Source organism: Cupriavidus alkaliphilus (assembly GCF_014191175.1).
GTDB classification, from domain to species: Bacteria; Pseudomonadota; Gammaproteobacteria; order Burkholderiales; family Burkholderiaceae; genus Cupriavidus; species Cupriavidus alkaliphilus.
In genome coordinates, this window is the sequence record NZ_JACHWE010000006.1 from 111,984 (window position 1) to 166,811 (window position 54,828).

General features: G+C 69.2%; 55 protein-coding genes and 1 pseudogene (2 of these 56 running past the window's edge). 23 read left to right on the plus strand and 33 right to left on the minus strand.

What is annotated here, in order from left to right:
• From FHX60_RS20665 to FHX60_RS20675, 3 genes are all read left to right on the plus strand, one after another.
• Window positions 1–826, plus strand: partial view of an SDR family oxidoreductase gene (locus FHX60_RS20665; protein ID WP_183284453.1) — the 3' portion only. Its footprint begins 32 nt before the window's first position; 826 of the gene's 858 nt are visible here — the last part of the coding sequence; the start codon falls outside the window, past its left edge; its stop codon occupies window positions 824–826.
• Window positions 827–992: 166 nt separating this feature from the next.
• Window positions 993–1,442, plus strand: coding sequence for a hypothetical protein (locus tag FHX60_RS20670; protein WP_112775797.1), 450 nt, complete (start codon window positions 993–995; stop codon window positions 1,440–1,442).
• Window positions 1,426–2,199, plus strand: a complete 774-nt coding sequence (locus FHX60_RS20675) for a ParB-like protein (protein WP_112775798.1) — start codon at window positions 1,426–1,428, stop codon at window positions 2,197–2,199. The genes FHX60_RS20670 and FHX60_RS20675 overlap by 17 nt, the downstream gene beginning before the upstream one ends.
• A gap of 93 nt (window positions 2,200–2,292) precedes the next feature.
• Here the strand turns inward: FHX60_RS20675 and FHX60_RS20680 are convergent, their stop codons facing one another.
• The 4 genes from FHX60_RS20680 to FHX60_RS20695 all read right to left on the minus strand — a co-directional run bounded on the left by FHX60_RS20680 (window position 2,293) and on the right by FHX60_RS20695 (window position 5,723).
• Window positions 2,293–2,481 (minus strand): DUF3008 family protein, encoded by a 189-nt coding sequence (locus FHX60_RS20680; RefSeq protein WP_012356890.1) that lies wholly within the window; start codon window positions 2,479–2,481, stop codon window positions 2,293–2,295.
• A 159-nt stretch (window positions 2,482–2,640) separates the two neighbouring features.
• Complete coding sequence (locus FHX60_RS20685; protein ID WP_012356889.1) at window positions 2,641–2,799, minus strand: DUF3309 family protein; 159 nt, start codon at window positions 2,797–2,799, stop codon at window positions 2,641–2,643.
• Between the two features lie 261 nt (window positions 2,800–3,060).
• Window positions 3,061–3,714: a response regulator gene (locus FHX60_RS20690; protein ID WP_183284454.1), complete on the minus strand. Its 654-nt coding sequence runs from the start codon at window positions 3,712–3,714 to the stop codon at window positions 3,061–3,063.
• Window positions 3,711–5,723, minus strand: a complete 2,013-nt coding sequence (locus FHX60_RS20695) for a type IV pili methyl-accepting chemotaxis transducer N-terminal domain-containing protein (protein ID WP_183284455.1) — start codon at window positions 5,721–5,723, stop codon at window positions 3,711–3,713. Before FHX60_RS20695 ends, FHX60_RS20690 begins: the two co-directional genes overlap by 4 nt.
• A gap of 391 nt (window positions 5,724–6,114) precedes the next feature.
• Between FHX60_RS20695 and FHX60_RS20700 the strand changes: the two genes are divergently transcribed.
• Window positions 6,115–7,413 (plus strand): hypothetical protein, encoded by a 1,299-nt coding sequence (locus FHX60_RS20700; RefSeq protein WP_183284456.1) that lies wholly within the window; start codon window positions 6,115–6,117, stop codon window positions 7,411–7,413.
• 90 nt (window positions 7,414–7,503) lie between these two features.
• On the opposite strand, the gene FHX60_RS20705 is transcribed toward FHX60_RS20700, so the two are convergent.
• Window positions 7,504–8,667, minus strand: coding sequence for an NAD(P)H-dependent flavin oxidoreductase (locus FHX60_RS20705; RefSeq protein ID WP_183284457.1), 1,164 nt, complete (start codon window positions 8,665–8,667; stop codon window positions 7,504–7,506).
• A 272-nt stretch (window positions 8,668–8,939) separates the two neighbouring features.
• On the opposite strand from FHX60_RS20705, the gene ubiU reads away from it, so the two are divergent.
• The 3 genes from ubiU to ubiT all read left to right on the plus strand — a co-directional run bounded on the left by ubiU (window position 8,940) and on the right by ubiT (window position 11,456).
• Complete coding sequence (ubiU, locus tag FHX60_RS20710; protein ID WP_244981342.1) at window positions 8,940–9,998, plus strand: ubiquinone anaerobic biosynthesis protein UbiU; 1,059 nt, start codon at window positions 8,940–8,942, stop codon at window positions 9,996–9,998.
• Between the two features lie 64 nt (window positions 9,999–10,062).
• A complete protein-coding gene (locus tag FHX60_RS20715; protein ID WP_183284458.1) occupies window positions 10,063–10,995 on the plus strand; it encodes a U32 family peptidase in 933 nt (310 codons plus the stop codon).
• Window positions 10,992–11,456, plus strand: coding sequence for a ubiquinone anaerobic biosynthesis accessory factor UbiT (gene ubiT, locus FHX60_RS20720; RefSeq protein ID WP_183284459.1), 465 nt, complete (start codon window positions 10,992–10,994; stop codon window positions 11,454–11,456). Before FHX60_RS20715 ends, ubiT begins: the two co-directional genes overlap by 4 nt.
• 7 nt (window positions 11,457–11,463) lie before the next feature.
• On the opposite strand, the gene FHX60_RS20725 is transcribed toward ubiT, so the two are convergent.
• The 3 genes from FHX60_RS20725 to norR form a co-directional block, all read right to left on the minus strand.
• The gene (locus tag FHX60_RS20725) at window positions 11,464–13,041 is read right to left on the minus strand and encodes a histidine kinase N-terminal 7TM domain-containing protein (protein WP_183284460.1); all 1,578 of its coding nucleotides are present in this window, start codon (window positions 13,039–13,041) and stop codon (window positions 11,464–11,466) included.
• Between the two features lie 199 nt (window positions 13,042–13,240).
• Entirely contained in the window at window positions 13,241–13,669 is a 429-nt protein-coding gene (locus FHX60_RS20730) for a polyhydroxyalkanoate granule-associated phasin (RefSeq protein ID WP_112775804.1), read from the minus strand.
• A 149-nt stretch (window positions 13,670–13,818) separates the two neighbouring features.
• Window positions 13,819–15,381 (minus strand): nitric oxide reductase transcriptional regulator NorR, encoded by a 1,563-nt coding sequence (norR, locus tag FHX60_RS20735; RefSeq protein ID WP_375790545.1) that lies wholly within the window; start codon window positions 15,379–15,381, stop codon window positions 13,819–13,821.
• Window positions 15,382–15,533: 152 nt separating this feature from the next.
• On the opposite strand from norR, the gene ytfE reads away from it, so the two are divergent.
• Together ytfE and FHX60_RS20745 are read left to right on the plus strand one after the other, a co-directional pair.
• Window positions 15,534–16,268, plus strand: a complete 735-nt coding sequence (gene ytfE / locus FHX60_RS20740; RefSeq protein WP_112775806.1) for an iron-sulfur cluster repair protein YtfE — start codon at window positions 15,534–15,536, stop codon at window positions 16,266–16,268.
• Between the two features lie 34 nt (window positions 16,269–16,302).
• A complete protein-coding gene (locus FHX60_RS20745) occupies window positions 16,303–18,591 on the plus strand; it encodes a nitric-oxide reductase large subunit (RefSeq protein ID WP_183284462.1) in 2,289 nt (762 codons plus the stop codon).
• Window positions 18,592–18,668: 77 nt separating this feature from the next.
• Here FHX60_RS20745 and FHX60_RS20750 read toward each other — a convergent pair whose 3' ends face one another.
• Window positions 18,669–19,325, minus strand: a complete 657-nt coding sequence (locus tag FHX60_RS20750) for a DsbA family oxidoreductase (protein WP_183284463.1) — start codon at window positions 19,323–19,325, stop codon at window positions 18,669–18,671.
• A 143-nt stretch (window positions 19,326–19,468) separates the two neighbouring features.
• Window positions 19,469–19,888, minus strand: coding sequence for a hypothetical protein (locus FHX60_RS20755; RefSeq protein ID WP_181487022.1), 420 nt, complete (start codon window positions 19,886–19,888; stop codon window positions 19,469–19,471).
• A 175-nt stretch (window positions 19,889–20,063) separates the two neighbouring features.
• On the opposite strand from FHX60_RS20755, the gene FHX60_RS20760 reads away from it, so the two are divergent.
• Window positions 20,064–20,441 carry a c-type cytochrome gene (locus FHX60_RS20760; RefSeq protein ID WP_183284464.1) on the plus strand — a complete coding sequence of 126 codons (378 nt, stop codon included), beginning with the start codon at window positions 20,064–20,066 and terminating at the stop codon, window positions 20,439–20,441.
• 26 nt (window positions 20,442–20,467) lie between these two features.
• On the opposite strand, the gene soxR is transcribed toward FHX60_RS20760, so the two are convergent.
• On the minus strand, window positions 20,468–20,950 hold the full coding sequence (soxR, locus tag FHX60_RS20765) for a redox-sensitive transcriptional activator SoxR (protein ID WP_183284465.1): 483 nt from the start codon (window positions 20,948–20,950) through the stop codon (window positions 20,468–20,470).
• 169 nt (window positions 20,951–21,119) lie between these two features.
• On the opposite strand from soxR, the gene FHX60_RS20770 reads away from it, so the two are divergent.
• Window positions 21,120–21,572: a RidA family protein gene (locus FHX60_RS20770; protein WP_181487034.1), complete on the plus strand. Its 453-nt coding sequence runs from the start codon at window positions 21,120–21,122 to the stop codon at window positions 21,570–21,572.
• 31 nt (window positions 21,573–21,603) lie between these two features.
• Here the strand turns inward: FHX60_RS20770 and FHX60_RS20775 are convergent, their stop codons facing one another.
• Window positions 21,604–21,990, minus strand: a complete 387-nt coding sequence (locus FHX60_RS20775) for a nuclear transport factor 2 family protein (RefSeq protein ID WP_183284466.1) — start codon at window positions 21,988–21,990, stop codon at window positions 21,604–21,606.
• Window positions 21,991–22,089: 99 nt separating this feature from the next.
• Window positions 22,090–22,995: a LysR family transcriptional regulator gene (locus FHX60_RS20780; RefSeq protein WP_183284467.1), complete on the minus strand. Its 906-nt coding sequence runs from the start codon at window positions 22,993–22,995 to the stop codon at window positions 22,090–22,092.
• Window positions 22,996–23,083: 88 nt separating this feature from the next.
• Between FHX60_RS20780 and FHX60_RS20785 the strand changes: the two genes are divergently transcribed.
• The 6 genes from FHX60_RS20785 (at window position 23,084) to FHX60_RS20810 (ending at window position 29,058) form a co-directional block, all read left to right on the plus strand.
• The gene (locus FHX60_RS20785; protein WP_183284468.1) at window positions 23,084–23,860 is read left to right on the plus strand and encodes an NAD(P)H-dependent oxidoreductase; all 777 of its coding nucleotides are present in this window, start codon (window positions 23,084–23,086) and stop codon (window positions 23,858–23,860) included.
• A gap of 313 nt (window positions 23,861–24,173) precedes the next feature.
• Window positions 24,174–24,674: a hypothetical protein gene (locus tag FHX60_RS20790; protein WP_183284469.1), complete on the plus strand. Its 501-nt coding sequence runs from the start codon at window positions 24,174–24,176 to the stop codon at window positions 24,672–24,674.
• Window positions 24,675–24,873: 199 nt separating this feature from the next.
• A complete protein-coding gene (locus tag FHX60_RS20795; protein ID WP_146748200.1) occupies window positions 24,874–25,362 on the plus strand; it encodes a hypothetical protein in 489 nt (162 codons plus the stop codon).
• Window positions 25,363–25,963: 601 nt separating this feature from the next.
• Complete coding sequence (locus FHX60_RS20800) at window positions 25,964–26,830, plus strand: hypothetical protein (protein ID WP_146748201.1); 867 nt, start codon at window positions 25,964–25,966, stop codon at window positions 26,828–26,830.
• On the plus strand, window positions 26,830–28,692 hold the full coding sequence (locus tag FHX60_RS20805; RefSeq protein WP_183284470.1) for a hypothetical protein: 1,863 nt from the start codon (window positions 26,830–26,832) through the stop codon (window positions 28,690–28,692). Before FHX60_RS20800 ends, FHX60_RS20805 begins: the two co-directional genes overlap by 1 nt.
• A 66-nt stretch (window positions 28,693–28,758) precedes the next feature.
• Window positions 28,759–29,058, plus strand: coding sequence for a toxin-activating lysine-acyltransferase (locus tag FHX60_RS20810; protein WP_260164306.1), 300 nt, complete (start codon window positions 28,759–28,761; stop codon window positions 29,056–29,058).
• A 34-nt stretch (window positions 29,059–29,092) separates the two neighbouring features.
• Here FHX60_RS20810 and FHX60_RS20815 read toward each other — a convergent pair whose 3' ends face one another.
• Complete coding sequence (locus FHX60_RS20815) at window positions 29,093–30,079, minus strand: Bug family tripartite tricarboxylate transporter substrate binding protein (RefSeq protein ID WP_112775820.1); 987 nt, start codon at window positions 30,077–30,079, stop codon at window positions 29,093–29,095.
• Between the two features lie 61 nt (window positions 30,080–30,140).
• Complete coding sequence (locus FHX60_RS20820) at window positions 30,141–31,631, minus strand: amidase (RefSeq protein WP_221210087.1); 1,491 nt, start codon at window positions 31,629–31,631, stop codon at window positions 30,141–30,143.
• Between the two features lie 116 nt (window positions 31,632–31,747).
• Here FHX60_RS20820 and FHX60_RS20825 point away from each other — a divergent pair, with 116 nt between their 5' ends.
• Window positions 31,748–32,665 (plus strand): LysR family transcriptional regulator, encoded by a 918-nt coding sequence (locus FHX60_RS20825; protein ID WP_112775821.1) that lies wholly within the window; start codon window positions 31,748–31,750, stop codon window positions 32,663–32,665.
• Here the strand turns inward: FHX60_RS20825 and xth are convergent.
• From xth to FHX60_RS20840, 4 genes are all read right to left on the minus strand, one after another.
• Window positions 32,662–33,474 (minus strand): exodeoxyribonuclease III, encoded by an 813-nt coding sequence (xth, locus tag FHX60_RS20830; RefSeq protein WP_112775822.1) that lies wholly within the window; start codon window positions 33,472–33,474, stop codon window positions 32,662–32,664. The genes FHX60_RS20825 and xth overlap by 4 nt on opposite strands.
• Window positions 33,475–33,538: 64 nt before the next feature.
• Entirely contained in the window at window positions 33,539–33,991 is a 453-nt protein-coding gene (locus tag FHX60_RS27995; protein ID WP_260164309.1) for a BON domain-containing protein, read from the minus strand.
• Window positions 33,992–34,202: 211 nt separating this feature from the next.
• On the minus strand, window positions 34,203–34,607 hold the full coding sequence (locus FHX60_RS28000) for a hypothetical protein (protein WP_260164310.1): 405 nt from the start codon (window positions 34,605–34,607) through the stop codon (window positions 34,203–34,205).
• Window positions 34,608–34,903: 296 nt separating this feature from the next.
• A complete protein-coding gene (locus tag FHX60_RS20840) occupies window positions 34,904–35,431 on the minus strand; it encodes an OB-fold protein (RefSeq protein WP_244981343.1) in 528 nt (175 codons plus the stop codon).
• A gap of 463 nt (window positions 35,432–35,894) precedes the next feature.
• Here FHX60_RS20840 and FHX60_RS20845 point away from each other — a divergent pair, with 463 nt between their 5' ends.
• Together FHX60_RS20845 and FHX60_RS20850 are read left to right on the plus strand one after the other, a co-directional pair.
• Window positions 35,895–36,590: a response regulator gene (locus FHX60_RS20845; RefSeq protein WP_183284471.1), complete on the plus strand. Its 696-nt coding sequence runs from the start codon at window positions 35,895–35,897 to the stop codon at window positions 36,588–36,590.
• Between the two features lie 7 nt (window positions 36,591–36,597).
• Window positions 36,598–38,475, plus strand: coding sequence for a sensor histidine kinase (locus FHX60_RS20850; RefSeq protein WP_183284472.1), 1,878 nt, complete (start codon window positions 36,598–36,600; stop codon window positions 38,473–38,475).
• A gap of 13 nt (window positions 38,476–38,488) precedes the next feature.
• On the opposite strand, the gene FHX60_RS20855 is transcribed toward FHX60_RS20850, so the two are convergent.
• Window positions 38,489–39,709 carry an MFS transporter gene (locus FHX60_RS20855; protein ID WP_183284473.1) on the minus strand — a complete coding sequence of 407 codons (1,221 nt, stop codon included), beginning with the start codon at window positions 39,707–39,709 and terminating at the stop codon, window positions 38,489–38,491.
• A gap of 106 nt (window positions 39,710–39,815) precedes the next feature.
• On the opposite strand from FHX60_RS20855, the gene FHX60_RS20860 reads away from it, so the two are divergent.
• From FHX60_RS20860 to FHX60_RS20870, 3 genes are all read left to right on the plus strand, one after another.
• Window positions 39,816–40,820, plus strand: a complete 1,005-nt coding sequence (locus FHX60_RS20860; protein ID WP_183284474.1) for a LysR family transcriptional regulator — start codon at window positions 39,816–39,818, stop codon at window positions 40,818–40,820.
• A 109-nt stretch (window positions 40,821–40,929) separates the two neighbouring features.
• Window positions 40,930–42,192 carry a phospholipase D-like domain-containing protein gene (locus FHX60_RS20865; RefSeq protein WP_112775829.1) on the plus strand — a complete coding sequence of 421 codons (1,263 nt, stop codon included), beginning with the start codon at window positions 40,930–40,932 and terminating at the stop codon, window positions 42,190–42,192.
• A 190-nt stretch (window positions 42,193–42,382) separates the two neighbouring features.
• Window positions 42,383–44,341, plus strand: a complete 1,959-nt coding sequence (locus FHX60_RS20870) for a methyl-accepting chemotaxis protein (RefSeq protein WP_183284475.1) — start codon at window positions 42,383–42,385, stop codon at window positions 44,339–44,341.
• Here the strand turns inward: FHX60_RS20870 and FHX60_RS20875 are convergent.
• The 13 genes and pseudogenes from FHX60_RS20875 to FHX60_RS20935 form a co-directional block, all read right to left on the minus strand.
• The gene (locus FHX60_RS20875) at window positions 44,338–44,538 is read right to left on the minus strand and encodes a DUF2905 domain-containing protein (RefSeq protein WP_112775831.1); all 201 of its coding nucleotides are present in this window, start codon (window positions 44,536–44,538) and stop codon (window positions 44,338–44,340) included. The two genes, FHX60_RS20870 and FHX60_RS20875, sit on opposite strands and share 4 nt — an antisense overlap.
• Before the next feature lie 85 nt (window positions 44,539–44,623).
• Entirely contained in the window at window positions 44,624–45,436 is an 813-nt protein-coding gene (gene cobA, locus FHX60_RS20880; RefSeq protein ID WP_260164316.1) for a uroporphyrinogen-III C-methyltransferase, read from the minus strand.
• A gap of 33 nt (window positions 45,437–45,469) precedes the next feature.
• Window positions 45,470–46,978 carry a cytochrome D1 domain-containing protein gene (locus FHX60_RS20885; RefSeq protein ID WP_183284476.1) on the minus strand — a complete coding sequence of 503 codons (1,509 nt, stop codon included), beginning with the start codon at window positions 46,976–46,978 and terminating at the stop codon, window positions 45,470–45,472.
• Window positions 46,975–48,138, minus strand: coding sequence for a heme d1 biosynthesis radical SAM protein NirJ (nirJ, locus tag FHX60_RS20890; RefSeq protein ID WP_183284477.1), 1,164 nt, complete (start codon window positions 48,136–48,138; stop codon window positions 46,975–46,977). Before nirJ ends, FHX60_RS20885 begins: the two co-directional genes overlap by 4 nt.
• 22 nt (window positions 48,139–48,160) lie before the next feature.
• The gene (ahbB, locus tag FHX60_RS20895; RefSeq protein ID WP_183284478.1) at window positions 48,161–48,688 is read right to left on the minus strand and encodes a siroheme decarboxylase subunit beta; all 528 of its coding nucleotides are present in this window, start codon (window positions 48,686–48,688) and stop codon (window positions 48,161–48,163) included.
• The gene (locus FHX60_RS20900; protein ID WP_221210088.1) at window positions 48,688–49,206 is read right to left on the minus strand and encodes an AsnC family transcriptional regulator; all 519 of its coding nucleotides are present in this window, start codon (window positions 49,204–49,206) and stop codon (window positions 48,688–48,690) included. Before FHX60_RS20900 ends, ahbB (FHX60_RS20895) begins: the two co-directional genes overlap by 1 nt.
• Window positions 49,203–50,192 (minus strand): siroheme decarboxylase subunit beta, encoded by a 990-nt coding sequence (ahbB, locus tag FHX60_RS20905; RefSeq protein ID WP_183284479.1) that lies wholly within the window; start codon window positions 50,190–50,192, stop codon window positions 49,203–49,205. Before ahbB (FHX60_RS20905) ends, FHX60_RS20900 begins: the two co-directional genes overlap by 4 nt.
• An 8-nt stretch (window positions 50,193–50,200) precedes the next feature.
• Window positions 50,201–51,376, minus strand: coding sequence for a cytochrome D1 domain-containing protein (locus FHX60_RS20910; RefSeq protein ID WP_221210089.1), 1,176 nt, complete (start codon window positions 51,374–51,376; stop codon window positions 50,201–50,203).
• Window positions 51,376–51,762 (minus strand): c-type cytochrome, encoded by a 387-nt coding sequence (locus FHX60_RS20915; protein WP_183284481.1) that lies wholly within the window; start codon window positions 51,760–51,762, stop codon window positions 51,376–51,378. The genes FHX60_RS20910 and FHX60_RS20915 overlap by 1 nt, the downstream gene beginning before the upstream one ends.
• Window positions 51,744–52,067, minus strand: coding sequence for a c-type cytochrome (locus FHX60_RS20920; RefSeq protein WP_183284482.1), 324 nt, complete (start codon window positions 52,065–52,067; stop codon window positions 51,744–51,746). The genes FHX60_RS20915 and FHX60_RS20920 overlap by 19 nt, the downstream gene beginning before the upstream one ends.
• 74 nt (window positions 52,068–52,141) lie before the next feature.
• Window positions 52,142–53,683: pseudogene (locus FHX60_RS20925) on the minus strand (cytochrome D1 domain-containing protein); the annotation flags it as partial.
• A gap of 441 nt (window positions 53,684–54,124) precedes the next feature.
• Window positions 54,125–54,550, minus strand: a complete 426-nt coding sequence (locus FHX60_RS20930; protein ID WP_183284484.1) for a universal stress protein — start codon at window positions 54,548–54,550, stop codon at window positions 54,125–54,127.
• A 10-nt stretch (window positions 54,551–54,560) separates the two neighbouring features.
• Window positions 54,561–54,828, minus strand: the 3' end of a protein-coding gene (locus tag FHX60_RS20935) for a TerC family protein (RefSeq protein WP_183284485.1). The gene runs 749 nt beyond the window's last position; only the last 268 of its 1,017 coding nucleotides appear in the window; its start codon lies beyond the right edge, outside the window — the gene reads right to left on this strand; the stop codon is at window positions 54,561–54,563.

A 54,828-nucleotide genomic window follows, 5' to 3' on the forward strand; every position in this document is an offset into this window, starting at 1 on the left:
CCAGTCGCGCCAGCCCGGCCTCGAAGCCCCGATGCGCCCGCAGCCGGACAGCGGCGCGGACGACTACGTCGGCAGCGGCCGGCTCAACGGACGCGTCGCGCTGGTCACCGGCGGCGACAGCGGCATCGGCCGCGCCATTGCGGTGGCGTTTGCGCGTGAAGGCGCCGATGTCGCCATCGCCTACCTGGACGAACACGCCGACGCGCGCGAGACCGTCAACCTGGTCGAGCAGGCAGGGCGCAAATGCCTGGCCATCGCCGGCGACCTCGCCGACTGCGACCACGCCGAGGCGGTCGCGCGGCAGACGCTGCAGCAGTACGGCAAGCTCGACATCCTGGTCAACAATGCCGCCGAGCAGCATCCCAAGGAATCGCTCGAGGAAGTCGAGGCCAGCCAGGTCGAGGCCACCTTCCGCACCAACGTGTTTGCGATGTTCCACCTGACGCGCGCGGTGCTGCCGCACCTGAAGGCCGGCGCATCGATCCTGAACACCACTTCGGTCACCGCCTATCGCGGCAGCAAGCACCTGCTGGACTATTCCGCGACCAAGGGCGCGATCGTGTCGTTCACGCGCTCGCTCGCGCTGCAGGTGGTGGAGCGCGGCATCCGTGTCAACGGCGTGGCCCCGGGCCCGATCTGGACGCCGCTGATTCCGTCCACCTTCAGCCCCGAGGAAGTGGCGCAGTTCGGCAAGAAGACGCCCATGGGCCGCCCCGGGCAACCGTTCGAGGTCGCCGGGGGCTATGTGTTCCTGGCCTCGGATGCGGCCAGCTATATCACCGGGCAGATCCTGCACATCAATGGCGGGGAGGTCGTGAACGGCTGATCGACCGGGCTTGCGCCATGCACGCGCATGTAGTTCGGAGCCGCGTTTGCAAATATTGCATGCAGCGGTCCCGCCGGCTGGCGTGCCGTGCAGATCCTGCGCGGGCGTGGCTCTTGCAATACGGGTGAGATCAGCCGACCGCCATCGCCAATCTCTGGGAGGCATCATGTCATCGATCATCGCGGGACGTTTCGATTCGATTGCCAGCGCCGAGGATGCCGCGCGCACGCTGTTCGCGCGCGGGTTCTCGGTGTGGGATGTATCCATCGTGTCAGTGCGGGACCCTGCCAGTCAGCAGGACGACGCCGCCGCGCAGCAGCCGGCCGACAACGTCATGCTGGCCGCGTGCGTCAACAACGGGCTGGGTTCGGTGGTCATCGACGTACTGCGCGAAACCGGCGCCAGCCAGTTGGAGCGCGCGCAGGGCACCTGGGAATGCGGGCAGTGGACCGATTTCGATCCGGCCCGGCACGGCGAGCCGGTGCGCGAGGGCGAGGGCGAATACTGGCCGCGACCGCTGGCCAGCGACGCCACCGCCGAGGAGAGCACCGGCAACGAAGACCCCGGCAGCGAGCTAGAGCACTTCGTCAACCAGAAACGTGTCGAGCACGACTGAACGCCCCGCCGAGCCGGCCGAGCCGGGCTCCGGCGCCGAACCGGTGGTGGCGCCGGTGGTGGCGCCGCGATGCCCGCGCGGCAAGGCCGTCGCCGAACTGGCACGGCTGCGCCCGACACAACTGACGCTGGGCTACATCCACGTCCACCACAAGATGGAAGTCACGCAGCGCCACGCCGATCCGGAAGACCGCGAGGTGCTGCGGCGCTTCATGCGCCGGCATCGCATCAAGACCGTCGCGGGGCCGGGTGGCGAGCTTTATATCGTCGACCACCACCACTGGGCGCGCGCATGGCTGGATCTCGGCTACCAGCTCGCGCCGGTGCAGGTGCTGGAAGACTTCAGCCATCTGGACGGCGCCGCGTTCTGGAAGCGCATGCGCCAGCTGGGCCACGTCCATCCCTACGATGAACACGGCAAGCGGCAGGGGCCCAGGGCCCTGCCCTCGACCGTGCGCAGCATGCGCGACGACCCGTACCGCAGCCTGGCGGCCTTTGCCCGCGAAGCGGGGGCGTACCGCAAGCCGGACAGCGCCTACGGCGACTTCTGCTGGGCCGGGTTCCTGCGCAAGCGGGTGGAGCAGGACCTGCACAGCATTGCCGGGTTCGGCCTGGCGCTGGCGGAATCGATCAAGCTCGCCCGCAGCCCGCGGGCCAGGCGCCTGCCCGGCTATTGCGGCGGCCCGCTCGAGGGCAAGACGGGCCGGCCCGCCAAGCCATCGAAGACGGGCAAGGGAAAGAACGGCAGGGCCGGATAGCAACAGGGCAGGCGGATGCCTGCCCTGTTGCGGAAATGCCGCCGCGCTGCAAGCGCGGGGCCGGCCCCTTTGCGAGGGGCCGGCGCGTATCGGTCAGCGTTCCGACTTGTGCTTCGGCATGCCCTTGGTCTTGGTCGAAGCCATCTTGTCGAGTTCCTTCTCGCTCATCGACTTGTACATCGAGCGCGAAGGTCCCTTGAGCGAACCGGCCTTCTTTTCGCCGCGCTTTGCGGAGAGCGCCGCTCCGGCGGCCTGTTGTTGCGCCTTGGATTTTGCTGGCATCTGAGTCTCCTTGCGAAAGGTGAAAAGGTTGAAAGGACCGGGCGCACGCTGACGCGCGGCCCGCGCTTCGTTATAGGTGCCAGGCGCGGCCGCGACAAGCGCGGCCGGCGCGCAATGCTGCTTGCGCGCGCTGTGCCGCGGTTCGCTGCCCGCCGGACGCTAGATCCGGCCCAGCACCACCAGCAGCACCACGATCAGGACGATCAGTCCCAGGCCGCCGCTCGGCCAGTAGCCCCAGCCGGAACTGTAAGGCCAGGCCGGCAGGGCGCCGATCAGCAGCAGGACGAGGATGATCAGAAGGATGGTGCCGATGCCCATGGCGTGCTCCTTGTTCGTGGATCGGGGAAGCCGCGCGGCTTCCGCTCCGAGGCGGCTCCGCAGAGCCATCCGCTTACCGTTCAGCGTAGAACAAGGGGTGCGGGCATCCCTCCGGGCAGGGACTGATATCGGTGTAGGAATCGGACGACGCCCAAGTGCGGGCAAGGCGACCCGCGCGCGGCCAGCGCTGGCCGCGCCGCGCCGGTGCGGTGCAAAAAAGCCCCTGTGCAGAAGCGCTGCACAGGCAGCCGTGCGTGCCGCTCAGGCGGTGTTCAGGCCGTGTTCCACCGCATAGACCGCCACCTGCACGCGGCTGGCCAGGTTCAGCTTCTTCAGGATGTTCTGCACGTGGATCTTCACCGTGCTTTCGGCCACGCCCAGGTCGCGCGCGATCTCCTTGTTGCTTTCGCCGCGGGCCAGGCCCTGCACGATCTCGCGCTCGCGCGCGGTCAGCCGCGGCGTTTCTTCGTGGCGCGGCGCAGCCACGGGCGCGGGCGCGCGGAACTGGGCCACCAGCTTGGCGGTCATGCTGTCGGAGATCACCGGCTCGCCGGCGGCGGCGCGGCGGATGCCGGCGATCAGCGCCTCGGTCTCGATGTTCTTGATCAGGTAGCCGCGCGCGCCGCCGCGCAGCGCGGCGGCCAGCTCCTCGGCCTCCTCGGACACCGTCAGCACGATCACCGCGGTCTGCGGCAGGTCTTCGACCAGCAGTTGCAGGGCCTCGAGTCCGGATAGCCCCGGCATGTTCAGGTCCAGCAGGATCACGTCGGGGCGGTGCTGCTTGGCGCGCTTGATGCCTTCCACCCCGTCGGCGGCTTCGTCGACGATCTCGAAGTCGGCCTGGCGCTGCAACAGCGCGCGGATGCCCGAGCGGAACAGGGTGTGGTCGTCGATCAGCAGGATGCGGATGGTCATGGCTGGGTCTCGCTCGGGAGGATCAGGCTGCTAAGGCTGGTGATGGGGTTGGTGCTGCGATCGCGCCGGGCGGCGCCCTGGCTGCCGGCGGGCAGCACCAGTTCGATGCGCACGCCGCTGCCGGGGCTGGCGTGCACGTGCAGCCGGGCCCCCAGCCGCGCGGCGCGCTCGCGCATGATGCTCAGGCCGATATGGGCGTCGGCGCGGGTGGCCAGCTCGTCGGGATCGAAGCCTTCGCCGTCGTCCTGCACCACCAGGCGGAAGTCGGGGCCATGGCTGAGCGCCACCGCCACGTGCGCCGCCATGGCGTGCTTGCGCACGTTGGAAAGCGCCTCCTGCAGGATAAACAGCACCTGCAGCTGCTGCTCGGGTGACAGCGGCCAGGCGCCGCCGCGTTCGTCGATGGCCAGCGTGGCCTCGGTGCGGCATTGCCGGCGAAAGCGCTCAACGGTCTCTTCCGCCGCTGGGCGCAGCTCGCCGGTGCCCAGCCGCGAGCGGAAATTGTTGAGCAGCTCGCGCACGTCCTGGTAGCTCTCTTCCACGCCATGGCGCAGCATCGGCACCAGTTCGCGGGTTTCGGCCAGGTCGTCGCGCGCGACTGCGTCGTCGAGCAGCTGCACCTGCAGGTTCAGGTAGTTCAGCCCCTGGGCGATGCTGTCGTGCAGCCCTTGCGCCACCAGGTTGCGCTCTTCCACCACCGCGAGCTGGCGCGCGGTGGCGGACAGGCGCAGGTGTTCCAGCGCGGTGCCCAGGTGCTGCGCCAGCGTCTGCAGCAGTTGCCGGTCCGACGGCGGCAGCTTGCGCGGCGTGCGGAAGTGCAGCGCGAACATGCCGGTGGCGCCGCGCTGGCTTTCGATGCGGAACGCCGCCAGCGACTGGAAGCCGTCGCGGCCGCACGGTGTTTCGTCGGCCGCGCCGGCACGCGCCGCCCCGCGCAGGTCGACGATGGCGATCACGGCCTCGCGCGTGGCATCGCCGCAATGGCAGCCGTTGGCCGACGCGCAGGAATCGGCCTCGGCCAGCGCCGCCGGCAGGCCCGCGGCGGCCAGCAGGTGCATGCGGCCGTGGCGGCTGTCGAGCACGCGCACGCTGCCGCCATCGGCATCGAACTGGCGCATCACCCGCGCCAGGAAGCCCTGCGCCATGGCCTCGGCGTCGGCGGCCTGGTTGAGGAAGGCCGCCATCTCGTACAGCGTTTCCAGGTCGCGGTTGTGGCGCTCCAGTTCGGCGGTCTTCTGCGCCACGCGGGCTTCGAGGTCGTGGTACAGGCCCTGCAGCTCGTCCGCCATGCGGTTGAAGCCCTCGCTGAGCGTGCCGAACTCGTCGCGGCTCTCGACCGGCAGGCGCAGCGAGAATTCGCGCGCGGCCATGCGCCGCAGGCCGTCCTGCAGGCGCAGCACCGGCAGGATGATCCACAGGTAGAGCAGGTAGATCACGGCGACCGTGCCGATGCAGGCCATCAGCGCCAGCGCTGTCTGCGACAGGCGCAGCAGGTCGGTCTTGCGCGCGCTGTCGTGTTCGATCATGCCGACCAGGCGGTCGGCCTGGGCGACGAAACCCGGCAGCGCGGCAATGTATGCGGCCGGCGCCGGGCCGGCGCCGGCCAGCGGCCGCAGCCGCTGTTGCCAGTCATGGGTGACGCGCGCCAGTTGCGTATGGATGGCGGGCTCGTCCGGCAGGAACAGCGGCCGCGCCGCGTCGCCCTTCTTCAGTAGCGCCAGCGTGGTGTCCAGCGCCTGCACCTGCGCGGCCAGGTCATTGGCGCGGCCCGCGTGCGCCAGCGCCAGCTCGATCGCCACGCGGTTGGCGCGCATGCGCAGGCTGCCGGCATCGTTGATGGCGGCGCCGGCGCCTTCCAGCTTCCAGGACAGCCACAGCGTGCCGGAGATCATGCCCAGCACCACCAGCAGCACGGCCAGCGACAGCGAGATGATGCGAGTGGAAAGGCGATGGCGCAGCGCCGGCAAGGCGGACGCAGCCGTGGCGGCAGGAGGATCGGTATCAGGCATGGCGGTATCGGGGGCTACCAGTGGGACCTGTCGCGGGCTTGTCGCTGGGCCGGGCAACGGCCCGACGGCCATGGCAACAAGGGTCACGCAGGGGTCGGAAGCGATTTTCCCCGCGCGAGCGGCAGTGCTATCTGCGTCAGATCAAGGAAACCCGGCTTTGGCGCGCGTATGTGCGGGCAGCGGCGCATCGCGGGCATGGCGTGTGGCGCCAGGGCGGGTTCCGTCACGCAGTGATCTTTCATGGCGGCCCGGACTTGGCCCTGGTCAAGTCCCTGCGCGGCGCGGCGGCCTAGCATCGGGCCTTTTGTCAGGACTGGTGAGAAGGAGCGATGGCCGTATCCATTTCAATCGGCGCACGAATGCGTCACCGCCGTCACGCCGCGGGGCGCGCATGAAAGGCGCGGATCTCGACTACGCGCGCGCGCCGCGGCCTGCGCTGGTGTTCGGGTGCCTGCTGCCGGCGCCATGGCTGGGCGCGGCCGCGGGGCTGTTGCTGGCTGCGGGGCCGGCGGCGGGTCTGCCTGACCGCTTCGCGCCGCTGGCGCTGGCGGCGGTGCATGCGCTCGCGCTGGGCATGCTGCTGCCGGTGATGGTCGGCGCGCTGTTCCAGATGATGCCGGTGGTGGCGCGCGTGGACGTTCCCGGTGCCGGGCGGCTGGCGCCGTTCATGGCCGCGACCGGCGCGGCGGCGGCGGTCGCGCTCGGTTTCGGTTTGCTGGGGGGTGAGCCGGTGGCGATGCGGGTTGCCGCTGCCCTTGGCGCGGTGCTGCTGCTGGCGGGCGCGGTGCTGCTCGCCGCGGGCCGGCGCGTGGCCGCGGTGGATGCCACCACGCGCACGCTGGCCGGCATCGGCGCGCCGCTGATGGTGGCGATGGTCGCCGGCATCGCGCTGGCGGGCACCTTCGGCGGGCTGTGGCGCGTGCCGGTGGCGCAGGCGCTTGGCCTGCATATGGCGTGGGCCCTGGGCGGCTGGCTGGCGGCGCTGGTCAGCGGGGTCGCGGCCACGGTGCTGCCGATGTTCTGGCAGACGCCGCGCGCGCCGGCGGCGCTGGCGCGCTGGCTGCCGTTGGGGCATTGGGGCCCGCTGGCGGTGTTCAGCGCCGCGCTGGTGCTGTGGCCAGGGGAACCGGTGCTGGCACGCGCCGCGCTAGTGGTGTGGCTGTCGTTCGTCGCGGTGGTGGGGGCATGCGGGCTGGCCGGCACGCTGCGCGCGCGGCGGCGCCACGATCCGCTGTGGCTGTTGTGGCCGGTCGCATGCGCCAGCATGCTCGGCGCGGCGGTGCTGGGGGCGGCGGCCGTGGTGCTGCCCGGGGTGGCGCTGCCGCTGGCGTGGTGGGCCGGCACGATGGCGCTGGTCGGCGTGGGCGTGCTGCCGGTGACGGCGATGCTGGGCAAGATCGTGCCGTTCCTGGTCTGGCTGCACCTGCGCCGGCTGCTGCCGCCCAGGGCGCGCGTGCCGGCGATGCAGGTCATCATCGCCCCGGGCCGTCAGCGCGGGCAGGCGTGGCTGCTGCTGGCGGCCTACGCGGTGCTGCTGGCGCTGCCGCTGGCGCCGGCGCTGCTCGCCCGCGTCGGCGGGCTGCTGCTGGCGGGGGCCAATGCGTGGCTGGGATGGCAATTGCTGGCGGCGCTGCGGTGCATGCGGCAGATGAGGAAGGGCGGTGGACTGCCGCCGCGCTCGGGTTTCTGACAAAGTCTGCCTGCTGCGGGTTTGCTCCCTTCTCCCGCCCGCGGGAGAGGGAGTACACAAGCGGGAGTTGAAACCGCGAAGCAATGATGGTCAGCCGGCCGCCGGTGCCAGCCCCGCCGGCTTTTCCCCCGTCAGCAGATAGTGCATCAGTTCCGCCACCGGCCGGATGGCCTCGCCGAACGGCAGTGCGCCGCGGCCGCGGAAAAACAGGCCGCGTTCCACGTCGCCGCGCACGGCCTGCGCCAGCTTCAGGTCGATGCAGAACTGGCCGATGCGCGCGATGCCGTCGCGCAGCCCGCAGGCCTGCAGGCAATCGAATCCTTCCAGGCATTCGCGCACGCGCGCGCGGCGCTGCAGGCGCGCTTCGCTCGACAGGTAGCGCTGCAGCCATGGCGTCAGCACCGCGCGCGCGGGCAGGCCGGCCACGCTGGTGAATTCACGCAGGGTTTCGGGCCGCGCGGTGGCCAGCACTTGCTTGAAGGCCGGGTGCGCATCGCATTCCTCGGTCACGGCAAAGGCCGTACCCAGCTGCACCGCGGCGGCCCCTTCGCCCAGCCAGTGGCGCACCTTGGCGTGGCTGTCGACGCCGCCGGCCAGGATCAGCGGGATGCTGTCCCAGGCCAGGCCCAGCTGCGCGAACAGCTCGCGGCATTCGCTCAGCACGCGCGAGAACGAGAAGCGCGGCTCGGACAGGTCCTGGATGGTTGCCGCACCCAGGTGGCCGCCGGCGTGCGCCGGGTGTTCGACCACGATGGCGTCGGGCAGCCGGCCCTTCTTCATCCAGCGGCGCAGCACCAGGCCGATGCCGCGCGCCTCGGACAGGATCGGGATCAGCGCCACCTTGGGATGGCCGGCGGTCAGCTCCGGCAGGTCCAGCGGCAGGCCGGCGCCCATGACAATGGCATCGGCGCCGCTTTCGCAGGCTTGCCGCACCAGGGCCGCGTGCGAGCCGACGGCCTTCATCACGTTGACGGCGATCAGGCCGCGGCCTTCGGACGCGGTGCGCGCGGCGCGGATTTCGCGGTCCAGCGCCTCGAGGTTGGCGGCTTCGATGGCGGGCTTGTCGCGGCTGCCGCGGATGCGCGCCATCAGGTCGGGGTGGTGGTGGCGCAGGTCGATGCTGGCGATGGTGCCGACGCCGTTCTCGCGCGCGACGGCGCCGGCCAGCCGGTGGGCCGAGATGCCGATGCCCATGCCGCCCTGCACGATCGGCAGCAGGCGACGGCCGCCCAGCTTGAGCCAGGGGTGATTCATAAACGGGTCTCCGGAAGAGGATGGACGCCGGGCCGCACGGCGGCGCCGGCGCAGGGATGACGCGCAAGCGTGGCATAGCGGCACCGGCCCGCGTTTGCCGCAGGTCAAGCCTGGCCGGGTGGCCTGCCATCGGCCTACGCCGACCGGCGTAGCCCGGCGCGGCCGGGGTGCCGTTGGCGTGGGTTTGCGCACGGTCAAGCCCCGGGCGCTGGCGCTTGGCTAGCATCGGCCGCTGTCTTCCTTCCCCCGCGCCGCTGCCGGCGCCATTACCGATGACCAGTTCCACCCCCGCCCGATCCGACGCCCCGTCGGCCGCCGCGTGCGCGCCGCGCCGCCCGCAGCTGGTCGCGCCTGCCGGCTCGCTGGCGGCGCTGCGCATGGCCTTGCAGCACGGCGCCGACGCGGTCTACCTGGGCCTGCGCGATGCCACCAACGCGCGCAACTTCGGCGGACTGAATTTCACCGAGGCCGATATCCGCACCGGCGTGGCCGAAGCCCATGCGCGCGGCGCCGAGGTGCTGTTTGCGATCAACACCTTCGCCCAGATGGGCGCGGTGGCGCAGTGGCACCGCGCCGTCGATGCGGCCGCGGACCTGGGCGCCGATGCCGTGATCATGGCCGACGCGGGCCTGATGGGCTATGCCTGCGCGCGTCATCCCGGATTAAGACTGCACCTGTCGGTGCAGGGCTCGGCCACGCACGCCGACGCCATCGAACTGATGCGCGAACGCTTCAATATCCGCCGCGTGGTGCTGCCGCGCGTGCTGTCGCTGGCGCAGATCGGCAAGCTGGCGCGCCAGACCAGCGTCGAGCTGGAGGTGTTCGGCTTCGGCAGCCTGTGCGTGATGGCCGAGGGGCGCTGCCTGCTGTCGTCGTATGCCACCGGCGATTCGCCCAACAACAAGGGGGTGTGCTCGCCCGCGCATGCGGTGCGCTGGACCGAGCAGGACGGCACCATGCAGGCGCGGCTGTCGGGCATCCTGATCGACAGCTATGCGCCCGGCGAGCCGGCCGGCTATCCGACGCTGTGCAAGGGCCGCTTCGAGGTCGAGGGCGAGCGCGGCTACGTGCTGGAGGAGCCGACCAGCCTGAATGCGCTGTCGCTGCTGCCGGCGCTGATCGACATGGGCATCGCCGCGATCAAGATCGAAGGGCGCCAGCGCAGCCCGCGCTACGTGGGCGATGTGGTCGGCGTGCTGCGCGCGGCCATCGATGCCGCCTGCGCCGATCCGGCCCGCTTCGTGCCGCGCCAGGAGTGGCAGGGCACGCTGGGGCGCCATGCCGAAGGCGACCAGGTCACGCAGGGCGCCTACGACCGCCCCTGGCGCTGACACCATGACATCCACCTGCCTGTATCCGGACATGCGGGACATGCCGGCCACGATGGAGCTTTCCATGCCTTACACCGCCGCGGCCGCGATGCCGCGCGCCGCCGCGATGCCCGGCTTCGGCATCGCCCTCGGTCCGCTGCTGTACTACTGGCCGCGCGAGGCCGTGCTGCAGTTCTATGCTTCGGTCGCCGAGGCGCCGGTCGACCGCGTCTACCTGGGCGAAACCGTCTGCACGCGCCGCCATGAAATCCGCTATCCGCAATGGCTGGAGATTGCGCAGATGCTGCGCGCTGCCGGCAAGGAGGTGGTGCTGTCCACGCCGGTGCTGGTCGAGTCCGATACCGATATCGCCTGGATGCGGCGCGTGTGCGCGCAGGACGACTACCTGGTCGAGGCCAACGACCCCGGCGCGGTGCGTTGCATGGGCGGGCGGCCCTTCGTCGGCGGCCCGCATTTGAACGCCTACCATGCCGATACGCTGGCATGGCTCGCCGGACTGGGCGCGGTTGGCTGCGTCGCGCCGGTGGAGATGGACGGCGCCACGCTGGCCGCGCTGGCGGCGGCGCGGCCCGCCGGCACGCAGCTGGAAGCCTTTGTCTGGGGCCGCCTGCCGCTGGCATTCTCGGCGCGCTGCTTTACCGCGCGCCACCATCGCCTGCGCAAGGACAGCTGCGAATTCCGCTGCATGGACTATCCCGATGGCCTGGTCGCCGCGACCGGCGAAGGGCAAGCGTTTTTCACGCTGAACGGGGTGCAGACGCAGAGCGCCACCTGCCTGGACCTGTGCGCCGAGGCGCTGGAAATGGCCCGGATGGGGGTGGGAATGCTGCGCGTCAGCCCGCATTCGTCGGGCACGCTCGCGGTGGTGCAGCAGCTGGCGGCGATCCGCGCCGGACAACGCGCGCCCGCCGCCAGCGGCATCACGCCGGCGGGTGCCGAGCCATGCAATGGCTACTGGCACGGCCGGGCCGGCATCGCTTGGGAGGCCCCGGCATGAGCGCGCTGCGCAAGCTGATGACCGGCGTGCACCGGCGCCTGCCGGCACGCGCGCGGGCGCTGCCGCTGGTCGCCGCGCTGGAGCTGGCGCGCCGCGCCGGCTGGCTGGAGCCGCCCGCGGCACTGGACGGGCATGACTTCCTGCTGACGGTGCAGGACCTGGAGCTGGCCGTGCCGTTCCGCTGCGAAGGCGGGCGCTTCCGCGCCGGCAGCACCGACGCCGAGCCTGCGCTGACGCTGCGTGCGTGCGCGGTGGACTACCTGCGCCTGCTGGGCGGCGAGGCCGACACCGACACGCTGTTCTTCCAGCGCCGGCTGGTCATCAGCGGCGATACCGCGCTGGGGCTGGAGGTCAAGTACTGGCTCGATGCCGCGCCACGGCCCGCGTGGGTCAGCCAGGCCGCGGCACGGCTGGTGGCGCTGCACGGTGCCACCGTGGGACGGGCCGGCGCCGCATCCTGAGCACGGCTCAGGCGTCGCCGTCCAGCATGAAGCGGTTGCGGCCGGCGCGCTTGGCGCGGTACATCGCGCTGTCGGCGCGGTGCAGCAGCGGCTCCAGCCGCGGCGCTTCGGGCACGGCCCAGACCGCGCCCACGCTGATGGTCACCACCGGCTGCACCGGCGTGCCCTGGTGCGCGATGCCCAGCTCGCGCACCGCGGACACCATGCGGCGCCCGATCTCGCGGGTCTCGTCACGGCTCGCGCCGGGCAGCACCGCGGCGAACTCCTCGCCGCCCAGCCGCGCGCAGAACTGCTCGCCGTGCAGCACGCCGCTGAGGGCGCCGGCGATCTGCCGCAGGCAATCGTCGCCGGCCATGTGGCCATGCAGGTCGTTGTATTGCTTGAACTGGTCCACGTCCAGGATCAGCAGCCCGAGCGGCAGGCCGCGCTCGCACGCGCGCGTCACGGCGGCGATCGATTCGCGCTGGAAGTAGCGGCGGTTACGGATGCCGGTCAGGGCGTCGATGTCCAGGTCCGCCTGCACCTGCCACAGCTGCTCTTCGGTCTGGCCCAGCCGCGCGCTCAGCGCCAGCTCGCGCGACTGGAAGCGGCTGATGTCGCGCAGGAACAGCAGGCTGCCCATCTGCCTGCCGTCCAGGCGCGCGACGGCTTCGCCGGTCAGCTCGAACGGCGCGCCCGGCGGGACGAACGGAACGGCCGCGCCGTCGGCCGGGCGCTCGCCAGGAGAGCGCCGCAGTGCTGTGTCCCAGCCTGCGGGCAGCGGGTCGCCGCGACGCAGCGCCGGCCACAGCTTCGCCGCGGCGGGGTTGAATTCGACGATGGCGCCATGGCCGTCGACGATGACGCAGCCCTCGCTGAGCGCATCGAACACGCGCAGCCGCGCGTAGTGGCCGATATCGTCCAGATGCGTGCGCAGTCCGCAGAACCACACCAGCGCCGCCATCAGCGAAAACGTCGCCGGGGTCAGGTCACCGCCCAGCGGCCCGGTCCAGCGGTTGAGATAGGCGACATTGGCCACCAGCGGCAGGGCCAGGCCCGCGCCCAGGATCGCGCGCCCGCGGCGCGACAAGGTGCCGTTGGGCACCTCGGCCGTGACCAGGAAATACAGGCTCAGCGCCAGCAGCAGGTACGACCACGCCGCCACCACGGCATAGCCGATGCCATGGTCGAACACCGCGCCGGGCAGCACGCCGGGCGGCATCAGCGTGATGCGCGGCCACACCAGGCCGTGGCGCTCGTTGGTAAAGACCATCACCACCGTGACCACCGCCGCCAGCACCGGCAGCCACAGCCGGGACCACGGCACCACGTAGCGCGGGCGGCTCAGGTGCACCATCGCCACCAGCCAGCCGATCGGCACGGCGACGATGCCAAGGTACTGGATCTTGGCCCACAGGATGCGCCCCTCGAGGCCGGTCGAGCTGATCTCGAGCAGGCGGCCGCCGCTCCAGGTGGCCGCACCGGCGGCCAGCACCAGGAAGGCCTGCACGGTCGGATCGTCGCGCCGCGGCCAGGTGGCGATGGCCATGCCGATGCAGGCAACCACGGCGACGGTAAGCAGGAGAACCAGCGAATATGAGGGCATTGAAGGCGGCGCGCGTCTTCGAGACCCGGGCATTGGTGCCGCCGCCCGGCCAGGCGCACGCCGGTTGCGTGCGCTCCGCGATCTCGTCAGCCAGCATGATACCGGGCGGCATCGCCGGCTTGTCAGCGGGTGCGCCGATGCAACAGCGGCCGCGCGGCCGCCGCCGGGTCAGCCGCGCCGCAACCGTGGCAGGAGCCGGTCAGGCCCGTCCGGGGGTTTCCCGCACCAGCCAGAACGGGATGTCGACAACGTCCTGCTGCAGGCCCGGCCACTCGAACCCCATGCCGCGCGTCAGCAGGTGGCCCCAGCCGTCGATCCATTTCTGCTGCGCGCGCGCATACAGCTCCAGCATGGACGAGGCGTAATGCAGCGAAGCGCCGAGCAGCGGCACCTCGCTGGCGATTTCGCGCGCGTAGCGGGCTTCGGGATCAGGCTCCATCATCGTGCCCACGGCGTCGAACTGGATGTTCTCGAACAGGGTGCGGGTGAAGTCCAGGTTGAGTTCGGCCATGCGGTGCCAGATCCCGGCCAGGTCGGCCTGCATCGGATCCAGCTGCGGCGCGCCGGCGTAGACGGCGGGAAAGGGCCAGAACACCGGCGGCCAGAAGATTTGCGTTGCGGTCATCATCACGGGGATTCTCCAGTGGCGGGTCGTGCGCGCAGTGGGCGGCAGTTGCTGCACACGAGGATGGCGCCCGGCGTGGGCATCCGGATCAGCTTATGCGGTAATGGCGCGACTTGCCATGCCGCGGCACCCGGACCCCGTTCCGGTGCACTTCACTTGCATCCCAGCCGCCTGGCCAGCTTGTGCAGGTTGCTGGCGTCGATGCCGAGCTGGCGCGCCGCCTGCGCCCAGTTGCCGCCGTGGTCGCGCAGGGCCTGCTCGATGCAGGCGCGCTGGGTGTGCTCGACGGCATCGCGCAGCGTGATGCCCGCGGCCGGCGCCGGCGTGGCGGGCGCGCTGGCCGCGCCGGTGCCGGCCTGCGCGGCCGGCGGCAACTCCAGGCCGTCGAGGTCGAGCAGCTCCGGCTCCAGCGTCACGATGTCATTGCGGCCCGCGCCGCGGCTGACCGCGCGCAGCGCGGCGCGGCTGATCACGTGTTCCAGCTCGCGCACGTTGCCAGGCCAGCGGTAGTGGCGCAGCGCGTCCTGCGCGCCGCCCGACAGCCGCAGGCTGCGCAGGCCCAGGCGGGCACGGTTCAGCTCGAGGAAGCGCCCGGCCAGCAGCAGCACGTCGTTGCCGCGCTCGCGCAGCGGCGGGATCGGGATCGGGTAGACCGACAGGCGGTGGTACAGGTCGGCGCGGAACGAGCCGTCGCGCACGTGCTCGCGCAGGTTGCGGTTGGTGGCGGCGATCACGCGCACATTGACGCGGCGCGGGCGGTCCGAGCCCAGCCGCTGGATCTCGCCGTTCTGCAGCGTGCGCAGCAGCTTGGCCTGGATCGCCAGCGGCAGCTCGCCCACCTCGTCGAGAAACAGGGTGCCGCCGTCGGCGGCCTCGAAGCGCCCCGGGCGCTCGCCGGTGGCGCCGGAGAAGGCGCCGCGCGCGTGGCCGAACAGCTCGCTCTCGGCCAGCGATTCCGGCAGCGCGGCGCAGTTGACATGCACCAGCGGCTGCGCGCGCCGTCGCGACTGGCGGTGCAGGCGGTGCGCGAACAGCTCCTTGCCCACCCCGGTCTCGCCCAGCAGCAGCACCGGCAGGTCGGTGTCGGCCACCACTTCCAGCTCATGCAGCAGGTTGGCGATGGCCTCGCTCTGGCCGATGATCTCGGCGCCGATGTCGTGCGGGGCCGTTCCTTCCTCGGACTCCGGCGTGCCGCGCGCGAGCTGCAGCGCGCGGATCTCGCCCTCCAGCCTGGTGGTGCGGACGGCGGCCTCCACGATTATCGTCAGCCGCTGCAATTCGGCCTGGGCCGCGCCATCGAAGGTGCCGACCGTCAGCGCATCCAGCGTCAGCGCGCCCCAGGGCTGACCGTCCACTTCAAGCCGGGTGCCCATGCAGTCATGCACCGGCAGCGGCTCGCCCACATGCTCGTCGATCAGGCCGTCGTACGGGTCCGGCAACATGCTGTCGTGATGGAAGCAGGTCACGCCGCGGCGCGCCAGGATCGCGGCCAGGCGCGGATGCAGGCCCACCGCGAAGCGCCGGCCCAGTGCGTCGCGCACCAGGCCGTCGACCGCCACCGGGCGCAGGTGGTCTTCCTCCAGCCGCAGCAGCGCCACCGCGCCGCAACGGAAATGCATGCGCAACGCGCTGACCAGCCGCTGCAGGCGCACCGCGTGCGGCAAATCGATGACCAGGTCGGCGAGGAGATCGGGGTACATGGCGCCGGGGAGCATGGTTGAAAACACCGTTAAGGGTAATTAGTACCGTGACAAGTATAGGGTAATTAATACCCACGATATTACAAGGCCTTGATTCAAAGAGGTTTTTTTCTGGCACGCTGCTCGCGTATGTCAGGCGGTCATCACTTCCACACGGAGAAACCGCCATGACGTTGCAAGACCACTCGCTGGGCCAGCTGGCCCGCCAGATCCCCGGTGCCACCCGCATCTTCCACGACCACGGGCTGGACTTCTGCTGCGGGGGCAAGCAGACCCTGCGCGACGCCGCGCAGCAGAAGGGGCTCGATGCCGCTGCCGTGGCCGCCATCGCCGCACAGCTGCACGCGCTGCAGGACGAGGCCGATCCGTCGGCGCAAGACTGGAATACGGCCGCGCCCGCGGTGCTGATCGAGCATATCCTGGTGCGTTTCCACGCCCGCCATCGCGAGCAGTTGCCCGAGCTGATCCGACTGGCACGGCGGGTCGAGCAGGTCCACGGCGAACGGTCTGAGTGCCCGCTGGGCCTGGCCGACCACCTGAGCGAGATGCTGGGCGAGCTGGAAACCCACATGCAGAAGGAAGAGCAGGTGCTGTTCCCGATGCTGCTGCGCGGGCTGCACGCCGCCGCGAGCCGCCCGATCGCGGTGATGCGCGCCGAGCACGACGACCACGGCGTGGCCCTGCAGCGGCTGGCCGAGCTGACCGACGACATCACGCTGCCGCGCGCGGCCTGCAATACCTGGCGCGCGCTCTACCTGGGCCTGCGCACGCTGCGCCAAGACCTGATGGAACACATCCACCTGGAAAACAACGTGCTGTTCGAAGGCGCGGCGGCCACCGCTTCCGCGACCGCGCCGACACCGGCGCAGGCCAACGGCTGCGGCTGCTCGGCGCACGCCTGAGCCCGCCCGACACCACCCTTAACGACTTCGCATCATGGGTCCCTACCGCAAACTCTGGTTCCTGCTGATCGCCGTGCTGGCGGTCACGTTCTCCCTGCTCGGCTACTACGGCGTCGAGGTGTACCGGCAGGCCCCGCCCATTCCGGCCAAGGTGGTCACGGCCGAGGGCCGCATGCTGTTCAGCGGCGACGACATCCTCGACGGCCAGACCGCATGGCAGTCCGTCGGCGGCATGCAGCTCGGCTCGATCTGGGGCCATGGCGCCTACCAGGCGCCGGACTGGACCGCCGACTGGCTGCACCGCGAACTGACCGCGTGGCTGGAGCTGGCCGCGCAGGATGGCCACGGCCGCGCCTTCGCGCAGCTCGAGGCACCGGCGCAGGCCGCCTTGCGCGAGCAATTGCGCACCGAGTACCGCGGCAATGCCGCCGATCCGGACAGCACCGTGCTGACCGTGTCGAAGCGCCGCGCGCAGGCTATTGCCGATACCGCCGCCTACTACGACCAGCTCTTCTCCGACGCGCCGGCGCTGCACACCACGCGCGAGCACTACGCAATGAAGGAGAACACGCTGCCGAGCGCCGAGCGCCGCCAGCAGCTGACGCACTTCTTCTTCTGGACCGCGTGGGCCGCATCGACCGCGCGCCCGGGCCACGAGGCCACCTACACCAACAACTGGCCGCACGAGCCGCTGATCGGCAACCAGCCCACCAGCGAAAACGTGGTGTGGTCGGTGATCAGCGTGGTGGTGCTGCTGGCCGGCGTCGGCTTCCTGGTATGGGCGTGGGCCTTCCTGCGCGGCAAGGAAGAAACGCCGCCGCAGGCGCCGGCGCGCGACCCGCTGCTGTCGGTGGCGCTGACGCCGTCGCAACGCGCGCTGGGCAAATACCTGTTCCTGGTGGTGGCGCTGTTCGTGTTCCAGGTGTTCCTGGGCGGCTTCACCGCGCACTACACCGTCGAAGGCCAGAAGTTCTACGGCATCGACGTGTCGCAGTGGTTCCCGTACGCGCTGGTGCGCACCTGGCATATCCAGAGCGCGCTGTTCTGGATCGCCACCGGCTTCCTCGCCGCGGGGTTGTTCCTGGCGCCGCTGATCAACGGCGGCAAGGACCCGAAGTTCCAGCGGCTGGGTGTCGATGTCCTGTTCTGGGCGCTGGTGGTCGTGGTGGTGGGCTCGTTTACCGGCAACTACCTGGCCATCGCGCAGAAGCTGCCGGCTCATCTGAACTTCTGGCTCGGACACCAGGGCTACGAGTATGTCGACCTGGGCCGGCTGTGGCAGATCGGCAAGTTCGCCGGCATCGTGATCTGGCTGGTGCTGATGATGCGCGGCATCCTGCCGGCGCTGCGCGCGCGCGGCACCGACCGCAACCTGCTGGCGCTGCTGACTTCGTCGGTGGTGGCGATCGGCCTGTTCTATGGCGCCGGCCTGGCCTATGGCGAGCGCACCAGCCTGACGGTGATGGAGTACTGGCGCTGGTGGGTGGTGCACCTGTGGGTGGAGGGCTTCTTCGAGGTCTTCGCCACCACGGCGCTGGCTTTCATCTTCTCCACGCTCGGCCTGGTGTCGCGCCCCATGGCCACCGCGGCCAGCCTGGCGTCGGCCTCGCTGTTCATGCTGGGTGGGATTCCCGGCACCTTCCACCACCTGTACTTTGCCGGCACCACCACGCCGGTGATGGCGGTGGGCGCCGCCTTCAGCGCGCTCGAAGTGGTGCCGCTGATCGTGCTGGGCCATGAGGCCTGGGAGAACTGGAGCCTGAAGCGGTGCGCGCCGTGGATGGCCGACCTGAAGTGGCCGCTGATGTGCTTTGTTGCGGTGGCGTTCTGGAACATGCTGGGCGCGGGCGTGTTCGGCTTCATGATCAACCCGCCGATCGCGCTTTACTACATCCAGGGCCAGAACACCACGCCGGTCCATGCCCATGCCGCGCTGTTCGGCGTCTACGGCTTCCTGGCGCTGGGCTTCACGCTGCTGGTGCTGCGCTACGTGCGTCCGGCCTACCGTCTCAGCCCGGCGCTGATGAAGACCGCGTTCTGGGGCCTGAACGTCGGCCTGGTGCTGATGATCGGCACCAGTCTGTTGCCGATCGGCATCATCCAGTTCCTGGCCAGCGTCGAGCATGGCACCTGGTACGCGCGCAGCGAGGCCTTCATGCAGCAGCCCATCCTGCAGACGCTGCGCTGGATGCGCACGTTCGGCGACGTGGTGTTTATCGTCGGCGCGGTGTCGTTCGCCTGGCAGGTAGTGCTGGGGCTGGCCACGCGCACGCCGCGCGCGGCCGATGCCATCACCGTCGGGATGAAGCCGGCGGCGCGCTGACCGGTTGTCGCGCCAAAGCGCAGTGGCCCGCCCGGGATCCCGGGCGGGCCACTTGCCTTGGCGGGCGGCCAATGCAGCTAGCCTTGCGCCTGCCGGGCCTCGGCAGCGATATCGCGGATGGCCTGCTCGAAGGCCTCGACCGGCTGGCCCCCGGTCACGAGGTAGCGGTCGTTGAAGATGATCGACGGCACCGACTGGATGCCCATGCGCTGGTATGCCTCGATTTCCGCGCGCACCGCGTCGGCATAGTCGTCGCCCGCCAGCACCTTGCGTGCCGTGGCCGCATCGAGGCCGACGGATTGGGCCGCGCCGGCCAGCACGTCATGGTTGCTCGGGTCCTTGCCGTCCGCATGGTAGGCGCGCAGCAGCGCCTGCTTCAGCGGCAGCTGCTTGCCTTCGAGCCCGGCCCAGTGCAGCAGGCGGTGGGCGTCGAAAGTGTTGTAGACATGGGTGCGCGGGCCAAAGGCAAAGCCCACGGCGGCGCCGCGTTCGCGGATCATCGCCTGGGTTTCGGCGATCTGCGCCGGCGTGCGGCCGTACTTGCGGCCGAGATAGTCGACGATGGCCTCGCCTTCCGGGCGCATGCCGGGATTCAGCTCGAAGGGATGCACGACGATCTCGGCGTCGACCGCATCGCCCACGCGCTGCAGCGCCAGCTGCAGCGAAGACAGGCCGATGGCGCACCAGGGGCAGGCGATGTCGGAGACAAAGTCGATCTTGAGGGGTTGTGGCATGGCTGCTCCTGGGCATGGACGGGGCGAGGCCATGGCCCCGGCCCGGATTGGAAATTGCCGACAGGGTAGCCTGACTGGCGAAACCTTGCAGGCGGACGCTTCAGCCGGTGGCCGCGCGCCCGCCCGCCGCGTTGTGGCGGCGCTCAGTCCCAGCGGCGACCGTGGCCGCGGCCGTGGTCATCGTGGTCGCCATGGCGGCGCGCCCATTCGCGCTCGCGCCACTCGCGGCGGTGATCGTGGTAGCCGTCGCGGTAGCCATCGCGGTAATGGCCGCGATAGTAGGCGCGACGATAGCCGCGGTCATGGTCGTAGCGCACCGGCACCGGCGCCACCACCACGGGGCGCGGGGCCACCACGACCGGGCGCGGCGCATAGGCCACCGGTGCGGGCGCATACACCGGCGCCGGCGCATAGACCGGGGCCGGATGGTAGACCGGCGCCGGCTGCGCCACCACCACGCCAGGCACGCCGATGCCGATATCGATATTCACACCGGCGTAAGCACCAGCGCTGGCCACCAGCATTGCACCACCTGCTACCGCCATTGCGAAGATTCGTTTCATGGCTGCCTCCCAAGGGGCGTTGGACATGGGCTCACTGTAGGGGGGCGGGCTGTAATATGGGGCGCGCGAAGTGTTGCAAGTGTGACGCGGTGTAACCCCTGGTCGGGCTGCCGCGTGCCGGCGCGGCCTGTATCATGCCAACCCTGCCCCAAGGTATTTCCCATCCAAGCTGCACATGCGCCGTAACGCCGCCATCCTGCTGGCACTGATCGCTTCCACCGCCAATCCTTCCGCTGCCGCCGCCGCCGATCTCCAGGCCGGCAAGGCCTTGTTTGCGACGCGCTGCGCCTCGTGCCACCACGTCGGTCGCAATGCGCGCGCGGGCTTTGGTCCGCAGCTGAACGGGATCTTCGGCCGCACGGCCGGCAGCACGACGGATTTCCAGTATTCGGACGCGATGCGCGCCTCGAAGGTGGTGTGGTCGCATGACACGCTGCGCGCCTTCGTCCGTGCGCCCGGCAAGGTCGTGCCGGGCACGAAGATGCGGTTCTGGGGACTGGGCGACGATCAGCAGATCACCGATCTGCTGGCGTACCTCGAGACCTTCAAGTAAGCCGGCAAGGCTGCGGCCGCGCGGCCTCAGTCCGCAAAATGCGGCCCCGGCCCTTCGCCCGCCAGCGCGTCATGCGGATTGCGTAACGGACACGCCTTCAGCGACAGGCAGCCGCAGCCGATGCACCCGTCCAGCTGGTCGCGCAATTGCGTCAGCGTGCGGATCCGTTCGTCGAGGTCGTCGCGCCAGCTGGCGGACAGCTTGCGCCAGTCCGCCACGGTCGGCGCGCGGCCATCGGGCAGCTTGCGCATGGCGTCGGCGATCACCGCCAGCGGCAGACCCATGCGCTGCGCCACGCGAATCACCGCCAGGCGCCGCAGCACGGCGCGCGCATAGCGGCGCTGGTTGCCGCCGCTGCGGGAGCTGGCGATCAGGCCGCGGGCTTCATAGAAATGCAGGGCGGACACCGCAATGCCGGTGCGCGCCGAGACTTCACCGACGGAGAGCAGTTCTTCCGCGGGCGCGGGGCGGCGCCGGCGCGGCGTGGCGGGCGGTTGCTTGGAAGCCATGGCAAAGGCAGGCAGTGCTGGAACGCAGGAATGCCCATGCTACCACCATGGCCGCGCTTGACCTTAACCTAACTTGAGGTTTGATACTGGCGGCTCCTCTGTCCGAGATGCCTTCCACAAGCCGATGACCATGTTTCCGTTCTCGCCCTCGTCCCTGCGCTCGCCTGCCATGCCCGCCTTGCCGGTGGCGCCGGCCGTGCCCTTCGCCCGTCCCAATGATTCGCTGAGCCTGCTCAACCCCGACGGCCTGTATGACCCGCGGCCCAACGGCTATTCGCACGTGGCCCTGGTCGAAGGCCCGGTCCGCATCGTCTATGTCTCGGGGCAGGGTGGGGAGGACGCGGCGGGCTGCCTGCCGCTCGATTTTCCGCGCCAGGTGGCGCGCGCCATGCACAACCTGCGCATTGCGCTGCAGGCGGCCGGTGCCGACGTCGGCGACGTGGCCAAGCTTACGGTGCTGGTGGTGGACCATTCGCACGACCGCCTGCGCACCTTCGGCGCGGCGCTGCGCGAGATGTGGGGCGACCGGCCGACGCCGGCGTGCACACTGATCCCGGTGCCGCGGCTGGCGCTGGACAACATGCTGTTCGAGATCGAAGCGACAGCGGTGTTGCCCGCCTGAGCCGCGGCAGCCCCGGGGATGTCGTCCGGACTCAGCGCGCCGCGGCGCTGAAGGTCTTGTTGACGATCTTCCAGACGCCGTCGATCTCGAGCAGCGTCATGTAGTCGGTGAAGGTCACGCCCGGGTATTCCAGCACCACCTTGGCCACGCCGGCATTGCCGACCACGTCGAACTGCGTAATGAAGCGCTTGCGCTGCGCTTCGTCCGCGGCCGGATGGCCGGGGCAGCGCGCCGTGGCGAATTCCTCCACCGTCAGCGAGTGCAGCTTGCCGTCGCGGAACGAGATGATGCGCGCGTCGGCGGCGAAGGCCTTGTACATGAATTCGGCCTTGCCGGTGATATGGCCCTGCAGGTAGTCCTCGATCGGCGCGAGCGCGGCCACGTGGCGGGACGTCAGGCCGGTTTCCGAAAACGTCATGATCTCCTCCAAAACTGGGCGGCTGGCTTGGCCAGGCCGCAACGTTGAAAGCGTTGATTGTATTCCAGTTTTGTATGCAAAACGAGGTGACGGCGGCCCTTAGACCGATGTGGCGATGTGTTCACGCAGCCATCGGTGCGCCGGATCGCGATGCACGCGCTCGGGCCACAGCATCGACATTTCGTAGCCGGGCACCTCGACCGGCGGCGCCACCGCGCGCAATGCCGGGGCGCCGCGCACCAGCCGCTCGGGGAGCATCGCCACCAGGTCGGTGCCGGCCAGCGCCGCCGCGACAAACAGGAAGTGCGGAACCGACAGCACCACGCGCCGCTGCATCCCGGCCCGGGCCAGTGCCTCGTCGGTGACACCCTGGAAGCCGCCGCCGTCCGGAGACACGATCACATGCTCGAGCGCGCAGAACTGCGCCAGCGTAGGCCGCCGCTTCAGCCGCGGATGGCCGGCGCGGCCCGCCAGCACATAGCGTTCGGTAAACAGCGCGCGCCGGTGCAGCGCCGGCGGCGAGCCGTCGGTGGTGTGGAAGGCCAGGTCCAGCTCGGCGCGCTCGGCCTGCCGGGCGATGCGCGTCGGCACCATCTCGACCACCGCCAGCCGCGCGCCGGGCGCGGCCTTGCGTAGCCCCTGCAGCGCGGGCAGCACGATGGTCGATTCGCCATAGTCGGTCGCCGCCACGCGCCAGGTATGGGTCGACGTGGCGGGGTCGAACGGTGTGTCGGCGGAAACCGCCTGCGCCAGTGCGGCCAGCGCTTCGCGCAATGGTTCGCGCAGCGCTTCCGCCCTGGCGGTAGGGCGCATGCCGCGCGGCCCCGGCAGTAGCAACGGATCGCCGAAGTGGTCGCGCAGCCGGGCCAGGTGGACGCTGACCGAAGGCTGCGACAGATGCAGCCGCCCGGCCGCGCGGGTCACGTTGTGCTCGGACAGCAGCACGTCGAGGGTCAGCAGCAGGTTCAGGTCGAGCCGCCTCAGGCTGGTCGCGGAATTAGTCATGACAATACCTGGAATATAGGATATTCATTTCTAATATACCGGACCACGGCCTATGCTGGCTTCACCCAGAACTTGTGAAGCCACCGACATGAAAGTACTGCTGGTCTATGCCCACCCCGAACCGCGCTCGCTCAACGGCGCCATCCGCGATTTTGCCGTGCAGCGTTTGCGCGACGCCGGCCACGAAGTCCAGCTTTCGGACCTGTATGCGATGCAATGGAAGCCGCAGCTCGACGCCTCGGATTCGAAGGTTCCCAAGGCCGACGCGCCATTCCACCCGTCGCTGGATTCGAAGCATGCCTTCGACAACGGGCTGCAGAGCGATGACATCGCACGCGAGCAGGACAAGCTGCGCTGGGCCGACGCCGTGATCCTGCAGTTCCCGCTGTGGTGGTTTTCGATGCCCGCCATCCTGAAGGGCTGGGTCGAGCGCGTCTATGCCTACGGCTTTGCCTACGGCGTCGGCGAGCACTCGGACCAGCGCTGGGGCGACCGCTATGGCGAAGGCACGCTCGCCGGCAAGCGCGCAATGCTGATCGTCACCGCCGGGGGCTGGGAGTCGCACTACAGCGCGCGCGGCATCAACGGCCCGATCGACGACATCCTGTTCCCGATCCACCACGGCATCCTGCACTACCCCGGCTTCGACGTGCTGCCGCCGTACCTGGTGTACCGGACCAGCAAGGTTGATGAGGCGCGCTTTGGGGAGATTCGCGAGGAACTTGGCCAGCGGCTGGATACCCTGTGGACAACCGCTCCGATCCCGTTCCGACGGCAGAACGCGGGGGACTACCGGATTCCGCAGTTGACGCTGCATGAGGAGGTTGCGCCGGGGACGGTGGGGTTCGGGGCGCATGTGGCATAGGGGGCAGGCCGCTTGCTGCCCCATGCTGGACTTACTCGGCCCGAATATCCGCCCGCGCCGCCACTGTGCGCATCTCGGGCAAGTCTCCTTCTACCCGCCCCATCACCGCCGCGCTATTTCTCCAGGTCGGAGTTAGCGCCAGATCGACATGCGCACCTTGGTTGCTGGCGCAGAGTAGCCGCTCTCGGACACTAGTGGCCTTTGCGGCAACGCAGTCATGCCCGGACGCGCCACCCCGCCGGTCAGGCCGCCCACTGTGCAGGGATCGTGGCTGCTATCGCCGACTCAACTGGTACCCGCGGCGGAAAAGAGGGTGGAATACGAACGAAGTCTGTTCAACGAACTGGATTATTGGAACACTGGTACGCCAAGGTACATGGGCAAGGACGGAACCAACCGGCGTGAGGCGGATTGGATGAGCATGGCACAGAACGGCTATGAACTGGCGTACATCGCGCTGCAAGTTCTTCAGCCGTCCACTGGCATTCGCTACGCGGCAAGGAAGCCCCTGGCCCGACTTACGGAGTTGGCTGATCGCGGAGATGCAAGCGCCATGTGCATGTACCCATTTCTCAGCAACGTGGGGTCGGAGCGGGAGCGAGACGAGTACAGGGAACAAGGCCGTGCGTATTGGCGGCGCGGTGCGGAAATCGGGCATCCGGCGTGCCTGAGTCGCGTCGGATTCTTCCTTATGAATGGCATCCAGGGATTTCCAAAGGACGTGCCGGCAGGATTCGATGCTTCCGTCAAGGCGGAACGGGCGGGATATGACGGAGCCGGCTCAATAGCTGTATACCTGCCCGACAGGAGATAGTTAGCGCTATGGAATGGATGAGGTACTACTGCTGGCAGATACATGCCAGCCAATACAGCACCTATGCCAATCCTAAAAGCGTCTTGCGCGAACTGAGGAATCAAACGGAAATGCCCGAGAGTCGGATTCTCGCCGACAGGCTCGAAGCTTGGCATCCGACATTGGATGAGTGCATTGCTCTTAAGCTTGGAGATCGCTAATGGCTGGACCGGTTGCCCATTGGCAAAGTGAGAAAGTACGACTAGATGCACAGCTTGCGGCATGGGACAAAAAGGTAGCGGACCTGGCGCGATCCGGTGCAGCGCCGGAGCAAATCGCTCAAGCCCGCCTGAATGAACTGGCAGCGGTTAAACAGTACAACGACTTTGTTGACACCGCTATTACGACAACGGCCACACAGAGTGGGATACCGGGTACCGCACGAGGGATACTGGGTTCCGCCATCGATAGTGGCAAGTCGGTGTTTTCGGCCGGTCTCGAATGGATTACGCCAAGCAACGCTACGAATCAGCTTGCTTGTGCGGGGGGCTTCAATAGCCTGGTGGGTGCCGTGACCGGCAAAGTTCTGTCCAACCCAGGCGGCGCAGCGAATCCCGCCGCCGAGAAGGCGCTAGAAGAAATCGGGGGGCAAGGCAAGGGGGGCGTCATGAAGCCGGGTGACGCCATACCAATAGGGATCGCATGCTAGCGAGCAACTCGCCCTCGACAACTCCATTCCTGATACCGACTGTTCCGGCTCGGCGACGACCCCATTCGAGGGCGAGGCCGACATCAAGCTGAACGACCACCCGCCGATTGCGTGCTGCTGGTGTTCCAGGGCCCGTCGCCGCAGGACATCTCACCGGAAAATGTGAAAAATTGCCATAAACAAGGGAGTAGGCCAAATCGACTGCGATATCCTGCTGTGGCCCAGCGCCGGACCCGATCCCTGATCGATATTAGAGAATTTAAATTCTGATTTTATTATTTATATTCCGAATATTCTGATGGTTCTTGGGGAATATTCCCGCATGGTCCGGGAATTGGATTTGGTAGGATTAGTTACGCCCGGATTCTCGGAGGTGTGTTCTAGCGCTCCACCCTAGTTTCGGATCGCTGGTGGCCTTGGATGAGTGCGCTAGGAGAGCAAGAATGTCGAATCGATTTCGCTGTGGAGACGCAACGAAGGTTGCCAGCCAACGATGACCCGGTCTGCCGTGGGCGGGGGAATTCGTGCATCCATGAAAAGCGGTTGTTGTAGTAACGAAAGATAATCGAAGGGGCAATGCAGAGTGTTTGGTCGCTCACCAATGAGACTCGTCAAGAATCGTCGGTTGCTTGATGCAGCGTTGCTTGCTGGCTCAATCATTCTTGCATCGGTCGCGCTCTGGGCGCACGCCCAAGAGCGCCACGATCTCCCCCCATTTGACTACGAGAAGGCGAAGCAGCTTTCGCGAGAAAAGAGAGCGGCGTATGAACGGGACCTGTTCAACGAGCTGTATGCGTGGAACACGGGCTCGCCAAAGTACATGGGCAACGACGGCACAAATCGCCGTGAGGCTGATTGGATGGCCATGGCTCAGGACGGGTATGAGCTGGCGTATATCGCGTTACAGGTTCTCCAGCCGTCCACCGGTATTCGCTATTCCGTAAAGAAGCCACTGGCGCGACTTACCGAATTAGCGGATGGCGGAGATGCTGGCGCCATGTGCTTGTACTGGCGGCTAATTGACAGAGATAAAAAGGGTAAAGAAGCCAAGTATATAAGCCCCGCGCTCTCATACGTGGAGCGGGGAGCAGCTATTGGTCACCCCGCATGCTTACGAATAGTTGGTGGACTTCTTCTGACAGGAAGCCAAGGGATGTCTCTGGACATTCCTGTTGGAAGCAATTTTGCGATTAGGGCCGAACGGGAGGGCTACGGCGGCGCTTTATCTATTTGGGCATATCTCACTGAATTCTCCCCGAAAGATGAGAGGGATTGGATTCGTCTGTACTGCTGGGAACATTTTGCTAAACGATACGCGGTCCTGCTTGACGCGAGCACAGTCCTGTCGCAGCTTCGAGATCCATTGCAAGTGCCAAAGGCCCTTGGTCATCTGGAACTGGCAAGCAAGCTGGAAGCGTGGACTCCTCGACTGGAGGAATGCGTCAAGCTCGGGCTGGGGAACAACTAATGGCGACGCAGAATCAGCAATGGCAGAGTCAGGCAGCGCGATATAAAGCTGAGCTCAAGAATTGGGATCAGGCGATCTATCGGCTAGAAGATACAGGTGCATCCCCATCGCAATTCGGGCAGGCGCGGCTGAGCCAACTAAGGGCTGTCAAGCAATACAACGACTTCCTGGACACCGCCAAGCAGGACTACGCGAAAGCGATGCAGTACGAAGCGCGTCTGCGCAACGATCCCAATCTGTCGGCACTGGAACGCCATCAACTGGAGATCACCCGCGATGCGCTGAATGCGCGAGCCGGCGAGTTCCAGCAATTCGCAATCGACAACAAGCTGTTCCCCCAGTCTGCGAATCCGGTGAAGCTGGACGGCAAGATCTATTACGACAACGGCCACACAGAGTGGGATACCGGTACCGCACGAGGGATACTGGGTTCCGCCATCGATGGTGGCAAGTCGGTGTTTTCGGCCGGTCTCGAATGGATTACGCCAAGCAACGCTACGAATCAGCTTGCTTGTGCGGAAGGCTTCAATAGCCTGGTGGGTGCCGTGACCGGCAAAGTTCTGTCCAACCCTGGCGGCGCAGCGAATCCCGCCGCCGAGAAGGCGCTAGAAGAAATCTGGGGGCAAGGCAAGGGCGGCGTCATGAAGCCGGGCGAGGGTATTTGCAAGATGCTATACCCCAAGGACGATCCAACCATACAGGAACTGCGAAAGGCCGGGCTTATCAGTGAACTGGAGTTGCCCGGTGAATTTGGGGGGCAGTATGTCGTGCTCGACATTCCCGCCGAAATAGTCGCCTATGGCCTCGTGGGCGCTGAGGCAGAGAATCGCGTACGAAATGGCGAGATGACGGCGGAAGAAGCCTACGCCATACTTCGGCCGCGACGCGACACGGTACCTGAACATGCTTTTGGCCTTCTTCCACCTGAGGGGGCCACCGCGTTCGACTTCATTGAAGTCACAGAGGTCGCTTCGCTTCCCCACCTTGATACCGCCCCAACACCTGACAATATCACTTCCCATCCCGATTCCTCGGATTCATCCCCGGCGCCATTGCAAGACGTGCTGGGCAGCGTGCAAAGCTTGCAATCTCTCATGCAAGCCATCGAGTCCGGCGATACTACGGCCATCGCGCTTGCGAGCGCAGCCATGCTGTCCAGTCTCGACAGCGTTAGCGGGGGAAAAATCCTCCCCGACGGCATACCGGGTGCCTTGAACACACTAGCGGCGGGAATGAACCTGCTCAATGCCATCCAGGACGGGGACGGCTTGGGTATTGCCGCATCAAGCTTGAACCTTGGCAGTCAGGCTGCGGCCATGTATGCCAATGTGCTCAAAGAACAAGGCATCGTTGCCTTCCAGGCCGAGTCGGGCTCCGCGGCGTCCTTGCTGGACACCGCCGCCACAGTTGGGCAAGTGGCTGGTGCCCTGGCATTTGTCGCCAGCGTTGGCACCCTGCTGAAGGCAATCGAGGACGGCAACGGCGTCCAGACCGCCGGCGCTGCGCTGAGTGCTATGGCTGCTGGCATGGCCGTTGCGGGATATACCTCTTATTGCCCTCCTGTAGCCTTTGCGGCGATAGCCGTCACGATGATCGGCTCAGCGGTATTCGCCAAGGATCTTCCGACGCTAGAAGGTGAAGCCACCGCTGTGTGGGATCCGGACGGCAGCATTCACGTGCTCAAGACCACCGATGCCGAGGGTGGCGGCGCGACCCTGCCAACATCCTGCAAAGCCTGGTCGATGCCCTGCAAGTGTCGCTTGCTCAGCAGGTGGATGCCAACGGCTACCCACTTTACGCCATCATTCCACAGCGCCTGCCGACCATCGGCTATATCTTCGATCCTGATGGGGCGCGCCTGAACGATAACGGCGGTCAGTTGTATCTCAAGTGGATCGACGACAACGGCCAGGAGCAGAGGCGCTACTATGATGGCCGATACCTCGCGCAACGTCCTGACTCAGCCACTGCGCCTGATCAACGTCTACGGTGGCGAGAATTGGGCCTACCTGTCTGACGCTGTGGTCGAGCGGTTTGCCAGGCCGCCGTACCAATTGGCGCCCGGAGATTGGAAGTCGGGCGACAAGGCGTTCCTGATCGACGTGTTTGCCCCCTATGGCGGCGCCAAGGATGTGCTGGCTGATCTGAAGGCGACGGTATTCAAGGGCAAGGTGCTACATCAACTGGCACCAGAGGGCGAGCGAACGATGCGCGTGCTGGAGGATTAAGCCGCAGCGGGCCGGTAGCCCGCCTGTCGCGCCACTATTCCGCCCGAATATCCGCCCGCGCCGCCACCGCCCGCATCTCCGGCAGCTCCTTTTCCACCCTTGCCTTCACCGCGGCCCCATTGCCATAAGCCGGCGTCAATGCCAGCTCGACCATGCGCGCCTTCGTGGCCGGGGCGTTGGCGACGTCGGCCAGCGCCTTTTCCAGCTTCTGCTGCACCGGCGCGGGCAGGCCGGCCGGTGCCATCAGCGCGAACCAGGTGCCCATCTGGAAGCCGGGATAGCCGCTTTCGGCGACGGTCGGCACTTGCGGCAAGGCCGGCAGGCGCTGCGGCGACAGCACCGCCACCGGCCGGATCTTGCCGCCCTTGATCAGCGGCAGGGTGGCCACCACGGTATCGACGGCCACCTGTACCTGCCCGCCCGCGAGCGCGGTCAGGCTGGGGGCGCTGCCGTTGAACGGCACGTGCACCATGCGGATGCCGGTGGCGGTCTTGAGCATTTCCGCGCCGAAGTGGACCGAGGAACCCGTGCCGAATGAGCCGTAGGAGAACTTGTCAGGGTTCGCCTTCGCCTGCGTCACCAGGTCCTTCAGCGAGGCGATCTGCGTGTCGGGATTGGCGACCAGCACCAGGCTCATATCGGCCACCAGGCCCAGCGGGGTGAAGCTCTTGATGGGGTCGTAGCCCAGCTGCTGGCGGATCGCGGGGTTCAGCGTCAGCGTGGTGCTGGCTGCCAGCAGCAGCGTGTAGCCGTCGGGCGCGGACTTGGCCACCTGGGTGGCGCCGATCACGGTGCTGGCGCCGGGCTTGTTCTCGACCACCACCGACTGGCCGAGCTTTTCGCCCAGGCCGACGGCCAGCAGGCGACCCAGCACGTCGGTGGCGCCGCCCGCGGCGAACGGCACCACCAGCCGCAGCGGGCGCTCCGGCCACGTTTGCGCCTGGGCGGCGGGCGCGGCGGACAGCGCCGCGGCCAGGGCGCTGGCGCAGGCGAGAAACAGCTTCGGGGGCATTGCAGTCATCGTGGCACTCCTGCGGCAGTTATAGGAATGGGAGGCAATCGGAATCGACCGGCAGTGCGGCTCAGCCCAGCCAGGGGCTGCGCACGCGCGAGAAGCCGCCGGCCTGGTCGTAGGCATGGCCCAGTTGCAGCACCGCGGCGTCGGCCTGCGCCGGGCCGATGATCTGCAGGCCGGCGGGCAGGCCCTGCGGGCCGAAGCCGGCGGGCGCGGCCAGCGCCGGCAGCCCGGCCATGGTGGCCGGCACCACTGCCTGCATCCAGCGGTGGTAGGTGTCCATGTCGCGGCCGTCGATGGCATGCGGCCAGTCCCAGCCGGCATCGAACGGGAACACCTGCGCGGCCGGCAGCACCAGGTAGTCGAAGCGCTCGAATAGCGCGCGCAGCGCCTGGTACCACGCGCTGCGTTCGGCCATGGCCTCGTACACGCGCGTGCCCGGCAGCGCCAGGCCGCGTTCGATCTCCCAGACTGCCTCGGGCTTGAGCAGTGCGCGCCTGGCCGGGTCGTGGTACAGCGCCGCGTTGGCGCCCGCCACCGAGAAGCTGCGCAGGTCGATCCAGGCACGCCACAGCCGTTCCAGGTCGAAGTCGGGCAGGGCCGCGTCGATGGCGCAGCCGAGCGTACGCAGGTGCGCCAGGGCCTGCACGCAGGTGTCGAGCAGGCCCGCTTCGGTGGGCAGGTGCCCGCCCAGGTCGCCGAGCCAGCCGATGCGCACGCCGGCCCAGTCGCGTTCTGGCGGCAGCGCAAAGGTGCCGGGCGCCTCGTTGCGGCGCGTCAGCGGCAGGCGCGCATCGAAGCCGGCCTGCACCGACAGCAGCAGCGCCAGGTCCGGCACGTTGCGCGCCATCGGCCCGGCCACGCTGAACTGCTGGAAGAACACTTCGTCGCCCGGGCCGTGCGGCACGCAGCCGACCGAGGTGCGCAGCCCATAGACATGGTTGAACGCCGCGGGCGTGCGCAGCGACCCCATCATGTCCGAGCCGTCGGCCACCGGCAGCATGTGCAGCGCCACCGCCACCGCGGCGCCGCCGCTGCTGCCGCCGGCGGAGCGGCCGGGATCGAAGGCGTTGCGGGTGATGCCGTAGACGGGGTTGTAGGTATGGCCGCCGAGGCCGAATTCGGGCGAGTTGGTGCGCCCGATGAAGAGGGCGCCGCCGGCGCGCATGCGCTCGAAGATGACGGCATCGGCGTCGCTGACCTGGCCGGCGAAGATCGGCGAGCCCTTGGTGGTGACCATGCCAGCGGCCGGGCTGATGTCCTTGGGCGCCTGCGGGAACCCGTGCAGCGGGCCGCGGCTGGCGCCGCGCGCCAGTTCGTCGTCGAGTCCGCGCGCCTGCCGGCGCAGCGTGTCGCGGTCCACCGGGGCGACGATGGCGTTGACGCGGGGGTTGTGGCGGTCGATCTGGCCGAGGAAGGCATCGAGCACTTCCACGCAGGAGACCTCGCGAGCATGGATGGCGCCGGACAGCGCGACCGCATCGAGGTCGGTGATCGGATTGGTGTTCGGATTGGTGATCGTGTCGGTGGGAGCAGCGGGGGTCTGGGCAGTCGCCATGGCGCGGGGTCTCCGGTGTTGTCGTGAAACAGCATACGGGCGACGCGTGCTTTCCCGCAATCGACGATTTTTTCAAATATCCTTGCGTAAAACGCAAACCGGCCGGAGCCCGCCCCATGTTGTCGCATCGCCTGCAGGACACCTCGCTGCGCTATTTCCTGGAAGTGGTCCGCAGCGGCTCGCTGACCGAGGCGGCGCAGCGGCTCAGCGTCACCGTGTCGGCGGTGAGCCGGCAGGTCGCCGCGCTCGAGGCCCTGCTCGGCGTGCCGTTGTTCGATCGCCGCCCGCGCGGCATGGTGGCCAGCGCGGCCGGCGAGCTGCTGGCGGCCTACGCATTGCGCGGCGCGCTGGAAGCCGACCGCGTGGTGTCCGAGATCGCCGCGCTGCAGGGCTTGCGCCGCGGCCGGGTGCGCGTGGCCAGTTCCGCCGGGTTTGCGATCGACTTCCTGCCGCGCATCATCGCCGAGTTCCGCCAGCGCTATCCGGGCCTGCAGTTCCACGTGCGCGTGGCGCCGCCGGCGGATGTGACCGGGATCGTGCTGCATGGCGACGCGGATATCGGCATCACTTACAGCCGCGCCGCCGAGCAGGGCATCCGCATCGCGCACCGGCAGGCGGCGCCGGTGATCGCCATCATGCGCCCCGACCATCCGCTGGCACGCTTTCGCAGCGTCACGCTGGCGCAGATGCAGCCGTACCCGCTGGCGCTCCCCGAGGGCGACAACACCGTGCGCCAGCTGTTCGACCTGGCCTGCGGCGAGCGCGGCATGGTGTTCGAGCCGGTGCTGGTGACCAACCACTTCGAGACCCTGACCAGCTTCGTGCTGCACGGCGGCGGCCTGTCGATCTCGGGCAGCGTGACCGTGGGCGACCGCTTGCGCCGCGGCGAGCTGCATGCCGCGACCATCCGCGAACGCGGCATGCGCAGCCGGGCGATCGAACTGCAGACGCTGGCGGGCCGCACGCTGCCCGAGGGCGTGCGCGCCTTCCTGGGCTTTATCCGCGACAAGCTGGTGGCGGAGGCCGCGGGCTAGCCCGCCCGCTTGCGCCGCGCCGCCGGGCCCAGCACCACCCACGCCGGTGCATGGTCGCTGGGGTGGTCTTCGCCTCGCACCCAGCGGTCGACGCCGGCGTCGCGCAGCCGCGGCGCCAGCTCGGCGCTCAGCAGCAGGTGGTCGATGCGCAGGCCGGAGTTGGTCTGCCAGTGCCGGCGGAAGTAATCCCAGAAGGTGTAGATGGGCGCATCGGGGTGCTGCCGGCGCAGCGCATCGGTCCAGCCCTGCGCCAGCAGGCGCGCGTATGCCTCGCGGCTTTCCGGCTGCAGCAGGGCGTCCTTGCGCCACGAGCGCGGGTTGTAGATGTCCTGGTCGGTCGGCACCACGTTGTAGTCGCCGGCCAGCACCACCGGGTGGCCGCTGTCGAACAGTTCCTGCGCATGCGCGATCAGCCGTTCGAACCAGGCCAGCTTGTAGTCGAACTTGGGGCCGGGCTGCGGGTTGCCGTTCGGCAGGTAGAGGCAGCCGATCACCATGCCGGAAACCGCTGCTTCCAGATAGCGGCTGTGGCTGTCGTCGGGATCGCCGGGCAGGCCGCGGCGCACTTCCACGGGCTCCGCCCCGCGCGCCAGGATGGCCACACCGTTCCAGGACTTCTGGCCGTGCCAGATCGCGCCGTAGCCGGCGTCGTGGATCTCCCGCGCCGGAAAGCTCTCGTCGGCGGTCTTCAGTTCCTGCAGGCAGACGATGTCGGGTGTCTCGCGCGCGAGCCAGTGGCACAGCGCGCCCACGCGGCTGCGGATGCCGTTGATGTTGAAGGTTGCAATCTTGAGCCTGGACGCGGGCATGCGATGCGGGCGCTGACGGGATCCTCAAAAAAAGCCGGCGGAACCCTCCGCCGGCTGCTGGCCTTTATGCGCGCCAAGTGCTGCCGGTCGTGGCGCTGGTGGCGCTGCCGCCGGTGGTGGCGGTCGCGCTACCCGGGCTGCCCGGGCTGCTACCCGAACTGGCTGCGCTGCGGGCGCCGCCGGACGACTCGCCGGGGCGGTCGCTGTCGCGGCGCACGCGGATGTCGTTGTTGACTTCCTTGACGCCGTAGGTACCGTCGGCCATGTCTTCGATGTAGTACTTCTGGCCGCGGTCGCGCACGGTGCCGGTCAGCGACACCACGCCTTCGTTGACGTCGACGCTGACATCACTGACATCCACGCCACGCGCGTAGCTCAGCCGCTCGCAGATCTGGTCGCGGATGCGGTCGTCGCTGCGCTGGTAGCCGCGCGGACCGGTGCGCCGTTCGCGCTCGTCCGGCGTGCCGAACCAGTCGCCCACCACCTCGCCGATGCGGCGGCCGAGGTTATAGAGCATGCCGTGCTCGTGGTCGTCGTCGCGATCGTCCTCGCGCCGGTCATCGGTTTCCCAGCCGCGCCGCTCTGCGTATTGGCGGTATCCGGGGCTGTGCTGCGCCGCGTAGCGGCGCGCTTCGTCGTCGTCGTCCGGTTCCGTCCAGTAGCGGGTGTCGCTTCGCAGGTCGCTGAAGTAGCGCTCGCGGCCCTCGTCGCGGGACGATCCGCGTCCCTCATAGCGCGCGCGGCTGATAATGCTCGCGCGGCTCGCGGGCGCGTTCGGCGCTCTGGCGCCACTGCTGCTCCGCGTATTCGTCGTCGCGCTCCCAGGCCTGCGGGTCGCGCCATTCGCCGGCGCGTTCCCAGCCGTAGCCGCCGTTCAGGCCATAGCGCAGATCGCTGCCATAGCGTCCTTCGCGGGGATAGTCCGGGTAGCGGCTGGCGCCATACTGCTCGTTGAATTCCCGGGCCGGGCGGGCAGGGCCGCCGTAGCTGGTCTGGCCCGGAGTCATTTGCTGGCGTCGGCGCTGCGCTTGCCAGCGGTCGCGTTCCGATTCCGGCTGCCAGTCATCGTCGTCCCATGCCTGGCGGCGCTCGCGCTGGTCGCGCGCTTCACGCTCATCGTAGTAGTAGCCCATGCTGATTTCCTGACAAGGTAAGCGCCATGTGCGGAAGCCGGCGCAAAGTCGCGCCGGGCACCGCGGGCGGATATCAGCAAGGGGCAAGATTCGTACCGTGCGGCCGATGGCCCCGGGCCCGTGGCAGACGGGAACGGGAAGGCTGGGGGGCCGTGCAAGCGTTTCAGAGCGTGTAAGGGATGCAGCCTTGGCGGCGGCATGTGGCGCGGCCTGCACGCAGCGGAGCAGGCACAGGGGGCATGGGGCCGGTGACTGGTTCGTGCCAGCCTCCGGCGCTCGTTCCGCGCCCGGCCTGCTTACTTCTTGCTGGTCTTGGTCGATTTCGACTTGGTGCTGGTGGCGGCCTTCGAGGGGGCGGCCGTGCTGGTGGCTGCCGTGCTTGCCGGTGCCGCTTCGATCTTCGATTTGGCGAAGGCGAAATAGCATTCCTTGTTGCTGCTGTTGTACGACTCGGAATCGCTGGTCGCCAGCACGCCGGTCACGTTGATCTTGTCCCCGGTCTGCAGGTTGCTGATCTTCTTCTGGTTGACCAGCATCGCATCGCGCATCAGCGCCTTGCCGGTGCACTGCGGATTGACCGAGTCCTTGAAGTAGACCGCGATGGTGTCATTGGTGATGCTCAGGCCGTCGACCTTGGTGATGCGCGAGACCGTGCCCGACACCAGGATGGCCTGCGAGTCCCACTTCTTCTTCGCCGTGATTTCGTTCTTCTTCCAGTCGGCCCAGATGTCGCCCAGCGAAGCCGGCTTGGGGTCGGCCAGCATGCGGAAGTCGCCGCTGAGCACGTCGCCGGTGCCGTCGAGCACGCCGCTGATGGAAGACATTGCGCCATCCATGGATTCACAACCGGCCAGCAACCCGGCCAGGACCAGCCCTGCCATCAGTTTTCCCGTCTGCATTTTGCTTCTTCTCCAGGTCCGCCAGCTCTATCGGCTGACGCCGGGGCATTGTATGCGTACATCTTGCAAAATCCAACAGAACTGCCAAAAGCGCTGCAACGGTCGAAAAGAGCGGGCGGTTATCCCCCGAACGGGGCTTGGCGGGCAGGGCCCGAACGGCAGCGCCAGCGGCTCGTTCCAGACCGCCTCCCCAGAATATGGGATGGGCAACGGCGTGCCGCCGTGCGATCGGTACGGGCGGCGGCGTTTACCCTGAAGGGGGGCCGCCGGGCCGTCCGCGCGCGGGCGGGATATGTCAGAATCCGCCGTCGTGCCGGCGCACCCTGCCCGGCCAGCGCACCGCGCGGCAACACAGGGGCCGCACCGCGGCTGGCTCGGGAATACAGGCATGGCAAGCACAACAAGAGTCCTCATCGTCGAAGACGACCCCCTGGCGCTGCGCCGGCTGGTGCAGGCCGTCGAACTGCATGCGGCGCATGCCGCGGTGGCGGGCTGCGCCTCGACCGTGGCGGAGGCGCTGGCGTGGCTGGCGCAGCATCAGCCCGACGTGCTGCTGTGCGACCTCGGCCTGCCCGACGGCAGCGGTATCGACGTGATCCGCAACGCGCGCGAGCGCTATCCCGCCTGCGACTGCATGGTCGTGACGGTGTTCGGCGACGACCAGCATGTGCTGGCCAGCATCGAGGCCGGCGCCATCGGCTACCTGCTCAAGGATGAAACCACCGACCGCATCGCCGCCTCGATCGGCGAACTTCGCGCGGGCGGCTCGCCGATGAGCCCGCTGATTGCGCGCCAAGTGGTGAACCGGCTGCGCGGCGCGCCGCCGGAGGCGGCGGCGCGCGATGCGGGCGCTGGCGCGGGTTCCGGCCCGGCTTCCGGCGCGGTAACGCTGTCGGTGCGCGAGAACGAGATCCTGGACCTGATCTCGCGCGGCTACACCTATGCCGAAACCGCCCGCTACCTGGGGTTGAGCGTGCATACCGTGCAATCGCATATCAAGAACATCTACGGCAAGCTGGCGGTGCGCTCGCGCGGCGAGGCCGTGTTCGAGGCGGCCAAGCTCGGCCTGCTCAAGTCCCTGTAAGCGCGCCATGCCGTCCGGGCCGCCATTGCTGCGCACCGCGCTTGCCCTGCTGCTGGCGTGGGCCGGCCTGCTGCTGCCCGGCATGGCGGCGGCGGACACCATGGCGCTGGCGGCGGCCACGCGCTCGGCCACGCTCGCCGACGGCACCGTGCTGCCGGCGCGCGCGCTGACGCTGCCCGACTACTGGGACCGGGTGATGCCGGGCAAGTCCGGCACCGTGGTCTACGAACTGCGCTTCGACCGCAACTGGCCCGCGGCGGCCCCCGGCGGGCTATTCGTGCCATGGGCCGGCGGCAGCTACGAGGTGCGCCTCAACGGCGTGCTGCTCGCCGCCGGCGGGCGCCTGGACGCGCCGGCGTCGGCCCTGGCCAAGCGTCCCTATTACGTGGCGGTGCCGCCCGAACTGGCGAACACGCACGGCAACCTGCTGCGCATCACCGTGGCCGCGCGCGCCTATGCGCGCTCGGGCCTGCTGCCGGTGACGGTGGGCCCGGCCGCCGAGGTGCGCGCGCAGTATGAGCGGGCCTTCCTGCTGCGCGTGGTCGGCCCGCTGATCGCGGCGGTGCTCAGCGTCGTGCTGGGCGGCCTGGCGCTGCTGATCTGGTGGCGCCAGCGCGATCCGCTGTTCGGACTGTACGGGCTGGCCGAGGTTGCCTGGAGCGTGCGCCTGCTCGACTACTTCGTCGATGACCTCGCCATCCCGGCGGAACTGCGCGGCTATATCGTCGCCGCCGCGCGCGAAGTGTTCCTGGGCGCCATCGCCAGGTTCTGCCTGCTGGTGATCCGGGTGCCGTGGCGCTGGCTGCATCGCACCCTCAACGCCTACCTGTGGCTGGCGCTGCCGGTGCTTGCGCCGCTGGCTGCCATCTCCAGCCATCCGCTGGTGTTCCCGCTGAGCTGGCTGGTCAAGGTCGGCATCATCCTGACCGTGGCCGGCGCGATGGTGTGGGGCGCGTTGCGCCGGCCCAGCCGCGAGGCGACGCTGCTGGCTGTCACCGTCGGCGTGTCGGCGGTGCTGTTCCTGGCGGACTGGATCAAGGTCTGGCTGACCGGCGACTATTACTGGGTCCATTCGATGACCCGCTACGTCTCGGTGCCGTTCAGCGTGGTGATGGCGTGGATGCTGGTGGAACGCTACACCAGCGCGGTGCAGAGCCTGCAGAACGCCAACCAGGTGCTGACCGAGCGCGTCGCGCAGCGCGAGGCGCAGCTGCGCGCGGCCTTTGCGCGCACGCAGAAGATTGCCGCCGAGGAAACCGCGCTGCGCGAGCGCGGGCGCATCCTGCGCGACATGCACGACGGGCTGGGCAGCCAGCTGGTCACGACCTTGTCGATGCTGGAGTCGGGCAAGGCGAGCGGGCCGGAGGTGGCCACGCAGGTGCGGCATGCGCTGGATTCGCTCAAGCTTTCCATCGATGCGATGCAGGACACCGGCGGCGACCTGGCCGCGGTGCTGGGCAACCTGCGCTACCGGCTGGGGCCGCGCATCGCCGATGCCGGGCTGGAGATCCGCTGGGAAGTCGAACGCCTGCCGGCGCTGCCGCATTTCTCCGCGCGCAAGGTGCAGGAGCTGCAATACCTGCTGCTGGAAGGCATCACCAACGTGCTGCAGCACGCGGCGGCGCGCACGCTGACCGTGACCGCCCAGGCCGACGCGCAGGCGATCCGCATCACGCTGGCCGACGACGGCCGCGGCTTCGCTGCCGAAGCCACGCGCGGCGGGCGCGGGCTGCGCAATATGCAGGTGCGCGCCGCGGCGATCGGCGGCTGGCTGCAGATCCGCTCGGCGCCTGGCGGCACGGCGCTGACGGTGGCGGTGCCGCTGGCGCCGGCGCAGGGCGATGAGGCGGGCACGCCCGGGGAAGGGGACGCGCCCGCGGCATAGGGCTGGTTGCGGCTTACTGCGCTGCGCGCTTCGGCAGCAGCCGCACCGCCAGTGCGCACAGCGCCGCGCCGGTGGCGAGCGCGGCCACGCCGGTCCAGCCGAAGCGCGCCAGCACCAGGCTGCCGAGGGCCGCGCCGGCGGCCATGCCGGTGAACATGCAGACGAACAGCACGGCATTCAGGCGGCTGCGCGCGCCCGGGTCGATGCCATAGACGATGGTCTGGTGCGCCACCAGCGCCACCTGCACGCCCAGGTCGAAGCCGATGGCGCTGGCGCCGATCAGCCACAGCTGCGCCTGCGGCGCCAGCAGCGGGGTCAGCAGCATGGCGGCGAACGACAGCGCCGCCAGCGCCGCGCCCGCGCGGGTCACCCGTTCCGGACCGCCGCGGTCGGCCAGGCGGCCGGCCAGCGGGGCGCCCAGCGCGCCCGCGGCCCCGGCCAGACCGAACGCGCCGGCGGCCTCGCTGCCCAGGTGGAACGGCGCGCCATGCAGCATCACCGCCAGCGTCGACCAGAACGCGCTGAAGCCCACCGATAGCAGCCCCTGCGCCAGCGCCGCGCGGCGCAGCGCACCATGCTCGCGCCACAGTGCCGCCAGCGAGGCCAGCAGGGCGAGATACGGCAGCGTCGTGGCCGGGCTAAAGCGCGGCAGCTGGCGCCGTGCCACCAGCGCCACCGCCGCCATGCTGGCCGCCGCCAGCACGAACATCGCGCGCCAGCCGAAGTGCGCGGCGACGAAGCCGCTGACCACCCGCGACAGCAGGATGCCCAGCAGCAGCCCGGTCATCACGGTGCCGACCACCTTGCCACGCTGCGCGGCCGGGGCCAGCGTCGCCGCGGCCGGCACGATGTCCTGCGCCAGCGTCGCGGACAGGCCCACCACCAGGCTCGACGCCAGCAGCATGCCGATGCCCGGCGCCAGGCCTGCCAGCAGCAGCGCGCCGACCAGCGCCACCGCCTTGGCCACGATGATATGGCGGCGGTCATAGCGGTCGCCCAGCGGCGCCAGCAGCAGGATGCCCAGCGCATAGCCGAGCTGCGTCAGGGTGGGGATGGCGCCGGCGGTGGCGTCGCTGGCGTGCAGGTCGGGGGCCATCACGCCGAGCATGGGCTGGCTGTAGTACAGCGAAGCCACCGCCAGGCCGGCGCCGGTGGCGAGCAGCAGCACCAGGCGCCCTGGCACGGCAGGGTCGGCCAGCGTGGCGGCGGGGCAGGTTGCGGGAGCAGGGGACATGGCGGGTTTGCGCGGTTCGCAAAGCGGTTGGGATGGCCCGAAGTGTTGTCCACGCGCGCCGATTCTGGTAGACGTGCGGGGTGAACAATGGCTATACGAGACGCGTATGAAAGGCCAGCGAGCCACTAACCCGAGCGCCGCCCCCGCCGCCGCCCGCGGCGCGCCCGGCGCCGACCGGATCGACCTGATGCAGACCTTCGTGCGCATCGTCGAGGCCGGCAGCCTGTCGCTGGCCGCCGCGCAGCTGCAGACCACCCAGCCCACCATCAGCCGACGCCTGCAGACGCTGGAGCGGCTGCTGGGCGTGCGCCTGCTGCAGCGTTCCACCCATGCGATGAAGCTGACCGAGGACGGCGCGCGCTGCTACGAGCGCGCGCGCGAACTGGTGGCCGACTGGGCCCGCTTCGAGGCCGACGTGCGCGGCGTGGGCCGCGCCCCAAGCGGCACGCTGCGCGTGGTGGTGCCGCACGCGTTCGGGCAGGAGGTGCTGGTGGGTCCGCTGGCGGACTACCTGCGGCAATATCCGCAGGTCGCGGTGGAATGGCTGCTGCACGACCGGACCCCGGATTTCATCGCCGAAGCGATCGATTGCGCGATCCATGTGGGCGAGGTGCATGAACCCGGCCTGGTGGCCGTGCGCCTGGCGGAAGTGCCGCGCGCGGTCATTGCCGCGCCGTCGCTGTTCGACGGCAAGCCGCTGCCGCGCCGCCCGCAAGACCTGGAAAGCCTGCCCTGGCTGGCGCTGCGCACGTTCTACCGCAACGAGATCGTGCTGCAGCACCGGCAGACGCAGGCGCGCCAGGGCCTGGCCTTCGCGCCGCGCATGAGCACCGACAGCCTGTACGCGCTGCATGCGGCGGCCCGGCTCGGGCTGGGCGTCGCGGTGGGCTCGTCGTGGATCTTTGCCGACGACATTGCCAGCGGCAGGCTGTTGCACCTGCTGCCGCAATGGCGGGCCGACCCGCTGCCGATCTACCTGGTCTATCCGCATGCGCGCTTCTATCCAGCCAGGCTGCGCCTGTTCGCCGACGCCATGCGGCAAGCGATCCCGGCCGCCGGCATGGTCGAACGGGCGCGCGTGCCGCGCGGGATGACACAAGCGCGCCGATAACGCCTATCCTGTATCGGCCATTACCTCCGCCGCGGGCAACCCCGCGCCCCGACCTCATGGTGCCTGCGTGATCCGCCGCGTCTTTCCCAGGTTTCGAACTAGGGGCCGCATGTTCGCGTTTGCCGCCGCCATCGTGTTGCTTGCCCTGGCCGGCATCGTCGCCTACAACCTGGTCGGCGGCGAGAAGCGCATCGAGCGACGCCTCGACCGCGTCTACAGCCTGGAAGATCCGCAGTTTGCGCGCGAGCTGGGGGTGTTGCTGGGCCCGCCCGTGGTCGACGGCAACCGCTACCGCGTGCTCCGTAACGGCGACGAGATCTTTCCGGCGATGCTGGGCGCGATCCGCGCCGCGCAGAAGACCATCAACTTCGAGTCGTATATCTACTGGTCGGGCGATATCGGCCATGATTTCGCACAGGCACTGGCCGAGCGCGCCAGGGCCGGCGTGAGCGTCAAGGTGTTGCTGGACGCGGTCGGCAGTTCCAAGATCGACAAGACGGCGCTCGCGCTGATGACGAGTGCCGGCGTGGATGTGCGCCGCTACCATCCGGTGCGCTGGTACACCATCGGCAAGCTCAACAACCGCACCCACCGCAAGGTGCTGGTGGTCGATGGCCGCATCGGCTTTACCGGCGGCGTCGGCATCGCGCCGGAGTGGACCGGCCATGCGCAGGACCCCGAGCACTGGCGCGATACGCATTTCGAGGTGGAAGGCCCGGTGGTCGGCCAGATGCAGTCGGTGTTCCTGGACAACTGGATCAAGGTCAGCGGCGCGGTGCCGCACGGCCCCGACTACTTTCCCGAACTGGCGCCGGTCGGCAATGGCCGGGCGCAGATGTTCAGCAGCTCGCCGACGGGCGGCAGCGAGAGCATGGCGCTGATGTACCACCTGGCGATCACCGCGGCGGCGCGCACCATCGACCTGTCGGCAGCGTATTTCGTGCCGGACGAACTGACCGAGAAGGCGTTGCTGGCGGCGCTGGCACGAGGCGTGAGGGTGCGGGTGATCGTGCCGGGCGAACATATCGACTCGGAAACCGTGCGCTCGGCGTCGCGCGCCCGCTGGGGCGAACTGCTGAAGGCCGGCGCACTGATTGCCGAGTACGCGCCGACCATGTACCACTGCAAGGTGCTGATCGTCGACGACCTGCTGGTCTCGGTCGGCTCCACCAACTTCGACAACCGCTCGTTCCGCCTCAATGACGAGGCCACGCTCAATATCCTCGACGCGGCGTTTGCCGCGCAGCAGACCCGGATCTTCGAGGAAGACCTGAAGCTGTCGCGCCCGATAACCTATGAGGCGTGGGTCAACCGCCCATGGCGGGAGCGACTGCGCGACCGCCTGGCCTCGCTGATCGGCGCGCAGCTCTGAGCGGAGCGGCGATGGCGGCAAGGCGGCCCGCAAACAGGGCGCCATGCCCCTGAGTTGCGCGCGGTTTGCCCTACTTCAGCGCTTTTGTCGCACCGCATTTGCGCATCGTCAAAAACCCGGACATCTGCGCTTCAGCACCGCCAAACCGGGCCGATAGCAGGGGGAAACCTGGCCCCCTCTGCGACGATCCATGCCCGCCCTGTTCCTTCCCGCCGAGCGCCTGATGGCGCGCCTGAATATCCGCCGCAAGCTGGCACTGATTGCCGTGCTGTTCTTGGTGCCCCTGGTCGGCGCGCTGTCCGTGGCGCTGCGCGACGCGACGCAAGCGCGCAGCATCACCAGCCAGGAAGTCCGCGGGCTGGCGGTGGTCGGGCACGCGCTCGACTTCATGCGCGAGACCCAGGTCCGGCGTGGCGCCGCGCATGCGGTGCTGTCGGGCAATGCCGCCTTCCGCGCCACCTTCGACCGGGCGGACGAAAAGGCGGCGGCCAACCTTACCGCACTGGCGCGCAGCATCGCGCAGAATCCCGGCTTTGAACTCGCGGCCGGCATGCGCCAGCTGGAGCAGGACTGGCAGCAAGTGCGCCGGCCTGGCCTGGACACCGCGGCGGGGCCGCTGTTCGAGCGCCACAGCGCGCTGGTGCGGCAGACGCAGGCGTATATCGCCGACGTCGTCGAGCGCTCGCGCCTGGCGCTGGACAGCGAGGCCGGCTCGTACTACCTGGTCAGCCTGCTGACGGGCCCGATGCCGCAACTGGCCGAACAGAGCGCGCTGGCGCGCGGCCGCGGCGCGGGCATCATTGCACAGGGCGGCTATGCGGATGCCGCGCAGCAGGCAGGACTGGGCGCGCTGGCCGAGCAGATCCGCGCAGGGCTGGACGCGATACGGCGCGACATCGCTCGCGTCGGCAAGGCCGCACCCGCTTACCGCACGCGCATCGATGCCGCGCTGGCGCGGCTGGACGCGATGGACCGTTTCCATCGCACGCTGCAGGTGCGCATGCTGGGCGCGGCCGGCATCGATATCGAGGCCAGGGCCTATTTCGACGAAGCCACCGCCGCCATCGAAGGCGTGGCGGAAGCCAGCCGCGAATTCGCCGCGATCGCCGCCGGGATGCTGGCGCAGCGTGCCGCGGCGCAGGCCCGGCAATTTGCCTGGCTGGCCGGCATTGCGCTGGTGACGGTAAGCGCCGCGCTCTACCTGTTCATCGGCTTCAGCCGGGCCATGCGCGCCGACGTGCGCGAGGTCGCCGCGATGGTCGCGCGCATCAATGCCGGCGACCTGACCGTGGGGCTTGCGGTGCGCGGGCGCGACGAGCTGAGCGAGATCAAGCGGCACCTGCTGGCGCTGGCCGCGGGCTGGCGCGCGCTGATCGGCGACACCAAGGCCGGCGCGCACAACGTGCTGGCCGCGTCCGCCGATATCGCGCAAGGCAATATCGACCTGTCGCAGCGCACCGAGGAACAGGCGGCGTCGCTCGAGCAGACCGCGGCCAGCATGGAACAGCTGACCGCGACCGTGCAGCAGAATGCCGGCAACGCCGGGCAGGCCAGCGCGCTGGCGCGCGAGGCGTCGGCAGCGGCGCGCGCCGGCGGCGACGCGGTCGGCCGCATGCAGCAGACCATGCAGGCGATCGACGCCGATTCGCGGCGCATCGCCGACATCATCGCGGTGATCGACGGCATTGCCTTCCAGACCAATATCCTGGCGCTGAACGCGGCAGTGGAAGCGGCGCGCGCGGGCGAGGCCGGCCGCGGCTTTGCGGTGGTGGCCAGCGAAGTTCGCGGGCTGGCGCAGCGCGCCGGCGCCGCGGCCAAGGAGATCCGCTTGCTGATCTCGCAATCCGGCGAGCGCGTGGCCGCGGGCAATACGTTGGCGCTCGATGTCGCAGCGACCATGGCAGGCACCGTCGCCGCCATCGGCCGGGTCGCGGCGATGATGGATGACATCAGCCAGGCCTCGCGCGAGCAGAGCACCGGCATCGGTCAGGTCAACCAGGCGATGGCGCAGATGGACCAGGTCACGCAGCAGAACGCCGCGCTGGTCGAGCAGGCCGCGGCCGCGGCGCAGTCATTGCAGGAGCAGGCCCTGCAGATGCAGCGTGCGGTGGCGGTGTTCCGCACCGACGCGGCGCCGGCCGGCGCCTAGCGCCGCAGGATCCAGATCACGATGGAGACGACCACTGACACCACGATGCACGTGGTGATCGGAAAGTAAAAGCTGAAGCCGTCGCGCACCACATGGATATCCCCGGGCAGCCGCCCCAGCGGCAGCTTCGACAGCCAGGGCCAGGCGGCGCCGGCGGCCACCAGCAGGCAGCCCAGGATGATAAGCAGACGTTGCATGATCGGCGATGGCGCGTGAGCGGTTGCGGTCCTGATGCGTTGGACCGCTATCGGTCCGCGGGATTCCTCAGCGCCCCGCGTCCGCTCATCCCGCCGCCTGGTGCGCTGCAGTGCACAGCGTGGCGGCTTCGGCCGGAAATGCGGGGTCGCTCTCCAGCACCGGCAGCAGCGCGTTCGCGTCGCCGACCACCGCGCCCACCACGATCACCGCCGGGCTTGCCAGCCCGGCCGCCAGCGCTTGCGCCAGCGTGCCAAGCGATCCGGTCCAGCTGCGCGCGTGCTCGCTGCCGGCGTGCATCACCACCGCCGCCGGCGTGCCGGCCGTCATGCCGGCGGCGAGCAGGCCGTCGCGGATCGCGGCGATGCGGCTCATGCCCATGTAGATCACCAGCGTGGTGCCGCCGCGCGCCAGCGCGTGCCAGTCGGGCGAGCCGTGGGCGCTGGTATGGCCGGTAACGAAGGTCACGCCGTGACAGTGCGCGCGATGCGTCAGCGCAATGCCCAGCGCCTGCGCGGCGGCCATACCGCTGCTGATGCCGTTGACGATCTCGACCTGCAACCCGTGGCCGCGCAGGAACGCGGCTTCTTCGCCGCCGCGCCCGAACAGCAGCGGATCGCCGCCCTTGACGCGCGCCACCGCGCGGCCGGCCAGCGCATGCTGCAGCGTCAGCTGCTGGATGCGCTGCTGGCTCACCGAGCAGCGCCCGCCGCGCTTGCCGACCCACTCCACGTGGGTGCCGGGGCTGGCATAGCTGGCCATTTCCGGCGAGACCAGGTCATCGACCAGCCAGACTTCCGCGGCAGCCAGCGCGCGCATGGCGCGTACCGTGACCAGGTCCGGGCTGCCAGGGCCGACGCCGATCAGCCAGACCTTGCCGGGCTTCAGCGGTGCTTGCATGTTGGACTCCTGCAATGGGATCTCGCCACGCGCTCAGTGGCTGGTGCCGGCCGAGCGCGTGGTCTTGTTGAAGACGTTGTACTTGCCGATGGGCTTGTCCATCGGCAGGCGCCTGACTTCCTGCAACGTGGCGGCGTCATACACCACGATGGCACCGTCGCGCTCCATCAGGCTGACCAGCGCGTAGCGCCCGTCGCGCGTGAACTCGACGTGCGCGGCGGTGCGGCCGGCGCTGGGGGTGACGCTGCCGACCACGCGCAGGCTTTGCTTGTCGATGACCTGCAGGGTGTCGCGCCGGGCGCTCATCATGGCGTCGGCCCAGGCGTAGGGCGTGCGCTCGTGGCTGCGCAGGAAGAAGCCCGGGCCGTTGGTCGGCACGGTGGCGACGGTGTGCCAGTCCTGCATGTCGATCACCGTGATGCGCCCCTGGCCGAGGTCGGGCGAGGCCATCACTTCACGGCCATCGCGCTGCCAGGTGATGCCGCTGCCCAGGTGCGGCATGCCGCCCAGCGCCAGCGACGCCACCTTGCGCCCGCGCTGCAGGTCTATCACCTGCCCGCCGCCCTGGCGCGAGCCGCCCAGGATATGGCGATACGGCTGGTCGAAGAAAAAGTCGTCGAGCACCTCGTCCAGTTCGATCGCGCGCGGCTGCAGCAGCGCCGAATGCGGCAGCGGCGCGCCCGCGGCGTCGGCATACGGAATTTCCCAGACCTCGGGGATGTCCTTCAGCGCGGCGATAAAGCTGTGGCGCGGCGCGGCATCGTAGACCGCGGAGACGCGCGAACGCTCGCCGTTGCGCCCGGCGACGTCGATCACCCGCGCCAGCGACAGGTCGTCGGCATCCAACAGCACCAGCGTGCGCGGCAACGTGTTGCCGGCCAGGACCCAGCGCCCGTCATCGCTGACGGCCACGTTGCGCGTGTTCACGCCGACCCGGATCTCGGCCACATACGCCAGGTTCCACAGGTCGAACTTGCTGACCCAGCCGTCGCGGCTGGCCATGTAGACATAGCGGCCGTCGCGGCTGAATTTGGGCCCGCCATGCAGCGCGAAGCGCGTGGCAAAGCGATGCACCGGCGCCAGCCGGTCGCCGTCGAGCACGGTCATGTGATGGCTGCCGGCCTCGACCACGACGAACAGGTTCTGCGGGTCGGCGCTGAACACCGGCCGTGCCGGCAGGCTGCCGGGCGCGTGGTGGACGATATGGCTGGCGCGGATGGCCTGGTCGTCCCACTGCGGCGCGGCGGCGGGCGCGGTGCGCAGCCAGCGTGCCAGCGCCTGCAGCTCGGCCGCGGCCAGCGTGCCCGCGAACGCCGGCATCTGCGTGGCGGCGCGGCCGTGGCGCAGCACCGCGTCGAGCTCGCCGGCGCGCAGGCGCTCCAGGCTTTCCGGCAGCAGTGCGGGCCCCATGGCGCCAAGCCGGTCGGCGCCATGGCAGGCGGCGCAGTGCTGGCCGTAGAGCGCGGCCGGGTCGGCCGCCGTTGCGGCTTGCGCGACCCAGGCGAACGCAAGCAGGCCCAGCCATCGGATCAGCGCTGTCATGCCGCGACCTCCGCGCCTGGCGCGTGCGCGATCTCGGCATCGCTCAGGTAGCAGCCCGGGTCCTCGGCCCACGGGTTGCCCGTCAGCGCAAAGGCGCGCACGCGTGTATTGCCATTGCAGATAACGCGGTGCGCGCAGCCCGCGCAGCGCCCCTGCAGTGGACGGGGCGTGCTGGCCAGGCCGGCCATCAGCGGATCGGCGCGGTCGGCCCAGATCTCGCCGAACGGCCGCTGGCGCACATTGCCCAGCGTCACGTGCCACCACATCGTGTCGGGATGGACATTGCCGAGGTTGTCGATATTGGCCACGCCGACGCCGGTGGCGTTGCCGCCCCAGCGCTCCAGCCGCTCGCGCATGTCGGCGACGCGATGCGGAAAGCGGCTGGCGATCCAGTACAGCAGGTACACGCCGTCGGCATCGTTGTTGCCGGTGACGAAGTCGCCCGCATGCCCCTGGCGCGCGCGCTGCCAGACGTGGTCGAACAGCCAGTCCAGCGCGGCGCGGGTGCGGGCGTGGCGGGCGTCGTCGGCGCGGTGGCTGCGCGCGCGGCCGGCATAGTTGAAGTGCGACAGGTAGAACTTGTCGATGCCCTCGCGCTCGGCCAGCGCCACCAGCTCGGGCAGCTGTGCCGCGTTCGCTTCGGTCAGGGTCATGCGCACGCCCACGCGCAGCCCGGCCGCGCGTGCCGTGCGCAGGCCTGCCAGCGCCCGCGCGAATGCGCCGTCGCTGCGGCGGAAGCGGTCATGCGTGGCGGGCAGGCCGTCGAGGCTGACGCCGACGTAGTCAAAGCCAGCCGCCGCCAGCCGCCCCGCGTGGCCGGCATCGAGCAGCGTGCCGTTGGACGACAGCGACAGGTGGAAGCCGAGCGCGCGCGCGCGCCCGGCAATCTCGTACAGGTCCGGCCGCAGCAGCGGCTCGCCGCCGGACAGGATCAGCGCCGGCACGCGCGCCGCGCGCAACTGGCCCAGCACGTCCAGCGCTTCGGCGGTATCGAGCTCGCCCTTGAAGTCGGTGTCGGCCGAGGTAGCGTAGCAGTGCCGGCAGTTCAGGTTGCAGCGGCGGATCAGGTTCCAGATCACCACCGGGCCGGCGGGCTGGCGCGGAGGCGGCACCGGGCCGTCATCGCGCAGGGCTTCCATGAAGCGGGACAGGCGGAACATGGGTGGGGCTTCCTATCGGTTTCTATTGGTCGGGGCTTGGATCTGGACCGGGGCCGGCTGGCGGCAGCCGCAGCCCGGTCTTCTTCAGCACGCGGGTGGACCACAGCACGTCGTGCGCGCGGCAGGCGTCGCCCAGCAGTGCCGCGATCGCGGCGATCTGGGGCGCGGCCTCTTCGCGCGAGCGGGCGTGGACCATCGCGAACAGGTTGTAGCGCCAGTGCGGCAAGCGGCGCGGTCGCCGATAGCAATGGCTGACGAAAGGCAGGGCACCGACGCGCGCGCCCAGCCCATCGATGTCGGCATCGTCGACGTCCCACACGGTCATGCCGTTGGCGCGCCAGCCGATCCGGTAGTGGTTGGGCACGGCGGCGATGCGGCGCAGCACGCCGCGCGCCTGCATCGCGGCCAGGCGTGCGATCACTTGCGCCTCGGTCAGGCCCAGTTCCGCGGCGACCGCGGCGTACGGGGCCGATACCAGCGGCAGGCCGGCCTGGGTGGCGCGGATCAGCGCCAGGTCAGTGGGATCGGCGGCGTCGGCAGTGGTTGGCATCAGGCGGGCAGATAGAGGTTGACGAAGAACTCCCGTTCCTTGGGAAACGGCAACACCTCGACCCCGGCCGCCGCGGCGATGCGCGCGAGCACCGGCGCAACCTGCTCCGGCCGTGCGACGGCCACCACGAACCACAGGTTCAGGTGATGCGTGCGCGCGTAGTGGTGCGCGACCTCGGGGTGGGCGTTGATGGCGGCTATGACGGCTTCCATCCGCGCGGCCGGCGCATGGCAGGCGCACAGCACGAAGCGGCCGCCGGCGCGGTCCACCTGGTACAGCGGACCGAAGCGCGTCAGCACGCCGGCGGCAAGCAGCGCGCGCAGCCGCGCCAGCAGCACGGCCTCGTTGATGCCGAGCGCCGCGGCGGCTTCGGCGTACGGGCGCGGCACCAGCGGCAGGCCGCGCTGCAGGGCGTTGATGATGCGGCGGTCGAGCGCATCGAGCGCATCGAGCGCATCGAGGGGTTCGGGACGATCGGCTGGATCGATGGCGTCGCACGACGCGGCGGCGCCGTTCATGCCGGCACCTGGATGGCGTAGCGCGTGCCGCGCTGCTTGTAGCAATGCGTCCCGACCAGCACCGAGCCCGGCACCTGCTCCAGGCCGGCGGCGGCGCGAATCCGGGCCAGCGCGGGCTGCAGGTCCTGCGCGCTGCGGGCATGGATCATCGCGAACAGGTTGTAGGGCCAGTCAGGGAGCCGGCGCTCGCGGCGGTAGCACAGGGTCACGCGCGGCTGCCGCGCCAGCCGCGTGCCGATGGCGTCGACACGGCCGTCGGGCACGTCCCACACGCACATGGCGTTGTGGCGGTAGCCGAAGCGCCCGTGGCGCAGCACCACCCCCAGGCGCCGGATCACGCCTTGCGCAGACCATTGCGCCAGCCGCTCGAGCACCTGCGGTACGCCCAGGCGCGCCTGTGTGGCCAGCGCATGGAACGGGCGCGGCGTCAGCGGCAGGCCCGCTTCCAGCGCCGCGACCAGGCGCCAGTCATCGTCGTCCAGCGCCACGGCGGCAGCGGGCGCCGCCAGCCCGGCGGGCCGGCGCGGGCGGGTACCGTGCTGGCGCGCCAGCGGAAAGCCCAGGTCGATGTGGTATTCGCGCGTCATCGGCAGGATCAGCGGCGCCTGGCCGGTGAGCTCGCCGATCGACGCCAGCGTGGCATCGAGCATGCCGCGCTCGCGCGCGCCCGCGACGAACCACAGGTTGTACCGGTGGCCGCTGCGCGCGTAGTTGTGGCTGACCGCCGCGCAGGCGCTGACGCGCGCCGCCACGCGGTCCAGTTGCGCCGCCGGCACCGACAAGGCGCCCAGCGTGCTGACGCCGATCACGTTCGGCGCGAACACGGCGCCGACGCGGCTGATGCGCCCGCTGCCGAGATCGCGCGCCAGCAAGCTCAGCAGCGCGTGCTCGCACAGTCCGGCTTTCGCAGCCAGCGCCTGGTAGGGCCGGGGCAGCAGCGGGAAGCCGCGCTGCAGCTGGTCGTAGAGGCTTTGCTCGTTGAACATGACGTGCCCTACATGCCGAAGCGCTGCGCGCGCGCGGTGAAGAAGATGCCGCTGGGATTGTCGGCCGGCAGCGTGGCCAGGCGTTCCAGCGTGGCGGTGTCGTAAACCTCGACGCGGTTGTCGTCGCGGCAGGACAGCCACAGCGCCTCGCCCTTGGGCGTGAATTCCATGTGCAGCACGCCGCGGCACGGTTGCAGCGTGCGCACCACCTGGCGCGTGGCGGTGTCGATCACCTGCACGGTGTCGTTATGCGGGAAGGCGAAATTGACCCAGACCTGGCGGCCGTCGGGCCGCGCCATGGCGAATACCGGCTGGCCCGCCAGCGCCACGCGCGCCGCTTCGCGCCAGCCGTTGGCCGGATCGGCCACCAGGACTTCATGGCGCCCGATCGCCGGCAGCCATGCCATGCCCTGCGCCATGGCCCAGCCGCGCAGGTGCGGCATCTTGTAGACCGGCAGCGGCGCGTTGCCGCGGCCGTAGCCGGACAGGATGCGGCGCGCCTGAGGGGGAACCTGCCACAGGTCGACCAGCGCCAGCCCGTCTTCGCCGAACAGGCCGGCCAGGTACCAGCGGCCATCGGGCGTGACCAGCCCGTCGTAAGGCTCGCGGCCGGCGGGCAGCCGGGTCACCTGCGGGTGGCGCGGGTCGCCGGCATCGATGATCCAGATTTCGCCGGATTCGAACAGGCTGGCGGCGAAGCGCCGGCCGGGCAGGTCGGCCAGTCCGACCACCTTGGCGCGGCGTCCGTCGCTGCCGATGGCGGGAAGCTCCGCCAGCGGTTCGAGCGTCTGGGCATCGAACAGGCGGATACCCCCGGGCGCGTAGTTCTGCGCCGCCACCACCCGGCCGTCCTGCGAGATGGCGCCGCCAATGCTGTTGCCGGCCTGCAGCACGCGATGGGTGATGCGGGCGCCGAGCAGGTCGACGCGCGTCAGGCCGCCATCGCGGCCGAAGACATAGGCGTAGCGCGCATCGCGCGAGAACACCACGCTGGCGTGCGACAGGTCGCCCAGTCCCGCGACCGTGGCCAGGCGGGTCATGCCGGTGGTCTCCACGATCTGCAGCCGGCCCGCGGCGCGCTCCACTACCACGCCCAGGTCGCCGGTGCCGCGCATGCCGGCGGCGCAACCAGCGGCCAGCACGGCCACCAGCACCGCGCACGCCGCCGCAGCCAGGCCGCGCATCAGTTGCCTGGCGGCAAGACGGCCGGCGGCTGGCCGGCCTGCAGTCGATCGATCAGCCATCGGGCTTCATCCTGCGTCATGAATGGTTTCCAGGGCGGCATCGCCGTGCCGGGCCGGCCGTACAGCACGGTGGCGACCAGGCCGTCAGGCGGCTTGCCGGCCAGGCCCGCGGGCGTCAGCGGCGGGCCCAGTCCGCCGCGTAGGGTCATGCCGTGGCAGGCGCCGCAGTCATCGCGCAGCCAGTGCGCCAGCTGCGCCTGCCGCGCCGGCGCGGGCGGATCGACGGTGGCCAGCGCGCGTGCGCCCGGCGTGGCGAACAGCGTGGCGACCAGCGCGGCAGCAGCGGCGCGGCGCCACGCGGCGCGGTTCAGAGGGACAGGATCCATTTGGCCAGCGTGTTGGCGTCGGCCTGGCTGACGGCGTTGGCCGGCATCGGCACCGGGCCCCAGCGGCCGCTGCTGCCTTTCAGGATGGACTGGACCATCTGAGCCTGCCCGTCCTTGCGGCCGGTGTATTTGCCCTTGATGTCCTGGAAGGCTGGCCCGACCATTTTCTTGTCGAGGCTGTGGCACGCCAGGCAGGCCTTGCTCGATGCCAGGGCCTGGCTGGCGTGTGCCGGCACGGCGGCGCCGAGCGCCAGCAGGCAGCCGATCGCTGCGGCGAGCGCTGTCAGCGCGTGTTGGGTTCGCATGATGCAATCTCCGTGGAAAGTGCGTGGGGACGATGACGGCCCTCGCTGCGCCGCGGCGCAGCGAGGGCGCGGCCTCAGTAGACGTCGTGCTGCGTGTTGTAGGCGTTGAACTTGCCGGTCGGCGTGATCAGGCGCTTGTCCTTGATCACGGTCTTGAGTGCGCGGGTCTTGTCGTCGACCACCACCAGCGCGGATTCACCGTCCTTGGTGCCCCAGACCGAGAACCAGACTTCGTCGCCGGCCTTGTTGTACTCGGCCTGCACCACCCGCTTGGCGCCGCTGCCCTTCAGGTCGGCCCACTCCGCGATGGGCAGCACCTTGAAGCCGGCGTCGAGGTTGCGCGTGTCGAACACCGCGACCGACTGGTTGAGCTTGGCATCCGGATTCAGCGGCGTATCGACCCACAGGTTGGACGACTTGGGATGGGTCTTGATGAAGAGCGAGCCGCCGCCCTGGCCCTTGACCGTCTGCACCACCTTCCACGCTTGCGCGGGGTGGCCGGCGGGATCGGTGCCGATCAGGCTGATGGTCTCGTCGCCCAGGTGGCTGGTGGCCCAGACCGGGCCGAACTGCGGATGCGTGAAGTTGGCGCCGCGGCCAGGGTGCGGGGTCTTGCCGACGTTGACCAGCGCGGCCAGCTTGTCTTCCTTGGTGTCGACCACGGCGATCTTGTCGGAGGCATTGGCCGCCACCAGGAAGTAGCGCCCGGTCGAATCGAAGCCGCCGTCATGCAGGAACTTGGCCGAGTCGATGGTGGTGGTCTTCAGGTTGGCCAGGTCCGAGTAGTTGACCATCAGGATCTTGCCGGTCTCCTTGGCGTTGATCACGAATTCCGGATGGAAATGGCTGGCCACGATCGACGCCACACGCGGCTCGGGATGGTATTCGTTGTCCACGGTCATGCCGCGCGTGGATACCACCTTCAGCGGCTTGAGGGTGTCGCCCTCCATGATCACGTACTGCGGCGGCCAATAGGAGCCGGCCACCGCGTACTTGTCCTCGTAGCCCTTGTACTTGGAGGTCTCGACCGAGCGCGCCTCCATGCCGATCTTTACCTCGGCGACGATATCGGGCTTGGGCAGCCACAGGTCGATCAGGTCCAGCCGCGCGTCGCGGCCGATCACGTACAGGTAGCGCCCCGACGCCGACATGCGCGAGATATGCACCGCGTAGCCGGTCTTGACGATATTGATGATCTGCTTGCTGTCGCCGTCGATCAGCGCCACCTCGCCGGCGTCGCGCAGCGTGACCGAGAACAGGTTGTCCAGGTTGTACTGGTTCATCTTCTGCGTCGGGCGCTTGGCGACGGGCAGGATGTCCTTGCGGCTTTTCTCGATATCGGCCAGCGAGAACTCGGGCGGGGTCGGCGGATCGAGCTGGATGTAGCGCGCCATCAGGTCGACTTCCTTGTCGGTGAGGTCGCCCGAGGTGCCCCAGTTGGGCATGCCGGCAGGGCTGCCGTACTTGATGAAGGTCTTCAGGTATTCGGTGCCGCGCGCGCGGGTGATGTCGGGCGTCAGCGCCTTGCCGGTGGCACCCTTGCGCAGCACGCCGTGGCAGCCGGCGCAGCGTTCGAAGTAGATTTGCCGCGCATGGTCGAATTCGGCGGTGGTCAGGGTGGGGATGGCGGCCTTCTGTTCGGCCTTTGCTTCAGGCTTCGGCGCGGTCCTTGCGGTGTTGGTGGCTGCCTGGGGAAGACCCAGCCAGAGCGAGAGCGGCAGTGCCGCGAATGCGGGATAAAGCCATTTTCTTGCTTTCATGGTGCCGTGGTTCAGCGGGTTGTGGAAAGCTGTTGTCGAGGTGCTTGTGGGGTGCGAACTGGGCACCAGGCGCTTGCAGTGATGATGCGGACACACTGCGAGAAGGGGCTTGACTGGCATCAAACCGTGCGGGATGTCACGCAACGGTTTTCTTTTCGGTTTTCTTTTCGGTGTTCGCCGGTTGGCGCAGAGATGACGGAATGCGCTTTGGCGCGTTGCGGTGGAACGAACGTGCCGATCGGGTACTCCCTCCCCCGCTTGCGGGAGAGGGAGCGAAGCGCGTTGCGGGACGCGCCGCTAATGCTTGATCAGCAACACAGGGCAGTGCGCATCGGCGAGGACCCGTCTTGCCACCGACCCGACGATGGCATCGAGGAAGCCGCCGCGGCCATGCGAGCCCATCACGATCAGGCTGGCACCGATCTGGCGCGCATACTCGACGATGCGGGCTGGCGCGAAGCCCGTGAGGCCGTGGCGCTCGAATGCGATCCCGGCCTCGCCGAGGATGGTGGTCACCGAGGCCATCGCCTTCTCGTTCTGTTCGCGATGCCAGTCCTCGAGCGTGCCGCGATCGATGAACGTCTTGATGTCGCCGGGCACATCCGGTTCGCAATGCACCACGTGCACGACGAGGTCCCGGGTCAGCAGGGGGCTTTGCGCCAGGAAGCGCGCGGCCGCATCGCTATAGGACGACCCGTCGGTCGCCAGCAGGATTATGTTCATGGCTTGCTCCTCATGTGCGCCGGTTCCCGGCCCCGCGACCGCGCGGTGCGCCGCTGCGGCCCGGCTGATCGCCCGCTGCGGCGGCTCGCCTGGTCCTGGCCTGGCTGAGCAGGACGGAGACGAACAGCGTCATCGCGACCGCGCACAGCGACCAGTGCACCGGTACGTGGAACCACGGCTCGACCAGCATCTTGGCGCCGATAAAGGCGAGCACGATGGCGAGTCCGTACTTCAGGTACTGGAAATGCGCCGCCAGGTTGGCGAGCAGGAAATACAGG

Coding starts and splice junctions, on each gene's coding strand:
- FHX60_RS20670 (WP_112775797.1), top strand. CDS start 993: ATGTCATCGATCATCGCGGGACGTTTCGATTCGATTGCCAGCGCCGAG.
- FHX60_RS20680 (WP_012356890.1), bottom strand. CDS start 2,481: ATGCCAGCAAAATCCAAGGCGCAACAACAGGCCGCCGGAGCGGCGCTC.
- FHX60_RS20685 (WP_012356889.1), bottom strand. CDS start 2,799: ATGGGCATCGGCACCATCCTTCTGATCATCCTCGTCCTGCTGCTGATC.
- FHX60_RS20690 (WP_183284454.1), bottom strand. CDS start 3,714: ATGACCATCCGCATCCTGCTGATCGACGACCACACCCTGTTCCGCTCG.
- FHX60_RS20695 (WP_183284455.1), bottom strand. CDS start 5,723: ATGCCTGATACCGATCCTCCTGCCGCCACGGCTGCGTCCGCCTTGCCG.
- FHX60_RS20700 (WP_183284456.1), top strand. CDS start 6,115: ATGAAAGGCGCGGATCTCGACTACGCGCGCGCGCCGCGGCCTGCGCTG.
- FHX60_RS20705 (WP_183284457.1), bottom strand. CDS start 8,667: ATGAATCACCCCTGGCTCAAGCTGGGCGGCCGTCGCCTGCTGCCGATC.
- ubiU (WP_244981342.1), top strand. CDS start 8,940: ATGACCAGTTCCACCCCCGCCCGATCCGACGCCCCGTCGGCCGCCGCG.
- FHX60_RS20715 (WP_183284458.1), top strand. CDS start 10,063: ATGCCTTACACCGCCGCGGCCGCGATGCCGCGCGCCGCCGCGATGCCC.
- ubiT (WP_183284459.1), top strand. CDS start 10,992: ATGAGCGCGCTGCGCAAGCTGATGACCGGCGTGCACCGGCGCCTGCCG.
- FHX60_RS20725 (WP_183284460.1), bottom strand. CDS start 13,041: ATGCCCTCATATTCGCTGGTTCTCCTGCTTACCGTCGCCGTGGTTGCC.
- FHX60_RS20730 (WP_112775804.1), bottom strand. CDS start 13,669: ATGATGACCGCAACGCAAATCTTCTGGCCGCCGGTGTTCTGGCCCTTT.
- norR (WP_375790545.1), bottom strand. CDS start 15,381: ATGCTCCCCGGCGCCATGTACCCCGATCTCCTCGCCGACCTGGTCATC.
- ytfE (WP_112775806.1), top strand. CDS start 15,534: ATGACGTTGCAAGACCACTCGCTGGGCCAGCTGGCCCGCCAGATCCCC.
- FHX60_RS20745 (WP_183284462.1), top strand. CDS start 16,303: ATGGGTCCCTACCGCAAACTCTGGTTCCTGCTGATCGCCGTGCTGGCG.
- FHX60_RS20750 (WP_183284463.1), bottom strand. CDS start 19,325: ATGCCACAACCCCTCAAGATCGACTTTGTCTCCGACATCGCCTGCCCC.
- FHX60_RS20755 (WP_181487022.1), bottom strand. CDS start 19,888: ATGAAACGAATCTTCGCAATGGCGGTAGCAGGTGGTGCAATGCTGGTG.
- FHX60_RS20760 (WP_183284464.1), top strand. CDS start 20,064: ATGCGCCGTAACGCCGCCATCCTGCTGGCACTGATCGCTTCCACCGCC.
- soxR (WP_183284465.1), bottom strand. CDS start 20,950: ATGGCTTCCAAGCAACCGCCCGCCACGCCGCGCCGGCGCCGCCCCGCG.
- FHX60_RS20770 (WP_181487034.1), top strand. CDS start 21,120: ATGCCCGCCTTGCCGGTGGCGCCGGCCGTGCCCTTCGCCCGTCCCAAT.
- FHX60_RS20775 (WP_183284466.1), bottom strand. CDS start 21,990: ATGACGTTTTCGGAAACCGGCCTGACGTCCCGCCACGTGGCCGCGCTC.
- FHX60_RS20780 (WP_183284467.1), bottom strand. CDS start 22,995: ATGACTAATTCCGCGACCAGCCTGAGGCGGCTCGACCTGAACCTGCTG.
- FHX60_RS20785 (WP_183284468.1), top strand. CDS start 23,084: ATGAAAGTACTGCTGGTCTATGCCCACCCCGAACCGCGCTCGCTCAAC.
- FHX60_RS20795 (WP_146748200.1), top strand. CDS start 24,874: ATGGCTGGACCGGTTGCCCATTGGCAAAGTGAGAAAGTACGACTAGAT.
- FHX60_RS20800 (WP_146748201.1), top strand. CDS start 25,964: ATGAGACTCGTCAAGAATCGTCGGTTGCTTGATGCAGCGTTGCTTGCT.
- FHX60_RS20805 (WP_183284470.1), top strand. CDS start 26,830: ATGGCGACGCAGAATCAGCAATGGCAGAGTCAGGCAGCGCGATATAAA.
- FHX60_RS20810 (WP_260164306.1), top strand. CDS start 28,759: ATGATGGCCGATACCTCGCGCAACGTCCTGACTCAGCCACTGCGCCTG.
- FHX60_RS20815 (WP_112775820.1), bottom strand. CDS start 30,079: ATGACTGCAATGCCCCCGAAGCTGTTTCTCGCCTGCGCCAGCGCCCTG.
- FHX60_RS20820 (WP_221210087.1), bottom strand. CDS start 31,631: ATGGCGACTGCCCAGACCCCCGCTGCTCCCACCGACACGATCACCAAT.
- FHX60_RS20825 (WP_112775821.1), top strand. CDS start 31,748: ATGTTGTCGCATCGCCTGCAGGACACCTCGCTGCGCTATTTCCTGGAA.
- xth (WP_112775822.1), bottom strand. CDS start 33,474: ATGCCCGCGTCCAGGCTCAAGATTGCAACCTTCAACATCAACGGCATC.
- FHX60_RS27995 (WP_260164309.1), bottom strand. CDS start 33,991: ATGCTCTATAACCTCGGCCGCCGCATCGGCGAGGTGGTGGGCGACTGG.
- FHX60_RS28000 (WP_260164310.1), bottom strand. CDS start 34,607: ATGGGCTACTACTACGATGAGCGTGAAGCGCGCGACCAGCGCGAGCGC.
- FHX60_RS20840 (WP_244981343.1), bottom strand. CDS start 35,431: ATGTCTTCCATCAGCGGCGTGCTCGACGGCACCGGCGACGTGCTCAGC.
- FHX60_RS20845 (WP_183284471.1), top strand. CDS start 35,895: ATGGCAAGCACAACAAGAGTCCTCATCGTCGAAGACGACCCCCTGGCG.
- FHX60_RS20850 (WP_183284472.1), top strand. CDS start 36,598: ATGCCGTCCGGGCCGCCATTGCTGCGCACCGCGCTTGCCCTGCTGCTG.
- FHX60_RS20855 (WP_183284473.1), bottom strand. CDS start 39,709: ATGTCCCCTGCTCCCGCAACCTGCCCCGCCGCCACGCTGGCCGACCCT.
- FHX60_RS20860 (WP_183284474.1), top strand. CDS start 39,816: ATGAAAGGCCAGCGAGCCACTAACCCGAGCGCCGCCCCCGCCGCCGCC.
- FHX60_RS20865 (WP_112775829.1), top strand. CDS start 40,930: ATGTTCGCGTTTGCCGCCGCCATCGTGTTGCTTGCCCTGGCCGGCATC.
- FHX60_RS20870 (WP_183284475.1), top strand. CDS start 42,383: ATGCCCGCCCTGTTCCTTCCCGCCGAGCGCCTGATGGCGCGCCTGAAT.
- FHX60_RS20875 (WP_112775831.1), bottom strand. CDS start 44,538: ATGCAACGTCTGCTTATCATCCTGGGCTGCCTGCTGGTGGCCGCCGGC.
- cobA (WP_260164316.1), bottom strand. CDS start 45,436: ATGCAAGCACCGCTGAAGCCCGGCAAGGTCTGGCTGATCGGCGTCGGC.
- FHX60_RS20885 (WP_183284476.1), bottom strand. CDS start 46,978: ATGACAGCGCTGATCCGATGGCTGGGCCTGCTTGCGTTCGCCTGGGTC.
- nirJ (WP_183284477.1), bottom strand. CDS start 48,138: ATGTTCCGCCTGTCCCGCTTCATGGAAGCCCTGCGCGATGACGGCCCG.
- ahbB (WP_183284478.1), bottom strand. CDS start 48,688: ATGCCAACCACTGCCGACGCCGCCGATCCCACTGACCTGGCGCTGATC.
- FHX60_RS20900 (WP_221210088.1), bottom strand. CDS start 49,206: ATGAACGGCGCCGCCGCGTCGTGCGACGCCATCGATCCAGCCGATCGT.
- ahbB (WP_183284479.1), bottom strand. CDS start 50,192: ATGTTCAACGAGCAAAGCCTCTACGACCAGCTGCAGCGCGGCTTCCCG.
- FHX60_RS20910 (WP_221210089.1), bottom strand. CDS start 51,376: ATGCGCGGCCTGGCTGCGGCGGCGTGCGCGGTGCTGGTGGCCGTGCTG.
- FHX60_RS20915 (WP_183284481.1), bottom strand. CDS start 51,762: ATGGATCCTGTCCCTCTGAACCGCGCCGCGTGGCGCCGCGCCGCTGCT.
- FHX60_RS20920 (WP_183284482.1), bottom strand. CDS start 52,067: ATGCGAACCCAACACGCGCTGACAGCGCTCGCCGCAGCGATCGGCTGC.
- FHX60_RS20930 (WP_183284484.1), bottom strand. CDS start 54,550: ATGAACATAATCCTGCTGGCGACCGACGGGTCGTCCTATAGCGATGCG.